Consider the following 56,202-nt stretch of genomic DNA (forward strand, 5'->3'; position numbering starts at 1 on the left):
TTCCCCCTCCGCGGGGGCGCCGCCGGTCCGTCGACCGGCGCCGCCCCCTCGGCTTTCCCCTCCGCATCAGAACCCCGTGAATCCCCCCCCCCGGGTCCCCTCCCCGGGTTCTGATGACAGGTACGACACTCAGGACCCGGGGAGGGTTGCACGAGTTCTCAAGATTTTTTGAGCACGTGTGCCACGAACCGCGCCGCCGTCTCCGCCAGCACCTCCCGCCCGTCCCGGGCCCACAACTCCTCGTTGAAGAGTTCGACCTCGATCGGACCCGTGTAGCCGGCCGCCTCCACGTACCCCCGCCACTCGCGCATGTCGATCGCGCCGTCGCCGATCTGGCCCCGGCCGTTGAGGACGCCCTCGGGCAACGGGGTGATCCAGTCGGCGAGTTGGAACGCGTGGATACGGCCGCCCGCACCCGCCCGCGCGATCTGCGCCGGAGCTTGGTCGTCCCACCAGATGTGATACGTGTCCACCGTCACCCCGACCTGGTGCGCCGGGAAGCGTTCCGCGAGGTCCAGGGCCTGCGTCAGCGTCGACACCACACAGCGGTCCGATGCGTACATGGGGTGGAGGGGCTCGATGGCCAGGCGGACGCCATGGTCTTCGGCGTAAGGCACGAGTTCGGTCAGGGCGTCGGCGATGCGTTCGCGGGCCGCGCGCAGGTCCCTGCTGCCGGGCGGGAGGCCGCCGGAGACCAGGACCAGGGTGTCGGTGCCAAGCGTGGCCGCCTCGTCCACCGCCCGGCGGTTGTCGTCCAGGGCGCGGGCACGCTCCTCCGGGTCGATCGCCGTGAAGAAGCCGCCCCGGCACAGCGACGTCACCGTCAGGCCCGCGTCCCGGACCAGCTTCGCCGTCGCCTCCAGGCCGTACTCCCGGACCGGCTCCCGCCACAGGCCCACCTGGCTCACGCCCAACTGGCCGCAGGAGTCCGCCAGTTCCGGCAACGACAGCTGCTTCACCGTCATCTGGTTGATGCTGAAGCGCGCGAGATCGGTCATTGGTTCACCCCGTACAGGGACAGAAGGGTCTTCATGCGCTCCTCGGCCGGCTTCGGGTCGGGGAACAGGCCCAGTCCGTCGGCGAGTTCGTAGGCGCGGGCCAGGTGCGGGAGGGAGCGGGCCGACTGCAGGCCGCCGACCATCGTGAAGTGGGACTGGTGGCCCGCGAGCCAGGCCAGGAACACCACGCCCGTCTTGTAGAAGCGGGTGGGGGTCTGGAAGAGGTGGCGGGACAACTCGACCGTCGGGTCGAGCAGTTCACGGAAACCGGTCGCGTCCCCGGTGTCCAGGATCCGTACCGCCTCGGCCGCCAGCGGGCCCAGCGGGTCGAAGATGCCGAGGAGGGCGTGGCTGAAGCCCTGGTCGTCGCCGGCGATCAACTCGGGGTAGTGGAAGTCGTCGCCGGTGTAGCAGCGGACACCGCGTGGCAGCCGGCGGCGCAGGCCGATCTCGCGCCGGGCGTCGAGCAGGGACACCTTGATGCCGTCCACCTTGTCCGGGTGGGCGGCGATGACCTGCAGGAACACCTCGGTCGCCGCGTCCAGGTCGGTAGAGCCCCAGTAGCCCTCCAGCGCCGGGTCGAACATGGGGCCCAGCCAGTGCAGGATCACCGGCCCGGCGGACTGGCGCAGGAGATGGCCGTAGACCTCCAGGTAGTCCTCGGGGCCGGTGGCGGCAGCGGCCAGCGCCCGCGACGCCATCAGGATCGGCTGGGCGCCCGACTCCTCGGCGACCGCGAGCTGTTCCTCGTAGGCCGCGCGGATCTCCGCCGGAGAGCCGGCCTCGATCTGGTCGGTGCCGACGCCGCAGGCGATCCGGCCGCCGACCGACCGTGCCTCGGCCGCGCTCCGGCGGATCAGCTCGGCCGCGCCCGCCCAGTCCAGGCCCATGCCGCGCTGGGCGGTGTCCATCGCCTCGGCGACACCGAGCCCGTGGGACCACAGGTGGCGGCGGAAGGCGAGGGTGGCCTCCCAGTCGACGGCGGCGGGCGCGTCGGGGGACACGTCCGCGAACGGGTCGGCCACGACGTGCGCCGCCGAGAACACCGTACGAGAGGTGAAGGGGGTGCCCGGCGAGACGCGCAACGGCTCGGTGCGGGGCTCGTACGTCCGCAACCGCCCGTCCGTGGAGGGGAGTTGGATGGTCACAGGCCGATCTCCGGTACGTCGATGCGGCGGCCCTCGGCGGAGGACTTCAGGCCCAGTTCGGCGAGTTGGACGCCGCGGGCGCCGGCCAGCAGGTCCCAGCGGTACGCGGTGTCGGCGTGGACGTGCCTGAGGAACAGCTCCCACTGGGCTTTGAAGCCGTTGCCGAAGTCCGCGTTGTCCGGGACTTCCTGCCACTGCTCGCGGAAGGCCTCGGTCGCCGGGACGTCCGGGTTCCAGACCGGCTTGGGGGTCGCCGACCTGTGCTGGACCCGGCAGTTCCTCAGTCCCGCCACCGCCGAGCCCTCGGTGCCGTCGACCTGGAACTCGACCAGTTCGTCGCGGCCCACGCGCACGGCCCAGGAGGAGTTGATCTGGGCGACGGCGCCGCCCTCCAGCTCGAAGATGCCGTAGGCCGCGTCGTCCGCCGTCGCGTCGTAGGGCTTGCCCTGTTCGTCCCAGCGCTGCGGGATGTGGGTGGTGGCGAGGGCCTGGACGGACCTCACGCGGCCGAACAGCTCGTGCAGGACGTATTCCCAGTGGGGGAACATGTCGACGACGATGCCACCGCCGTCCTCGGCACGGTAGTTCCAGGAGGGGCGCTGGGCGGGCTGCCAGTCGCCCTCGAACACCCAGTAGCCGAACTCGCCCCGCACGGAGAGGATCCGGCCGAAGAAGCCGCCGTCGACGAGCCGCTTCAGCTTCAGCAGGCCCGGCAGGAAGATCTTGTCCTGGACCACGCCGTGCTTGATCCCCTTGGCGTGGGCGAGGCGGGCCAGCTCCAGGGCGCCCGCCAGGCCCGTCGCCGTCGGTTTCTCGGTGTAGATGTGCTTGCCGGCCACGATCGCCTTCTTGATCGACTCCTCACGGGCCGAGGTGACCTGGGAGTCGAAGTAGATGTCCACGGACGGATCGGCCAGTACCGCGTCCACGTCCGTCGAGACGTGGTCGAGCCCGTGGCGGTCGGCGAGCTCCCGCAGGGCGTACTCGCGGCGGCCGAGCAGGATCGGCTCCGGCCACAGCACGGTGCCGTCGCCGAGGTCGAGCCCGCCCTGGTCGCGCAGGGCGAGGATCGACCGGACGAGGTGCTGGCGGTAGCCCATGCGCCCGGTCACGCCGTTCATGGCGATACGCACCGTCTTGCGTGTCACGTCTGTCCCCTCTGTCACACACTGCAGCAAGCGCTTTCTATCCCGAGAAGCTAGCCTCTGGGCGGTGGTCCGTACAAGACCGTGTCACCTTCGAGTTGTTCGAGGGGGCGAACAACCGAGGGCCATGGCTTTAAGGTCTGCTCGACGGATTCTCGGAACCAGCAGCATGACCTGGCTGTCTACGAGGGCGTACGACACGATGCGCGACCGGAGGACGACGAGATGACGGTGACCCTGGCCGATGTGGCGGCCCGCGCCCAGGTCTCACCCGCGACGGTGTCGCGCGTGCTGAACGGCAACTACCCGGTGGCCGCCTCCACGCGCGAGCGGGTGCTGCGGGCGGTGGACGAGCTGGACTACGTCCTCAACGGCCCGGCGAGCTCCCTCGCCGCGGCCACCTCCGACCTGGTCGGCATCCTCGTCAACGACATCGCCGACCCCTTCTTCGGGATCATGGCGAGCGCGATCCAGGCCGAGATCGGGGGCGTCGGGGGCGGCCGGGCGGGCGGTGAGCGGCTCGCGGTGGTCTGCAACACCGGCGGCTCACCGGAGCGTGAGCTGACGTACCTGACCCTGCTGCAGCGGCAGCGGGCGGCGGCCGTGGTGCTGACCGGCGGGGCCGTGGAGGACGCGCCGCACGCGGCGGCGGTCGCGGCGAAGCTGCGCAAGCTCGCCGAGGCCGGGACCCGGGTGGTGCTGTGCGGGCGGCCGCCGGCGCCCGACACCGGTGCCGTCGCGCTCACCTTCGACAACCGGGGCGGCGCGCGCCGGCTCACCGAGCACCTGCTGGGCCTGGGCCACCGCCGGCTCGGCTACATCGCGGGCCCGGAGGAGCGTACGACGACCCGGCACCGGCTGGAGGGCCACCGGGCGGCGCTGGCGGCGGCGGGGGTCGCGGAGGACCCGCGCTGGACGGTGCACGGCCGCTACGACCGCCAGTCCGGGTACGAGGCGACGCTGGAGCTGCTGCGCCGCGATCCGTCGCTGACCGCCGTGGTCGCCGCGAACGACTCCGTCGCGCTCGGGGCGTGCGCGGCACTGCGGGACTCCGGGCTGCGGATCCCGGACGACGTGTCCGTCGCCGGGTTCGACGATCTGCCCTTCAGCGTGGACGCGGTGCCCGCGCTGACGACCGTGCGGTTGCCGCTCGCGGAGGCCGGGGCGCGGGCCGGGCGTATCGCCATGGGGCGGGAGGAGCCGCCGCCGGGCGCCATCGCCGCGATCCGGGGGGAGTTGATGGTGCGGGGGTCCTCGGGGGTGCCCCGGTCAGCCGGGGAGTGACCGTCCCAGCAGGGGCAGTGGCGCCTGGCCCCTGCGGCGGTCCCGGTACCAGCGCTTGCCGGTGTCGTAGGCCCGGCGGGCCCTGCGGACGGCGGAGATCTGCGTGGCGAGGTGGACCTGGTAGCGCCAGGGGCTCTGGTGGCCCTGGCGTACCGCCATGGCGTAGGAGAAGGAGACCGGGTCGCGGTCCAGGTAGTCGTCGAGCTGCTCGAACCAGGCCATGCTGGAGCGCGCTCCGGCCTGTACGGGGTGCATCTCGGCGCGGCGGTGCTGGTCGTACTCGCGCAGCGCCACCCGTGGGTCCGGGTACTGGGAGAGGCTGTGGGCCAGCACGATCGCGTCGATCATCGCGAGCCGGGTTCCGGACCCGAGCGTGAAGTGGGTGGTGTGCGCGGCGTCACCGGCCAGGACGACATTGCCGTCGACCCACGTCCGGTTGCTGAGGTGCTGGAACCGCTGCCACTTCGCCGGTTCGCCGCGTGACCTGCTGATCAGGGAGTGACCGTCGAGTGCGCGGTGGAAGATCTTCTCCAGCAGCGGGACGGCGTCCTCGGGGTCGAGCGTGTCGAGGCCGAGGCCCTGCCAGGTCTGCGGAGAGCACTCCACGATGCAGGTGCTGATCCTCCCCTTGATCGACGGGTAGGCGTGGAACCAGATCCAGCCCGCCGGAGTCTCCTCGAAGTCGAAGACGAAGCTCTCGAACTGCCGGTCCGTGCCGAGCCAGATGTAGGGGTTGCGGCCCGTCTCCACCTTGGTGCCGAAGCGTTCGGCGCGGCTCTGCCGGATCCGGCTGCCCGCCCCGTCGGCGGCCACGATCAGGTCGGCCTCGGGCAGGTCGGCGGGGTCGGCGAGCCTCTCGTGCCGGACGTCGACGCCGAGCGCCCGTGCGCGGCGGGTCAGGACGTCCAGCAGGGCCGCCCGGCCCATGCTGTAGCCGTAGCCGCCGAAGTACGCCGTGCCGTCGTGCCGGCTGCCGTGGACGCGGATCTCCTGGTCCTGCCACAGCACGGAACCGGCGCTCACCGCCCGCGCGCTCTCGGGGTCGTTGCGGTGCAGGATGTCCAGCAGATCGTTCCAGTACACGACACCCCAGCCGTACGTCGCCTCCGGCGGGTCGCGCTCGATCACGGTGATCTCGTGACCGGCGTCCCGCAGCTTCGCGGAGATCGCGAAGTACAGCCCGGCCGGGCCTCCGCCCACGCAGACGATCCTCATCCGGTACCTCCATCGTCACGGTCACACCGGCACATCGCTTGCTACGGCTTCCGGCATATGGATCCGGGTGCCCATGGGGTCGGGCACCCGGATCCACCCTTGGTTTGTCAGGGGGTGTCGGTCAGTGCTGGTGCTCAGCAGCCTCCCCAGCCCCAGCCGCCGCCCCAGCCGCCGCCCCAGCCCCAGCCCCAGCCCCAGCCGCCTTCGTCGCCCCAGCCCCAGCCGCCGCCCCAGCCCCAGCCGCCGCCATCGTGGTGGTACGCGACGACGTGCGCGGGAGCAGAGGTGGTGGTGGCAGCCTGGGCCGCTCCGGCTCCGGCCGCGATGGCCAGGATCGGCGCTGAGCAGACCGCAATGGCCACTCTCTTCATACGGGTGGTGTGTGCGCGCATGATCAAGCCCCTCTCCGGAGGGTGTGATGGATTGTCCGGCGGCCTCACGGGCCGTCCGCATGCGCTCCAGAGCCTGCGCGTCGTCGCTCTGTGCGCCGCCCGCCGCCCGCGACACGCGCTCCGGCAACGGGCCGTCACTTCCCGGGTAAAACGGGCATAAGCGACGTTTCCATTTCAAGCTACGACGAGATTGCGACGCCGTCAAAAGCAGGACCCGGTGCCGAGCTAAAGAACAGGCAAAGGAAGCGGACCCCGGTCCGGACAGTCAACACCCGTGCACCGCAAGTGATTTCGCACGGTCCCGAGCCGAACCGTGGACGCGGACGGGCGGCTGACCTAGTCTCTGAGGGACAGCATCTCTGACTGAGTCAAACATCCGGGGGCGATCATGACCGTCCAGGACGTCCGCGCCTTCAACCGCTTCTACACCGGCCTCATCGGCGCCCTCGACTACGGCCGCCATCTCTACGCCCCGTACACCCTCACGGAATCCCGTGTGCTGTACGAACTCGCCCGGGTCCCGCACCTGGACGCGATCGATCTGCGCACCCTGCTCGACCTCGACGCCGGGTATCTGAGCCGGATCCTGAACAGGTTCGAGGACGCCGGGCTGATCGAGCGCGGGCCCTCGCAGAGCGATCCGCGCCGACGGCGGGTACGGCTCACCGCGCGGGGGCGGGAGGCCGCCGCCCTGCTCGACGAGCGGGCCCGGGAGACGGTCGGGACCATGCTCGACAGCGTGGTCCCGGCCGACCGGCCACGGCTGGCGGAGGCCATGCGGACCATCCAGGACATCCTCGGCGAGGGCGGGGCCCGGTCCGGCGAGGCCGTGCTGCGCGAGCCCCGCCCCGGCGACCTCGGCTGGATCGTCCAGCGCAACGCGGCCCTGTACGCGGCCGAGTACGGCTGGAACGCCGACTACGAGGGGCTGGTCGCCCGGATCGTCGCCGACTTCGCGGAGGACCACGACCCGCATCTGGAGCGGGTGTGGATCGCCGAACAGGCGGGGCGCCCGGTGGGCTGTGTGATGTGCGTACGGGACGACGCGCCCGGTACCGCGCGGCTGCGGCTGCTGCTCGTCGAGCCGGAGGCACGCGGGCACGGCATCGGCGACCGCCTGGTGCGGGCCGTGATCGACTTCGCGCGCGGGGTCGGCTACCGCGACCTGGTGCTGTGGACCAACGACGTGCTCGACGGCGCCCGCCGGATCTACCAGCGGCACGGCTTCGTGCTCGTCGCGGAGAAGCCGCACCGCTCCTTCGGCAAGGACCTCGTGGGCCAGGACTGGCGACTGGATCTGCACGAATCGGACGAATGACGGGTCACGCACGGGGCGGATGGCGAGTAATGTCCGGCCCATGAAGCTGGCGTTCTCCACTCTCGGTGTCCCCGGCCTGCCCGTCCCTGAGGTCCTGGCGCTCGCGACCGCGCACGGCTACCACGGCGTCGAACTGCGCGCCCACCCGGAGGAGCCGGTCCATCCCGGTCTCTCCCCCGCCGAACGCGCCGCAACCGCGCACCTGTTCAAGGAGGCCGGGGTCGAGGTGCTGGGCCTCGCCGGATACGCGCGGGTCGCCGCGCCCGGTGAGGACGCACCCGTACTGGCGGAGATCCGGGACCTCCTCCACCTCGCCCACGACCTGGGCGCCCCCTACGTCCGGGTCTTCCCCGGCGCCGACCCCCACCGACCCCCGGAGGAGTCCGACGCCCTGGCCGCCCGGCGGCTCGGCACCGCCGCGGAGGACGCTGCCGCGCTGGGGGTGCGGATCCTGCTGGAGACGCACGACTCGCATCGCACCGGTGCCGACGCGATCCGGGTGCTGGGCCCGGTCGGACACCGGCAGGTGGGTGCGCTGTGGGACGTCATGCACACCTGGCTGGGCGGCGAGCAGCCCGCCGACACCTACGCGGCGCTTGCTCCGTATCTGGGGTATGTGCAGGTGAAGGACATCGCGTCGGCGCAGGACACCACGCCGCTGCCGCTGGGCTCGGGGGTGCTTCCGCTCACCGAGTGCGTGGACGTGCTGTGCCGGCGCGGGTGGGACGGGTGGCTGTGCTGGGAGTACGAGAAGCGGTGGTACGAGGCTGCCGCCCCGCTGCCGGGGCTGCTCGGTGCCGGGCGGGAGCATGTGCTGCGCCTGCTGGGTGAGGCTGCGTAGGTTCACTGCGGCCACGAGCTCGGGGCTGCGGCGTCGTTGCCGGGTGCGGGTTCGTCGTGGTTTCTCGCGCGGTTCCCCGCGCCCCTTACGGGGCGCTGCGCTGCCCGCGCTGCCGTCGAGGCGCCGGGCCCGGCCACCGAGTGCTGCCGAGTGTCGTGCCGGCAGCCGTGGCGGTCGGTCAGAGCCGTCGTGCGCAGCCCACCGGTGCGGCCCCGCCCAGTTGGACGTACAACGCCGTCGAGCCCGGGCAATCCTCCCGCGTCGCCGTCGCCCTGGTGATCCGATACTCGGGTTTCCGGCGGCCCGAGCCGTCGCACGGTGTCTCACGGACCTGGCCCCTGCCGGAGTCGTACACGCAGTCGCCGGGGATCGTGCGAGGGCCGCCCCCGCCGCCGGGGTCGCCGGGGTGCGGGGGCTCCAGGTTGCGCATACAGGCGTAGCCCTGGGGGATCACGCCGTCGCCGTCCTCGTCGGCGGCCGTGGACCGGTCGCTGATGTGCAGCACGAAGTCGGTCGTCGCCGGGCACAGGGGGCCGTCGGTGGCCGCGCCGTCGTAGCGGGCGACGACCCTGGCCGCCGCCCGCTCGCTCGCGCAGGGCACCTCGGTGAAGCTGGTCGTGCCGAAGGAGCTGCACTCGCCGACCGCGAGGAACTCGGCGCCGTAGCCGCCGGTCGTGGCCGGGGTGGGGCGGGCGTCGCCGACGGGGGTGCCCGCCGTACCCCGGCAGCCGGTCAGCAGGGCGGCCGGCAGCAGGCAGGCGAGGCACACGGCCGTCACGGCACCCTTCCCACGCATGGCAACCCCCCTGCACACCCCGGTCCAGCGTGGCCCCTGGAGGCGCGGCCACGCCAGACATGTGGGCAGGTTTCCCCCCATTGGAGGTATTGCGCCCGGTGTGTGGCGTACGGCTAGTACGTCAGCCCGTGCCCGATCGGGTACAGCACCTGCGTGGGGGCGTCGGCCCGCTGCACCGGCACCGGCAGCTTGCCGCGCGGGGCCACCCGTCCGGCGATCACCCGAGCGGCGGCGCGCACTTCGACGTCCGTCCAGCCGTAGGAGGTCAGGCAGGCCTTGACGGAGGGGAACTGGGCCACGTCGTAGGGGTTGCGGACGGCGAGGGCCGCCAGGGGCCTGCCCGTGGACCGGAGCTGTTCCACCAGCGTGCCTTGCGCGTTGCCCGCCGTCACGTTGTAGGTCGCGACGACCACCGCGTCCGCGTCCCGCGCGGCCTCGACCGCCTGGGCGATGGCCGCGGCGGAGGGCGCGGTGCCGGTGGACAGGGCGGTGGCGGTGAAGCCCAGCTCGGTGAGGGCGTTGGCCAGCACGCCCGTGGGCGGGCCGTCGGTGCCGGAGGGGGAGGCCGGGTCGGCCCCGACGACCAGGAGGCGGGGCTCGGTGCGCGGGGAGAAGGGGAGGGTGCGGTCCTCGTTGACCAGCAGGGTCGTGGTCCGTTCGGCGATCCGGTCGGCGGCGGCCAGGTGCGCCTCGGTGCCCACCGTGCGGTCGACGCCGCCGGGACGGCCACCGCGCGCGTCGGCGAAGAGGCCGAGCCTGGCCTTCAGGCGCAGGATGCGCAGGATCGATGCGTCGAGGCGGGCCTCGGTCAGCTCGCCGTCCTGGACGGCGTTCAGTACGGCGTTCCAGGCCACGTCGAGGGACGGCGGGTTGAGCAGCTGGTCCACCCCGGCCTTCAGGGCGAGCACCGGCACCCGGTCGTCGCCGTACTTGGTGCGGACGCCCTCCATGCCGAGGGAGTCGGTGATCACGACCCCGTCGTAGCCGAGTTCGCCGCGCAGGATGCCGGTGAGGACCGGGTGGGAGAGGGTGGCCGGGTCGCCGGAGTCGTCCAGGGCCGGGAACTGGATGTGCGCGGTCATGATGCAGTCGATGCCCGCGGCGACCGCGGCCCGGAAGGGGACGGCGTCCAGCTTCTCCCACAGCTCCCTGCTGTGCGTGATGACCGGGAAGCCGGTGTGGCTGTCGGTGGCGGTGTCGCCGTGCCCGGGGAAGTGCTTGGCGGTCGCCGCGACCCGGGAGGCCTGGTAGCCCTTGACCTCGGCGGCCACCAGCGCGGCGACCGCGTCCGGGTCGGCGCCGAAGGACCGTACGCCGATGACCGGGTTGGCCGGGTTGACGTTGACGTCGGCGTCCGGGGAGTAGTCCTGGTTGATGCCCATCGCGCGCAGCTCGGCGCCGGAGATCCGGCCGACGGTGTGCGCGTCCGCGCGGGAGCCGGCGGCGCCGAGCGCCATGGCGCCGGGGAAGAGGGTGGCGGGCTTGCCGACCCGGCACACCGCACCGTGCTCCTGGTCGGTGGCGATGAGCACCGGCAGGCCGCGCGGCTGGTCCAGGGACGCCTGCTGGATGCCGTCGGAGAGGCCGGCGATCTGGTGCGGGTCGCGGGTGTTGTGGGCCCAGGTGAAGTAGATGATCCCGCCGACGCGGTACCTGGCGATCAGCTCGGCGGCCGTGCGGACGCCGATCTCCTTGAGGTTGGCGTCGATGTCGGCCTGGTCGGGGGCGGTGGCGGAGTGGCCGTAGACCCGCATCACGAAGAGCTGGCCGACCTTCTCCTGAAGTGTCATCCGGGAGATCAGGGCGCGCAGCCGGCGGTCGTCGCCGGGCGTGGCGGCGCGGGCGGCCGTCGGTACGGTCAGCGCGGCGGTGAGGCCCGCGGTCGCCGCGAGGACGGCGCGTCTGGAGGGTCTTGCGGTGTTTCCGGTGCGTCCTGTGCTTCTCGTGCTGATGTCGTCGCTTCCCGTGCTGGTGTGGGGCACGCGCGCTCCTTCCAGAGGAGAACCGCTGAAGGAAACTTCCGAGGAGTCACCAATATCCGGGAGGTTTCTTTCCGTCAAGGGACTGCACAGTACCCGCAGCAGGGGCCGCCACCGGCGCATGGGAGGGGGGCGCGCCGGTGGCGGCGGGCGGCCGGCCGTGCCGCGGCGAAGGGGGTGGGTCGGCGTTCGCGGCCAGTCGCGAGGGGCCGACACCACGGCACGGAAGACTCGTCCGGCAACCTGCGCGTTGGACGAGCCGGACACGCGCCGGGTTCCCCCGCCCGGCGCGCGTCCACCTCCCGGACGGCCATGACCGGAGTGCGGACGACGGGTCATCATGCGGGCATGCCCGCAGTCGCCATCCCCGGTTCCAAGTCCATCACCGCCCGCGCGCTCCTCCTCGCCGCCGCGGCCGACGGCGTCAGCACGCTCCTGCGCCCCCTGCGCTCCGACGACACCGAGGGCTTCGCCGAGGGTCTGGTCCGGCTCGGCTACCGGGTGGGCCGTACCCCGGACGCCTGGCAGGTGGACGGCCGCCCGCAGGGCCCGGGGCTCGCCGAGGCCGATGTGTACTGCCGCGACGGCGCCACCACCGCCCGCTTCCTGCCCGTCCTGGCCGCCGCCGGGCACGGCACCTTCCGCTTCGACGCCTCGCCGCAGATGCGCCGGCGCCCCCTCGGCCCGCTCACCCGCGCCCTGCGCGACCTCGGCGTCGACCTGCGGCACGAGGAGGCGGAGGGCCACCATCCGCTCACCGTCCGGGCGGCCGGTGTCGAGGGCGGCGAGGTCGTGCTGGACGCCGGCCAGTCCTCCCAGTACCTGACCGCGCTGCTCCTGCTGGGCCCGCTGACCCGCACGGGCCTCCGGATCCGGGTGACCGGCCTGGTCTCGGCGCCGTACGTGGAGATCACGCTCGCCATGATGCGGGCCTTCGGCGTGGAGGTGGTGCGGGACGGCGCGGTGTACGACGTCCCGGCCGGCGGCTACCGGGCCACCGCCTACGCCGTCGAACCCGACGCCTCCACCGCGAGCTACTTCTTCGCCGCGGCCGCCGTCACCCCCGGCCGTGAGGTGACCGTGCCGGGCCTCGGCGCCGGCGCGCTCCAGGGCGACCTGCGTTTCGTGGAGGTGCTGCGGCGGATGGGCGCCGAGGTGGAGCTCGCGGCGGACCGGACGACCGTACGCGGCACGGGAGTTCTGCGCGGGCTCACCGTGAACATGCGGGACATCTCCGACACCATGCCGACGCTGGCGGCGATCGCGCCGTTCGCCTCCGGCCCGGTGCGCATCGAGGACGTGGCCAACACCCGGGTGAAGGAGTGCGACCGGCTTCAGGCCTGCGCGGACAATCTGCGCAGGCTCGGCGTGCCGGTGGCCACCGGCCCCGACTGGATCGAGATCCGGCCCGGCACGCCCGCGCCCGGCACCGGGATCAGGACCTTCGGGGACCACCGCATCGTGATGTCCTTCGCGGTGACCGGCCTGCGCACCCCCGGCCTGTCCTACGACGACCCCGGCTGCGTCCGCAAGACGTTCCCGGGGTTCCACGAGGCGTTCGCGAGGCTCCCGGAAGCGAGCTGACCGGCCCTGCCGTCAGCAGAGGATCCACCCCGAGCTGACCGACTCCTGCGACCCCACCGCGCCCTTGATCCACACGCAGCGGTGGCCGGCGTAGACCGTCACCGGCCCCGCGTGGTGCCGGTAGCTGCCCGTGTCCACGACCGGGCGGGTGCCGCGGGCCTGGACGCTGACGGACATCGTCTGCACGGGGCCCGGGTGCCGGGCGACGGTCATGGCACAGACGTACCCGTCGCTCTTGTAGACGTGGGTGACCCCACTGCTGAACGGCAGGGCCCGTACCTCGTTCCCGGCGCAGCCGCCGACCGTGCTCGCCTGGGCCGTGCCGGACGTCACGAGCGCGAGCACCCCGCTCGCGGCCAGCATCGCCGCACCGAGCGCCAGACGCCTGCGTATCCCACCACTGTCCACTGTCGTCCTCCCCGTACCACGGTTGTACTCCCCCTGCAGCCGTACTGATGTACGGACGCAGGACGTATGCCGGATGGTTGCACGGCCGTCAGAGAGACGCGTCGACGGGGGGCTTCGGCGGGACGGTGCGACGGGGCCGGCTCAGCGGGACGCGGTGACCGGCTCCTCCGGTTCGGGGCGGCCGACGAAGGTGCGCCACAGTTCGGCGTACCGGCCGTCGCGGGCGAGGAGTTCGTCGTGGGTGCCGTCCTCCGCGACCCGTCCGTGGTCCATCACCACCACCCGGTCCGCGCGGGCGGCCGTGGTGAGGCGGTGGGCGACCACCAGCGTCGTACGGCGGCCCGCCAGGCGGTCGGTGGCCTGGTTGACCTGGGCCTCCGTGGCCAGGTCCAGGGCGGCCGTGGCCTCGTCCAGCAACAGGATGTCCGGGTCCACCAGTTCGGCCCGGGCCAGTGCGATCAGCTGGCGCTGGCCGGCCGAGAGGTTGCGGCCGCGCTCGGCGACCTCGTGCAGATAGCCGCCCTCCAGCGTGGCGATCATCTCGTGCGCGCCGACCGCCCGCGCCGCCGCCTCCACCTCGGCGTCGGTGGCGTCGGGGCGGCCGTAGGCGATGGCGTCCCGGACCGTGCCCGGGAAGAGGTACGCCTCCTGCGGGACCACCCCGAGGCGGTGGCGGTACGAGGTCAGGTCCAGGGCGCGCAGATCCGTGCCGTCGACCGTGACCCGGCCCGCGGTGGGGTCGTAGAACCGCGCCACCAGCTTGACGAGTGTCGACTTGCCGGCGCCCGTCTCGCCGACGAAGGCCACCGTCTGCCCGGCCGGGATCGTCAACTCGATGCCGGTGAGCGCCTCTTCGTCGTCACCGTAGGCGAAGTGCACGTCCTCGAAGGCGATGTCGCCGCGCAGGGACGGCACTTCGCGGGGCTCGTCCGCCGGCTTCGTGGACGTCGGCTCGCGCAGCAGCTCCTGGATGCGGCCCAGGGAGACCGTGGCCTGCTGGTAGCCGTCGAAGACCTGGGACAGCTGCTGGACCGGCGCGAAGAACAGGTCGATGTAGAGCAGGTAGGCGACCAGGGCGCCGGTCGTCAGGGTCGCCGCCTCGATCCGGTGCGCTCCCGCGATCAGCACGCTCGCCGCCGCCACCGACGACAGCAGCTGCACGAACGGGAAGTAGACGGATATCAGCCACTGGCCGCGGATGCGGGCGCTGCGGTAGCTGTCGCTGCGCCCGGCGAACCTCAGCCCGCCGTCCCGCTCGCGCCGGAAGGCCTGCACGATCCGCAGCCCGGCGACCGACTCCTGCAGATCGGCGTTGACCACCGAGACGCGCTCACGGGCGAGTTCGTACGCCTTCACGCTGGCCCGGCGGAAGAAGAAGGTGGCGACGATCAGCGGGGGCAGGGTGGCGAAGACGACGAGCGCGAGCCGGAGGTCGATCACCAGCAGGACGCCCATGATGCCGAAGAAGGTGACGACCGAGACGAACGCCGTGACCAGACCCGTCTGCAGGAAGGTGGACAGGGCGTCGACGTCCGTGGTCATCCTGGTCATGATCCGGCCGGTCAGCTCGCGCTCGTAGTAGTCGAGCCCGAGCCGCTGGAGCTGGGCGAAGATCTTCAGCCGCAGCGTGTACAGCACCCGCTCGCCCGTACGGCCGGTCATCCGGGTCTCGCCGATCTGCGCGACCCACTGGACGACGACGGTGACCAGGCCCAGCAGGGACGCCGCCCAGACCGCGCCGAGGGACATCTTCGTCACGCCCGCGTCGATGCCGTGCCGGATCAGCACCGGCAGCAGCAGGCCGGCGCCGGCGTCCACGGCGACCAGCAGCAGGCTGAGCAGCAGGGGCGGGCCGAAACCGCGCAGCAGGCGGCGCAGGCCGTAGGAGTCCTCCGGGAGGACCGCCCGGGTCTCGTCGATGCCGGGGGTGTCGGTGGCCGGGGGCAGCGCCTCCACCTGGGCGAGGAGTCCGGGGGTGGCCGGGGTGCCGGAGAGCGCTGTGTCCTCGGCGTTCTTCGGTTCGCGGTCGCCGGTCCACAGCCTGGGGGTCACCCCCCGCTCGGCGTCGAACTCGGCGTCCAGCTCCTCGCGGACGGAGGTGTCCTCCTGCGGTACGGCGGGTTCGACCCGGCCCGGGGAGACCCCGCCCAGCTCGTCCGGGTCGGTGAGCAGCCGGCGGTAGAGGGCCGACCGCTGCTGGAGTTCCTCGTGGGTGCCGAGGTCCGCGAGCCGGCCGCCGTCGAGGACGGCGATGCGGTCGGCGAGGTTGAGGGTGGAGCGGCGGTGCGCGATGAGGAGGGTCGTACGGCCCTGCATGACGTGCCCCAGGGCCTCGTGGATCTCGTGTTCCACGCGGGCGTCGACGGCGGAGGTGGCGTCGTCGAGGACGAGGAGCCGCGGGTCGGTGAGCAGGGCGCGGGCGAGCGCGACGCGCTGGCGCTGGCCGCCGGAGAGGGTCAGGCCCTGCTCGCCGACCTTGGTGTCGTAGCCCTCGGGGAGCTCGGCGATGAAACGGTCCGCCTGGGCGGCGCGTGCGGCGGCCTCGATCTCGTCCTGGGTGGCGTCCGGGCGGCCGTAGGCGATGTTGTTGCGCACGGTGTCGGAGAAGAGGAAGGAGTCCTCGGGGACGAGCCCGATCGCGGCGCGCAGGCTGTCCAGGGTGAGCTCGCGGACGTCGTGGCCGCCGATCAGGACGGCGCCGTGGGTGACGTCGTAGAAGCGCGGCAGCAGCAGGGAGAGGGTGGACTTGCCGGAGCCGGAGGAGCCGACGATCGCCAGGGTCTCGCCGGGCCGGATCTCGAAGGTCAGCCCGTCGAGGACCTTGGCCCCGCTGCCGTACCCGAAGGACACGTCGTCGAACTCGACGGTCGCGGGCGCGTCGTCCGGGAGGGTCTTGGTGCCCTCCCGGAGCGTCGGCTCGGTGTCGATCAGCTCCAGGACGCGCTCGGTGCCGGCGCGGGCCTGCTGGCCGACGGTGAGGACCATGGCGAGCATGCGGACCGGGCCGACCAGCTGGGCGAGGTAGGTGGAAAAGGCGACGAAGGTGCCCAGCGTGATGTGCCCGCGCACGGCCAGCCAGCCGCCGAGGGCCAGCATGGCGACCTGGCCGAGGGCGGGGACGGCCTGGAGGGCGGGGGTGTACTTGCTGTTCAGCCGGATCGTGCGCAGCCGTCCCGCGAAGAGCCTGCGCCCGACCTCCCTGAGCTTGCCGGTCTCCTGCTCCTCCTGCCCGAAGCCCTTCACCACGCGTACGCCGCTGACGGCGCCGTCGACCACGCCCGCGACGGCGGCGGCCTGCGCCTGGGCGTACCAGGTGGCGGGGTGGAGCCTGCTGCGGCTCCGCTTGGCTATCCAGCCGAGCGCGGGCGCGACGGCGAGGGCGACGAGGGTCAGCGGCAGCGACAGCCACGCCATGATCATCAGGGACATCAGGAAGAGCAGGACGTTCCCGATCGTCATCGGGAGCATGAAGAGCAGGCCCTGGATCAACTGCAGGTCGCTGGTGGCGCGGCCGACGACCTGCCCCGTGGACAGCTCGTCCTGACGGCGGCCGTCGAGGCGGGTGATCGTGCCGTACATCTCGGTCCGCAGGTCGTGCTGGACGTCGAGGGCGAGGCGGCCGCCGTAGTAGCGGCGGACGTAGGTGAGGACGTAGACGAGGAGGGCCGCGCCGATCAGGGCACCGGCCCAGGGGGCCATGGAGCGGGTGTGGTTCCCGATCACGTCGTCGATGATCACCTTGGTGATCAGGGGTACGACGGCCGTGACGGCCATGCCGCCGAGGGAGGAGCCGAGGGCGAGGACGACGTCCTTCGGATACCGCCAGGCGTATGCCGCCAGGCGTCGTGCCCATCCCCGTTGCGCTGCCACGCGGGTGCCTTCCTGTCGTCCTGCTCTACCGGAAGGCACCAACGCGGATGGGGGCCGATTTCATCCCCCTGCAACAAACCGGGGGCAGGGTCGGAGGCGTACCCGCAGGTGTCAGACGCGTACCCGCAGGTAGTAGAACCTCGTCGTCTGGGCCGGGTTCTGGTTGTCGTCGCTCACCAGGAGGACCTTCAGCCGGCCCCGGTGATCACGGCCGGTGATCGTCATCCCCTCGATGTTGTCCAGCAGGGGGTTCGGCTGGGGCTGCCTGGCCGTGGCGCCGAGCGAGGGGCAGGAGGCGATGTCGGTCAGCAGGGTCTTCTTGATCAGGCGGACGTCCGGCTGCCCCGTCAGGTTCTCGATGCCGCTCGTGTCCGTCGCGTGGCGGGGATCGGCCAGGTAGAGGCGGACGGTGTTGCCGACGCCCGGGGTGAAGCCGCGCTCCAGGACCAGGAGGCGACCGTCGGGCGTGGCCTGGACCTCGGGGACGCCGAGGCCGGTGTCGGTGCGGTAGGCGTACTGGGCGGAGAGGCGGAAGTGGTCGCCCTTGGTGCGCTGCCAGGTCTGGAAGCGGACGATCCCCGTCGAGTCGCCGGAGATGGCGTCCTCCATGGAGGCCACCAGGGTGTGCCCGCCGGGCAGCAGGGTCAGGCCCTCGAAGGTCTGGTTGGCGGTGGCGCGGCCGGCCGGGGCGACGAGGAGGGAGGACGGGACCGGGAGGCGGTCCAGGATCCTGCCGTCGGCGGAGTAGCGGCGGACGGACGGCTCGGTCTCGGAGGTGATGAGCCGGGTGCCGTCGGCGTCTATGACCAGACCTTCCGAGTCGAGGTCGGCGCCCTTCTCGTCGGCGAGGCGGACGGCCCGCCGCGGCTGCAGGGTCCTGGGGTCCAGGTCGAACAGGGAGGAACGGTCCTCCAGCGCGGCGAGGGAACCGTCACCGTCGACCGCGAGCGCGGAGAAGTTGCCGACGAACGTGCCGTCGTACGTCGTCTTGTCGAGCGCGTCGGAGAAGCGGTCGATGGAGACCGACGGCGAACAGGCCTTGCCGCTCGCGGAGTTGGCGTCGGCGGGCCCGGCGGCGGCCAGGGAGGCGGCCGCCGCCAGGCCGGCGGTCAGGGTGGCGAGTACGGTTCTCAGACGCATGCCGGTCACCGTAGGGCGGGCGGATGTCCGGCGGGAGACCGCCTCGTGAACCGCCTCGCGCGTCGTCAGCCCTGCGGCGGCACCGCGACGAACGCCTCGCTGGGCCGGCTGGTCGGGGTGTAGACCGCGGTGCCGGGGGTGGTCGGCACGAGGTCCTTGTGGATGGCCTTGGCGACGTTCTGGATGGTGGTGACGCCGTAGTCCATGGTGCTGTTGTCCTGGGTCAGCACCGAGATCATGTAGTCGTGACCGGCGCCGTCGAAGGTGCCGAGGCTGTGCACCCGCCAGCCGTGCGTCGCGCGCTGCAGCCAGCCGTTCTTGACGTGCACGGAGACCGTGGACGGCGCGCCCGCCGGAGTGCCCCAGCGCTGGGCGGAGATGACCTCGCCCATCAGCTTCAGGATGTAGGCGCGGGAGTTGTCGCTCAGCACGCTGTTCCTGGCGGTGACGAGCTTGAGCAGCTTCTGCTCGTCGGTGACGTTCTCCTGGGTCAGGCCCCAGTAGCCGTTCGCGCCCGGCACGGTGTTCGTCATCCCGGCGGCGGCGAGGAAGCCCTTGATCCTGGTGAGGCCCAGCTGCTTCCACAGCGCGGTCGTCGCGTCGTTGTCCGACTTGGTGATCATGGCCTTGGTGAGCGAGATCTCACGGTCGGTCAGATAGCGGTTGTGCTGCTTGGCGTCCCACAGCAGCGTGGCGAGCACGGTGACCTTGACGGTGCTGGCCGAGTCGTAGGAGCTGGTGGCGCGCAGGGTGCAGGTGGTGCTGGTGCTGCGGTCGTACAGGCCGATCGCGACCGTGCCCTTGCGGGTGGCCAGCGCCGCCGTGATGTCCTTCTGCAGCTTGGCGGCGAGGCCCGCCTTGGCGGACGTACAGCTGACGGTGGGCGTGGCCGCGGCGGCGGGTGTGGCGGCGGTGACGGCGGTGACCGCCGGTATGAGCAGGGCGGCGGCGAGCGCGCCGGTACGCCTCGATGTCCGGGAATTCATGCCCCAGTTGACTCACGGAGGCGGCCCAATGGTTGCACTCCGTTCTTACCGAGGGGATCGGGGACCTTACCCGGCTTTCACCGACACACAGCTTCCGCCCAGGTGCACCACAGCGCGCACCCATCGCGGGTCTGCAGGGTGCAGTGGTGACATCTGCCACCGATCCCCTCCCTCGCGCCACGACGACGACCCCCGCTCCCCCGGCACCGGACGCCGTACCGCCGGAGCGCGCACCGCGCTGGTCGCTGCCTGCGCTGCTCGCGATCCTGCTGCTGGCGGCCGTGCTCTACACCTGGAACCTCTCCGGCGCCGGCCTCAACAGCTTCTACAGCGCGGCCATCTACAGCGGCACACAGAACTGGAAGGCGTGGTTCTTCGGCTCACTCGACGCCGGGAACTTCCTCACCGTCGACAAACCGCCGTTCGCCGACATGGTCATGAGCCTGTCGTGCCGGATCCTCGGCTTCGGCACCTGGCAGATGATGCTGCCGGAGGTCGCGGCCGGGCTCGCCACGATCTGGATCCTGCACTCCTCCGTGAAGCGGGCGTTCGGGCACGCGGCGGCGGCCGTGGCCGCGCTTGTCCTCGCGCTGACCCCGATCACGGTCGCCATCGACCGGGACAACAACCCCGACACGATCCTCGTCCTGCTGATGGTCGGGGGCGCGGCCCTCGCCCTGCGCGCGGTGACCAACGGCCGCCTGCTGCCCCTGCTCGGCTCGGCGGTGTGCTTCGGCCTGGCCTTCAACACCAAGATGCTGGCGGGCTACATCGCCCTCCCCGCCGTCTTCGCGGTCTACCTGCTCGCGGCGCGCCCGAAGCTCGCACGGCGGATCGTGAACCTGCTGCTCGCCGGTGTGGTCCTGGCGGTCTCCAGCTTCTGGTGGGCGGTCGCCGTGTCCCTCGTCCCCGCCTCCGAACGGCCGTACATCGGCGGTTCGACGGACGGCACCGCCTGGGACCTGATCATGGGTTACAACGGCCTCGGCCGGATCTTCGGCGGCGAGGGCAACGGCGGCGGGGGCGGGGGCGGCGGGGGCGGCTTCTCCGGCTCCGCGGGCCTCGGCCGGATGTTCAACGACATCCTCGGCGGCCAGATCTCCTGGCTGCTTCCCTTCTCCGCCGTGGCGCTGGCCGCCGGCCTGATCCTGTGCGGCCGCGCCCCGCGCACCGACCTCACCCGGGCCGCGCTGATCCTCTGGGGCGGCTGGACGGTGCTGCACTACGTCACCTTCGCGACCGCCGAGGGCACGATGCACCCGTACTACACGACGGCCCTGGCACCCGGCATCGCGGCGCTGTGCGCAGGCGGTGGCGTGCTGTTGCTGCGCGCGTTCCGTACCGACAAGCGCTGGGCGTGGGTGCTGCCGACGGGTCTGGCGGTGACGGCTGTCTGGGCGATCGTGTTGCTGCGCCGGGCCTCCGGCTGGAACACCTGGCTGTGGCCGGCCGTCGGTGTGCTCATGGCGGCGGCGATCGTCGGCCTGTTCGTCTTCCGGTCGGGCAACCGGGTACGGCTGCTCGCGGCATCCGTGGCGGCGGCCGTGGTGGCGGCGCTCGCGGGCCCGGCGGCGTACGCCTGGTCGGTGCCGTCCGGTTCGGGTGGCGGCATGAGCGGGGTGAACCCGACGGCCGGGCCCTCGACGGGTGGCGGCTTCGGCGGCCCCGGTGGCGGCCGGGGCTTCGGCAGGGGCCGGGGCGGCTTCCCGGGCGGCGGTGAGCTGCCGGGGCAGATCGGCGGGACCGTGCCCGACGGGCCGGCGAGCGGCGCGCCCGGGGGCGCCTCGGGCGGAGTGCCGGGCGGAGCCTCCGGTGGACAGATGCCGAGCGGCGGACAGCAGTCCGGTGGCTTCCCCGGCGGCGAACTCCCCGGAGGCCAGGGCGCGTCGGGCGGCACGGCCCCGGGCGGAACCGGCGCCCCGAGCGGCGGCACGGCAGGCACGGGCGGCCGTATGGGAACCGGCATGGGCGGTGGCATGATGCGCGGCGGCATGATGGGCGGGGCGAACAGCGAGCTGATCGCCTACCTGAAGAAGCACCAGGACGGCGCCACCTGGCTGCTCGCGGTCTCCAACTCGCAGAGCGCGGCCCAGATCGAGCTGAGCGCCAGGGTCCCGGTCATCTCCATGTGGGGGTTCACCGGCACCGACAAGGCGATGACCGTCGCCAAGCTCGAGGAACTGGTCAAGAAGGGCGAACTGCACTACATCCAGCTCGGCGGCGGCATGATGGGCGGCGGCCCCGGAGGGAACAACAACAGCGTGTCGTCCCTGGTGACGGCCTGGGTGAAGAAGCACGGGACGCTGGTGAAGGAGAGTGCGTACAGCAAGAGTTCAAGCTCTTCCTCCTCCGCCAACCAGTCCACGCTCTACCGTCTGGACCGGTCGGACGTGAGCTGAGACGGACGTCGACAGCGCGCCAAGGGCCTCGATGCCGTTGGCGCGCTGTGCTGCTTCGATCAGCCGGCCGGCCGGCTCGGACGGGCAGGGTCGAAGCTCAGCCCGTTCTCGTCGAGGGCGTTGAAGATCGTCACTCGGCCTGCCTCGAAGGCGAAGCGGACGTCGACGTTCCCCTGAGCGACATCCTTGCCCGTCCACTCGAGCAGTTCGGCCCCCTTGAGGGCCAGGCCCCGCAGAGCCTGCAGTTCCGGGAGAGGCTCGGGACGCCACCGCAGATCGAAGCCGGGCCACCGCACGGGACAGCTGGGGTCGATCGTGTTCCACGTGAGGGAGAGCTCGTCGAGCTTGTGATGATTGATCTCAACCTGCTCGCCCTCGAAGTCGAACAGCACCGGGCAGTCGGGGAACCACTCGTCGTCCTGAAGGTCCCAGACCATCCAGACCCTCGTAAGGGTCCGGCCGACAAGACCACGCAGGCGGTCCCCATGCGCACGCGCTGTGTCACCACGGCCGGACGACCACGTGGCCTGGTAACCCGCGATGCCGAAATCGAACATCACCTCACCTTGCCAGAGCTGCCCGCGCAACGGCCACGCGCTCACTCCTCGGCGAACAACTCCGTGGCATCCGTGGCGTGTACGGCGCGCTGGGCCCAGACCTCCAGTTGATCGAGGTCCGTGCAGGCTTCCACTCGCTCGCGGACGTCGTCGGGCACGGGAAGCTCGCGCCATTCCAGGATACGCAGGATCATCTCCCGGCGATCCTCGATACGGCCCTGTTCCCGGCCTTCCGCGCGTACCTGCTCGGCCAGCGGGTGTCGCCAGAAGTACTGGATCGCCGTCATCAAATCCCTCCACATCTGCTTCGCCTGGGGGTCGGCCAGGCAGGAGTCGACGAACTGCACGAAGACTGCGGCACTGTCGGCATCGATGGTCCGCAGGGCGGCGGCCAGGGATTCCAGTATGACCGCAGCCTGCGGTCCACGCCCGTGTGTCATGGCCGAGAGCACCGCAAGGGGGACGTCCTTCTCGGCCTGCCGCTCGTCCGCGATCACCGGCACGTTGTCCGGACCGAGGACCAGCGGCCGCACCGTCAGTGACTCCCAGCCCGGACTCAGCTGAGTCGCATTCTCGAAGCGTCCGAGGCCGACCATGTCTCCGTGCGGGTCATTCCCTTCGCCTTGCACGACTTCGCGGGAGCCGGAAGCACCATGGTGTACCTCGGTGGAGCAGTCCCCCGGCTGGACACCGTCGTACGCGACGCTCCACACGGCACGGCCTTCGTCGACTCCGAAGCCCAACTGGAGCACTTTCGAACACTTTTCCGTAAGGTGAAGGAACAGGCACTGCCCCCAGAGCAGTCACGTGACCTCATCCACCAGTTGGCGAAGGAGCTGTGAGGACCAGCATGATCACCCCTGCCTCATGGAAGAAGTCGTCCTTCTCCGGCGGAGGCGAGGGGAACGACTGTGTCGAAGTCGCCGACCTGGACACCCACATAGCCGTCCGCGACTCAAAGGCCCCCGCCCGAGCCACCCTCACCTTCCCGGCCGCCGCCTTCGCCCCGTTCCTCGAAGCCCTGAAGGTGACTCACTCCAGGCAGGCGGGCCTCACTCACCGGTGAGGTACATCTACCTCGACCCGGAAGGCACAGGCGCCGGTTGGGTGTTCGTCATCGTCGCGGCCGAGACCGGCGTCGTCTACAAGGTGCAGGGTGGTGGCCACCGCTGTGCCCAATACGCGCAGGAGGGCTATCTCATCCCCGTGTTCGGGCGGGGCCTGGACCAGGAGCTGAAGGAGATCTTCGTCGGCGCCTGGAAGGGACAGGGTGCCCGCCACGCGGACTGGCCGCCGGCGCTGCTCGACCGGCTGCGCGCGGCCGTCGCCTTCCATGTGTACGGTTCCGCGAACCAGGACGACCTCTTCCCCACCCCGCTCGCCCTCGACGAGTCCCGCCTCGCCGACGTCGACGAGGCGTGGGTGCCGGTCGTCACCCCCGACGGGCCCGGGGTGCTCGTCTGGGAGAACTCCGACTAGCCCCGCTCCGGGCCGAAGCAGTGCCGCTTGCCGTCCCGGACCAGGCAGGCGCGCACCTGGTCCAGGTCGGACGGGGTGGCGGCGACCATCGGGGTCGACAGGGAGTCCTTGGCGTCGTACCGGTCCTTGACCTCGATCCGCCAGGGCGCGTGATGCGGTACGAGGATCTCCGCGCGGTCCCCCACCTTCCCGAGGTCGATCCGCGCCCACACCGCACCGCAGGCCGTACTGTGCCGGATCTTCACCACCGTCGGCCCGGGGAAGCTCTGCCGCCCCAGGGTCACCGGCACGGGGTCGGCTCCGCAGCCGTACATCTCGGGATCCTTGCCCGTGCAGCCGGTGCCGTGGCATCCCTGCACCGGTACGGGTGCGGAGGGAGACGGGGACGGGGATGCGTCCGAGCCGGACTCGCTGAAGGCGCCGGTGGCCGCCAGTGTCAGGACGAGCGCGGCTGCCGTGAGCCCACCGCCCATGACTCCGGCGATCAGGCCGCGCCGGGCCGGACGCGGAACCGAAAGCGGGAGGGACTCGGCGGGGTCAGGCGTGGGCACTGCCGTAGGAGGGAGCCCGCCCGCCGCACGCCCGGCAGAGGCCGCCCCACCCGCCGTACGTCCGCTCGCCGCCCGCCCACTGGCCACCGCGTCGGCCAGCTCCCACAGCGCGAGCGCCCGTCCGGGGTCCTCGCCCGCCAGGTCGCACAGTTCCGCGACGGCCTGCCGGGGCGGGACGGTCCTGCCGTTCAGGTAGCGGTCCCAGGACGACTTGCTGTACGGCGTCTTCGCGGCCAGCGCGGCCAGGCTCAGCCCGGTCCGGGCCCGCAGCCCGCGCAGGGTCTCCGCCAGCCGCTCGCACTCCAACGGCCGGCCGGCGGACGGGTCACCGGAGGTCATTTCCGCAGCACCCCCCATGTGTCCTCGCCGACGACCCCGTCCACGCGGAGGTGCGCCCGGTCCTGCAAGCGCTCCACCGCGCGCTCGGTGCGGGAGCCGAACGCCCCGTCGGCGATCCCCGGTGAGAAGCCGTGATGGCGCAGCAGGCACTGCACCTCCACGACGGACCACTGCGACGATCCCATGCCGATCAGGTCGGCACGGGTCGTGCTGTACCCCGCGTACAGCAGCCCGTCCTCGGCCCGGTGCACCTTGCACGGGTGGTCCTTGCCGGCCCGGAACACGAACGCCCCCTTCGCCGCGGCCCCGGTCCCTGGGGCCGACTCCGTGGCATTCGCCGAGGCCGGACGACCGGCGGTCCGTCCCCCGCCGCCGTCCCAGGGCGCGGCCACCAGCAGGGCGGTCACCACCGTCACGAGCACGGCCGACACCAGTACGGCAGCACGTATCCGCCGTCCCCGGCCGTCTCCTGGTGCGTCCTGCTTCTCCTCGCCCGGTTCCGCCTGCGTCGCTTGGCCCAAACCGTGCTCTCCGCCCCGCCCCGCCGCCACCGCCACCTCGTGCAGGGCCAGCAGCCGGGCCGGGTCGATGTCGCAGGCGCGGGCCAGTGCCGTGACCGCCTCCTGCGGCGGTAACGAACGGCCGTTGAGGTAGCGGTCCCACGAGGCACGGCTGTAACCCGTCCGGGCGGCCAAGGCCTGCAGCCCCAGACCGCTGTGGTCCTTGATTCTGCGCATCTGTACGGCGAGTTGTCGTACTCGTGGGTCGAGCGAGTCCGGCAACTGCTTCCAACGAGACACGTTCCACCCCATGTCTGTTGCAACTCCCCGGACGAGCATGCCCCACCACGCGCCCGTGGTTCCCCTGAACGGCCTTTCGAGCACAGGGTTCCGGCCACACCACCGGCGTACGCGCGTCCCGTCGACGACTCAGTGCGCAGGGCGTCTTCGCAGGTCGGAGGGTGGGACGTCCCGCGTCGGCGGCACCTGCCGGGCAGGCCTGTACCCGTCCTGGACCCGCCCCGCACAGTCGGTGGTGCACGGCGGGCGGTGCGGTCCACCCCGCACCGCCCCAGGCAGCCGGCGGCCCGTCCCCACGGGGGTGGGGCGGGCCGCCTCAGGGCAACCGACACCAAGGAGCATCCATGCGATTCCGCATCGCGACCGCAGCCGTCCTGACCGCGTGCGCCATGGCCGGCGGCGGCCTGGCCGTCTCCGCACAGGCCGCCTCGGCCGATACCCACACCGCGTCCACCGCCGCCCGGCCGGCGTGTCCGTATCCGTACGTCTGCTTCTACAACGGCGACACGATGACGGGGAAGTTCAAGGACACCAGGTACTGGCAGACGCTCGGTGCGAGCCGCAACGCGAAGGGCGCGGTCAACACCCGGCACGACGACGTGGCCTACGTGAGGTTCTCCAACCACCCGGCCATCTGCATGAAGCCCGGCGAGGGATGGGCCTTCAACGGGGCGCACCCGACGCAGGTCTACATCAGCAGCTCCAGCACCTGCCACTGAGGCCGCCTCGGCCCCGGACGGTCCGCCCCGGCGCAGGTTCCGCACCCGCGCCGGGGCGGCGCCGGGCGCTCACTGTCCGAGATGCGTCGGTGCGAACATCCGCAGCACCGCCGGGAGGACGACCACCGACGGCCCCGGAGCCGACAGCGCCTTCCGCAGGTCCTCCTCCAGGGTCTCCGGGGTCGTACGGACGCCCGGAACCCCGAAGGACTCCGCCAGCGCCACGTAGTCCGGGCGCGTCAGTTCCGTCGCCGTGGCCTGGCCGAAGGCGTCCGTCATGTACTCGCGGAGGATGCCGTAGCCGCCGTCGTCGACGATCAGCCAGGTGACGGGGAGGTCGTACTGCTTGGCCGTGGCCAGCTCGGCGATCGAGTACAGGGCTCCGCCGTCGCCCGACACCGCCAGCACCGGGCGTGCCGGGTCGGCCGCCGCCGCGCCCAGTGCCGCCGGGAAGCCGTAGCCGAGGCCGCCGGCGCCCTGCGCGGAGTGCATGGTGTTCGCGCCCCGGGGGTCGAAGGCCGACCACGCCCAGTACGCCAGGATCGTCATGTCCCAGAAGGACGGGGAGTCGGCGGGCAGGGCGCGCCGGACGGCTCCCAGCACCTCGTGTTCCAGGGTGAGTCCCTGGGACGCGATGCGCTCACCGACTCGGGACAGCAGCCCCCGCACCCGCTCCGGCGCCGAGTCGTCCGTGCGCTCCTCCACCGTCTCCAGCAGCGCCTGCAACGCCAGGCGCGCGTCCGCGTGGATGCCCAGCGCCGGGTGGTTGGACTCCAGCTTGCCGAGGTCGGCCTCGATCTGGACGACCCGGCCGCGCGGCTTGAACGTGTGGTAGTTGGAGGAGAGTTCGCCGAGGCCCGAGCCGACCACCAGGAGTACGTCCGCGTCCTCCAGGAAGTCCGTCGTGTACCGGTCCTCCAGCCAGGACTGCATCGACAGCGGGTGCTCCCACGGGAACGCGCCCTTGCCGCCGAAGGTGGTCACGACCGGCGCCTGCAGCTTCTCGGCCAGCTGAAGCAGCTTGCCCGAGGCGTCCGACCGCACGACCCCACCGCCGGCGATGATCGCCGGACGCTCGGCCCGTGACAGCAAGTCGGCGGCCACCGCCGTCAGTTCGGGGCGGGGGACCAAGTCCTCGGGAGTCGCGTCCGGCGCCGTCACCACCGGCAGAGCGGTCGGAGCCAGCAGCACGTCCTGCGGGATCTCCACCCACACCGGGCCGTGCGGTGCCGTCAGCGCCGACTTCCAGGCCGCCGCGATCGCGGACGGGATCTGGGACTGCGTGCGGACCGTGTGGACCGACTTCACCACGCCCCGGAACGAGGCTGCCTGGTCGGGGAGTTCATGCAGGTAGCCGTGGCGGCCGCCGCCCAGGCCCGCCGTCGGGATCTGGCTGCTGATCGCCAGCACCGGAGCCGAGGCGGCGGCTGCCTCCTGGAGCGCCGCCAGCGACGTCAGCGCGCCCGGGCCGGTCGACAGCAGCAGCGGCGCCGCCTCGCCCGTCACACGGCCGTACGCGTCCGCCGCGAAGCCCGCGTTGTTCTCCACGCGCAGGCCCACATAGCGAAGAGAGGACCGGCGCAGGGCGTCGAACATGCCGAGGGCGTGCTGGCCGGGCAGGCCGAAGACCGTGGTCGCGCCGAGCCCGGCCAGTGTTTCCACGACCAGGTCTCCGCCGTTGCGCCCCGGGGGAGGATTCAGGGCGGCGGTGATCTGCGCCGGCGTCGGGCGGAGTACCAGGTCGTGGTCGTGAGTCACAGCTCTCGTTCCCCTAGGGAGAGTCAGGCGTTGCGGGCCGCCGCGATCTGGCGGCTCATGATGGTGGTCAGTTCGTAGGCCGTGTGCGAGGCCGCGACCGAGGTGATCTCCGCGTGGTCGTACGCCGGGGCGACCTCGACGACGTCCGCCGAGACCAGGTTGCACGAGGCCAGGCCGCGCAGGATCTCCAGCAGCTCCCGCGAGGTCATGCCGCCCGCCTCCGGCGTGCCCGTGCCGGGCGCGTGCGCCGGGTCGAGGCAGTCGATGTCGATGGAGATGTACAGCGGGCGGTCGCCGATGCGCTGGCGCAGCTGGTCGGCCACCTCGTCGGCGCCCCGGCGGTAGATGTCCGCCGAGGTGACGATGCCGAAGCCCATCTTCTCGTCGTCGGTGAGGTCCTGCTTGCCGTACAGGGGGCCGCGGGTGCCGACGTGGGAGAGGGCCGAGGTGTCGAGGATGCCCTCCTCCACCGCGCGGCGGAACGGGGTGCCGTGGGTGTACTCGGCGCCGAAGTAGGTGTCCCAGGTGTCCAGGTGGGCGTCGAAGTGGAGCAGGGCGACGGGGCCGTGCTTCTTCGCCACCGAGCGCAGCAGCGGCAGGGCGATGGTGTGGTCGCCGCCCAGGGTCATCAGGCGGGCGCCCGTGCCGAGCAGCTCGTCCGCCGCGGCCTCGATGGTCTCGACGGCCTCGTTGATGTTGAACGGGTTCACGGCGATGTCGCCGCCGTCCGCCACCTGCGCCAGCGCGAACGGCGACGCGTCCTGCGCGGGGTTGTACGGGCGCAGCAGCCGGGACGCCTCGCGGATGGCGTTGCCGCCGAAGCGGGCGCCCGGCCGGTACGAGACGCCGGAGTCGAACGGCACGCCCACCACGGCGACGTCGGCGGTGCCGACCTCGTCCAGGCGGGGCAGCCGGGCGAAGGTCGCGGGGCCGGCGTACCGCGGGATGCGGGAGGAGTCGACGGGGCCGCGGGGCGTCTCGTTGCTGCTCATGGTCAAATGCCTTCTTTCTTGCGCTTCGTCGCGCATGTACTGCTTTCCCTATGACTCTACTGGTGAGCCGGGACCGGTTCGGACGCGAGTTCGGGGGTGCGGCCGGCGAGGCGCTCGCGCCAGGTGGCGAGAACCGTCTCGTCGGTGGGCTTCGTCGCCAGGGAGACGACGACGTAGGCGGCGAGGGAGGCGAGCAGGCCGTAGTAGACCGGCTCGTTGGCCAGGATGCCGTAGCCCGCCATCAGGCCGATGACCGCGAGGCCGCCGACGGTCACGGAGGCCAGCGCGCCCTGCACCGTTCCACGCTTCCACAGCAAGCCGCCGAGGATCGGCACGAGCAGGCCGCCGACGAGGAGGTTGTAGGCGACCGTCAGCGCCTCGACCACGTTGTTCAGGGCGATCGCCGTACCGATCACCGCCACACCCATGATCAGGATGAAGGCGCGGTTGCCGCCGACCTCGTCGTGATCCTCGCCGTCCCGGCGTACGGCACCCCGCAGCCGCGACCAGATGTCGTTGTTGGCGACCGTGGCGCAGGCGATCAGGGCGCCGGAGGAGGTGGACATGACGGCGGCGAGGGCGGCGGCCAGGACCAGGCCGCGGACGCCGACGGGGAGTTCGTCCTTGACGACGGTGGCGAACGCGTCGTCGGGGCTGCCGAGCTTGGGGTAGAGCACCTTGGCCGCGGTGCCGATCACCGCGCCGGCGAGGGCGTAGGCCAGACAGTAGGTTCCGGCCACCGTGCCGCCCCACTTGGCGGTCCTGTCGCTGCGGGCGGTGAACACGCGCTGCCAGATGTCCTGGCCGATCAGCATGCCGAACGTGTAGATCAGGACGTAGGTGAAGATCGTCTCGCCGCCGATGCCCAGCGGGTCGAAGTACGAGGTCGGCAGCTTGGCCTTCATCTCGCCGAAGCCGCCCGCCTTGACCACGGCGATGGGCAGGAGCAGGAGCAGCACGCCGATGGTCTTCACCACGAACTGGACCATGTCGGTCAGCGTGATGGACCACATGCCGCCGAGAGTGGAGTAGGCGACGACGATCGAGCCGCCGAGGACGATCGCGACGGTCCGGTTCATGTCGAACAGGACGTCGAAGATCGTGGCGTAGGCGATGGTCGAGGTGACGGCCAGCATGAGGGTGTACGCCCACATGACCAAGCCGGAGATGACGCCGGCCCGGCCGCCGTAGCGCAGGTCCAGCATCTCGGAGACGGTGTAGACCTTCAGGCGGGAGATGCGGGCGGAGAAGAACACCGACAGGGCGAGCAGGCCGAGGCCGATGGTGAAGACCATCCAGGCACCGGAGAGGCCGTACTGGTAGCCGAGGCCCACGCCGCCGATGGTGGAGGCGCCGCCGAGGACGATCGCCGCCATGGTGCCGGAGTACATGGCAGGTCCCAGGCGGCGGCCCGCCACGAGGAACTCGCTCTTGGACCTGGCGCGGCGCATGCCCCACCAGCCCATGGCCAGCATGCCGGCCAGATAGACGACGATCACTGTGTAGTCGACGGCCATGGGGCCTCCTCCACTCGAAGTCGTACTGGGGATCGCCGGCGGGTGATGTCCATCGACAGTAGGTGGCCGGAAAGCGACTGCGAAGTGTACGTTTCATCCATATGAAGGGGCGCGGATGGAGGGAACGCACACCATGCCGGAAACAACCGCCCCGGTCACCCCGGCGGTCCCACCGACCCCACCGGTACCGCTCTCGGCCCTGCTGGCCCGCGAGGATCTCGCCCTGCGCCAGATCGCGGGCCCGGAAGACCGGGGGACCGTGATCCACTGGGCGCACACCTCGGAGATGGCCGACCCGTACCCGTATCTGCTGGGCGGAGAGCTGCTCCTCACGGCCGGGGTGCACGTCCCTGAGGCGGCGGGTTCGGATGGGGGCGCCCCCGGTCGAGCGAATTCGAGACTGGGGGACTACTTCGACGATTACGTCTCCCGGATCGTCGCGGCGGGCGGCGCGGCCCTCGGCTTCGGCCTGGCCCCGGTGCACGACACGGTCCCGCGCGCCCTGGTGGCGGCCTGCGACCACCACGGCCTGCCCCTCCTGGAGGTCCCGCCCCAGACCACCTTCTCCGGGGTGGCCCGCGCGGTGTGGCAGCTGATGGCCCAGGCCCGCCTGGCGGAACTCCGCCGCGTCACGGAGGCCCAGCAGAGCCTCGCGGCGGCCGCCTCCAGCCCGGATCCGGTGCCTTCGGTGCTGCGCCGGCTGGCCCAGCGCCTGGCCGGGCACGCGGTGCTGTACGGCCCCGACGGCAGCGGGGTCGCGGCGGCGGGCCGGGAGCCGGCGACGGGGGTGCGGGGGGCGCTCGCGGAGCTGTCGGGCGTGGTGCGGCCCACGGGGCGTACGGCGCCCAGGGCCACCTCCGCCACCGACACCGTCGGCGACATCCACCTGGCCGTCTACGCCCTCGGCGCCGGCGAAGGGTTCGTGCTCGGCGTGGCCACGGCCCGGCGCGACCCCGGCGACCACACCATCGCCTCCGTCGCCGCCGTACTGCTGTCCCTGCTGACCGGTGAGCACCACAGCGGCGCCGGTGCCGCCCGTTCCTCCGCTCTGGTACGGCTGTTGCTGGGCTCCCCGCCCGAGCGGGTGGCCCCGCTGCTCGGCACCGGAAGGTGGCTGATCGTGCACGCCCGGCCGGAGACTCAGCTGCCCGATGCCGTCGCCGCGTCCGCGCTCGGGGCCGCGCTGGGCTCGCCGCTGGTCGACCTCGGGCACGACGTCGTACGGGTACTGGTGCCGGGCGGACGGGTGCCGGAGCCACAGGCCGGCTGGACGCTCGGGGTGAGCGCCGCCGTGGAGGCGTCCGAGTGGCAGGCCGCCGATGCGCAGGCGGGCCGTGCGCTCGCCCGGGCCCGCGCCACCCGCACCCCGCTGATCCGGCACGGTGCCCGGCCGGGGCTGGAGGACCTGGTGCCGCGGGCGGACGCCGAGGCACACGCCCACGCGCTGCTCGCCCCCCTCTCCGGCCGCCCCGAGCTCACCGAGACCCTGCGCAACTGGCTGGCACTGCACGGCAGTTGGGACCGAACGGCGGTGGCGCTGGAGGTGCACCGCAACACCGTGCGGCAGCGCATCGCGCGCTGCGCCGCCCTGTTGGACACCGACCTGGACGACCCGGACGTGCGCATGGAGCTGTGGTTCGCGCTGCGGCACAGCTGAACCGCCGCGGTCATCTCGGCATGCCGCGCTCGGCCAGGCCGCTCTCGTAGGCGATGATGACCAGCTGCGCGCGGTCCCGGGCGTGCAGTTTGGCCAGGAGGCTGCCGACATGGGTCTTCACCGTCGGCATGCTGACGACGAGACGTTCGGAGATCTCCGCGTTGGACAGCCCGTTGGCGATCAGCACCAGGACTTCCTGTTCCCGCTTGGTGAGCCCGACGACCCGCGGGGCCGGGCGAGCCGGCTCGCCGCGGCGGGAGAAGTTCGCGATCAGACGCCGGGTGACACTGGGAGCCAGGACTCCCTCGCCGGTGGCGATGACCCGGATGCCGTTGACCAGGTCGGACGGTGAGGCGTCCTTCAGCATGAAGCCGCTGGCGCCGGCCTGCAGCGCCGGATAGACGTATTCGTCCATGTCGAACATGGTGAGGGCGAGCACCCGGACGCCGGACAGCGTGGGGTCGGAACAGATCTCCCGGGTGGCCGCGATGCCGTCCATGACCGGCATGCGCAGATCCATCAGGACGACGTCCGGGGTGAGCTCACGGGCGAGCCGGACGGTCGCGGCGCCGTCGGCCGCCTCGCCGACGACCTCCATCCCGGGGGTGGAGTCCACCAGGACACGAAAGCTGCCCCGCAACAGCGCCTGATCGTCCGCGATCAGCACGCGCACCGCCTCGGCCATCTCCGTGTTCCCTGCTCGTCCGCCCATGAAGGTTATGCGGCAGTTTAGCCGGGTTGTTCGGGTAACTCAGTTCGCGCGTACGCCACTTCAGGCCAAGTCGATCAGCAGATCCCCGATGCCGTCGTCGGCTTGCCGGTGGAGAACTGCCGTACCGGCACCCGGCCGCGTTCGCTCAGGTCCATCAGTTCCAGCAGCGAGGCGATCGCGTCGCGTGCCGCGCGGCGCGGCAGCCCGCACAGGTCGGCCTGGAACCGCAGGTTCTCCACGGCGGTGAGGTCCAGGTCCAGGGTCGACTCCTGGAACACGACGCCGATCCGGCGCCGGACCTCGGCGGGCCGTGCGGCGACGTCGTAGCCGGCCACCTCGGCGCGGCCCGCGGTGGGCCGCAGCAGGGTGATCAGCATGTTGATGGTGGTGGTCTTGCCGGCGCCGTTCGGCCCCAGGAAGCCGTACATGCTGCCGGTGGGCACGGTCAGGTCGAGGCCGTTCACGGCCGCCGTGGTGCCGTAGTACGCGTAGAGGCCCTCGGCATGGATCGCGGTCATGAGCCGCTCCGGTCGGGGCAGCGCACCGCCAGGACGGTGCGGAAGACGCTCAGCTCGCCGGGTTCGTCCACCGGCCGTCCGTCCGCCTCCACCCAGGCGTGGGCGCCGAACGGCTCGGTACGGAAACCGGTGCACCAGTCGGGCCATCGGCCACGGGCCCGGCACAGCAGCACGGTGGCCACGGACCGCTGGAGGCAGCCGAGGCCCGCGCAACGCGTGCTGACGAAGACGACGGACCGCCGGGCTCGCGCGGCCTGCGCGTACCCGGCGGGACGGGCGCCCCGGCTGACGACACGCAGAACGCGATGCAGCCGGGCCGGGGGCAGCCGGACCAGCAGGCGTGCCGCGCCGGCCGCGCAGCGCGGGGCGAGCTGCCGGTGCAGGGGAAGTCGCGGGGCCTGTTCGGCGACGGCCGGTGTGGTCACGGGGCGACCTCCACGAGATTGGCGGCTCGGAGCGCGTCGATGAGGGCCTGGACGTCCTGCCGGGCCCGGTCGTCGCCGACCGGGGCCGTGGCGGTCAGGCTCACGGCGGCCGCGTCGGGTGCCTCGCCGTCGAGCAGCCGGCGCAGCACGCCGGCCCCGGACCGGTTCAGCTGCCAGTAGCGGCCCCGGCGCCCGTCGAGCAGCACGGCCCCCGAGTCGACCTCGGTCAGGGTGACGTCGCGGGCGAGGGTCAGCTTCATCGGAGTTCTCCCTGCGGCTCGGGATGGGTGCGCAGCCAGCTCTCGCACGCCACCGTGGTGTCGATCGGCTGGAGATGACGGGACATCGGCCCGGGATTGAGGACCGCGGACCGGAAGGCCTCCGGGTCGATGAGCCCGAGTCCGGCGAGCTGCGAGTCCTCGCACAGCGAGAGGATCCGGGCCCGGTTGCGGGCCAGCCCGCGGAACGCCTCGGCGCTGAACTCGCCCTTGTCGCGGCGGTCCAGGAGGTCGCCGGGGACGAAGCCGTGCAGGGCCGAGGTGAGCAGTGGTTTGAACCGCCCGGGTGCCAGCCGCTGGTCGATGCGGGTGCTGAGCGCGGCCTCCACCACCCGGTCGTCGAGGAACGGCGCGTCCCAGGCGATGCCGGAGCCGGTGAGGGCGGTGTTGACCTGGCGGACGGTGGTTCCCTCGAAGACGAGCGAGGCGAGCGCCTGGTGCCTGGCCCGGTCGCCGTCCAGCGGCCCGGGGCCCTCGGTGGCGGCGGCGACGATCAGATCGCGGACCGCGGCCACGGCGTCCGGGGTCGCCCAGGAAGGCATGCGGGGCGGGAACACCCAGCCGAAGTCGGGTTCGTCGACCGGCGGTGGCGGGGCGCTGATGCGGGCGGCGACCCCGGCGAGGTTCTGCCGGTACGTCGACCGGTCCAGCAGCGCTCGTACGGTCGCCCGCCAGGGCCAGCGGTTGGCCAGCCGGTAGCGGTTGACCAGCCGCAGACCGCCGACCGGGGCGGCACGGGCCAGGGACCAGGCGCAGGCGGGCATCCGGCCGAACAGTTCGTCGCCGCCGAAGCCGGTCAGATGCAGTGACGCGCCCTCCGCCGTGGCCCGCTTGGCCAGGTCCTGGACGTGGGCGAGACCGGAGGCCCAGGTCGAGGGGCCCTCCGGGGCCGCGCCCGCGAGGTCGGCGGTGTAGCCGACGTCGAAGAGGTTCTCGGCGCGTTCGGCGGACAGGGTGTGGTGCCGGGCCGCCGGGAGCCGTTCCGCGGCCCTGTGGGCCCAGAAGGTGTCCGCGTTGGCGCTGTCGAGCGGCGTCACGTGGCAGGTCACCAGGTCGGCGCCGGCCGCCTGGGCGAGGAAGCACAGCGAAGTGGAGTCCAGGCCGCCGGACAGGTCGGCACTGAGGATCCGGCCCGGGGCCACGCGGGCGCCGATGGCGTCGTCCAGCGCCGAGCGGACGGCCGCCGCGCCCTGTGCCAGCGTGCGGGACGCCTCGGGCAGGCTCCACCAGCGAATCTGCCGGGCCCGCCCGTCACGGTCCAGTTCCAGCCAGTGGCCGGTGGTGACCGCTTCGACGCCCCGGCGGACGGGGCGCTGGGCGAGCGGCCAGGGGGCGCCGCCGGGCGCCAGCAGGCGGGCGGCGAGCAGGGTCTCGTCGAGGCTTGCGCCGGTGAGCCGCAGCAGCGGCGCCACACCGCTCGCGGCGACCGTGACGCCGCCGGCCCGGGCCGTGAAGATCTGCCGTACGCCCAGGACCGATCCCTGCACCCGGGTCCTGCCGTCCAGGGACACGGCCAGGTGGAAGACGCCCCGCAGCCGGGACGCGATCCGGTCGCCGTCGTGCAGTGAGCGCAGCCGGCCGAGCGCGGCCGGCGTGGCGTTCTCGTCCGGCCGGGTGTGTCCCAGCAGCACCATCCGCCGCGGGCCCGCCTCGATGGTGGTGACCGTGTCCTCGGGCCAGTCACCGATGATCCAGGGCCGCCCCGACGCGTGATCGATGCGGTGTGCCGCCCGCAACCGTCCGGCCAGCCGGGCGGCGGCCGGGCAGTCCGGAAGAACCACGAATTCCATGTCGCCTCGTTCCCCCGGCGGTGCCGGTGCGCGCGAGCGCACCGGCACCGGATGTGATCACCAGAAGCAGACGACCGCGTAGCCGCAGCCGGCGAAGTCGTTGCAGCTTCCGACGCCGAGGCACTTGGTGAGCTCGTCGAAGTCGCCGACTTCCTGCAGCATGGGGGGCTCGTAGATCGCGGACATGGGTGACCTCCCGTTTCGGATCGGTCAGGCCGACTTTTTCGGCCTGTTTGATCTGCCACGGAAACTACGGGGCCGTGCGTCCCGTCCGCGTGGGGCAGGCGTCCCGGGGCTGTCCCGTCAGTTGTCCCAGCGGTGGTGGCGGACCCAGCCCCAGGCGAGTGCAGCGAGCGTCCAGGCGAGCAGGACGGCGACGCCGAAGGCGGTGTGCGGCGAGTCGACCTTGAGCAGTTCCCGTCCGGCCTGGTCGGGGAAGTAGCGGGCCAGCCTCTTGGTCGCGCCGAGGACGGACAGGATCTGCGTCCCGGCGAGCACCATGGGCAGCAGGACGGCGAGCGGGATCACCGCGTTGCGGGCGATGGCCGCCGTGCCGGCCGCGAACAGGCACATCAGGGTCAGGTAGACGACGGCGCCGGCCAGGGCGCGGGGCACCCCACTCGCGCCGATCGAGGCACCGTGCGAGCCGAGCGCGGACTGGGTGACCAGGTAGCCGAGCACCGTGACGGGCACGGAGACGGCCACCGCGGTCGCGGTGGTGACGGCGATCTTCGCCAGGTAGAGCCTGCCGCGCCGGGGCACGGCGAGCAGGGAGACCCGCATCATGCCGGAGGTGTACTCGCTCGTCACGACGAGCACCCCGAACACGATCAGAGCCAGCTGGCCGTAGAGGATGCCGTCCAGGCCGGCCTGCTGGGGGGTGAAGTCCGAGCGCAGATTGTGGTTGCCGGAGTCCAGCGCGTTCTTGGCGGACCAGCCGTCCAGAGCGGCGACGAGCACACTGATCACGGCGAACAGCAGCAGCGTCAGCTGGGTGCCGCGGATCCCGCGCAGCTTGGTGGTCTCGGCCCGGACGGCCGCGAGTGTCTCAGACATGGGTGCTGTGTCCTCCCTCGCCGATGACTCCGAGGAAGGTCTCCTCCAGGGAGCCCGCATGGGTGCTCAGTTCGTCGAGCGGGAAGCCGCCCGCCGCCGCGAGCCGGCTGATCTCCGCGGCCTGCAGGCCGACGACGTCCAGGGCGCCGTCCGCCGTACGGGTCAGGGAGGCGCCGTGGCGTCGCAGCTCCCGGCCGAGCCCGTCGGCTCGCGGGGTGCGCACCCGTACGTACGGCCGCCCGTGACGCTGGATGAAGTCCGACATGCCCGTGTCCGCGAGGAGCCGGCCGCGGCTGATGACGATCAGGTGGTCGGCGACCATGGACATCTCCGTCATCAGATGGCTGGAGACGAGTACGGTGCGGCCCTCGTCGGCCATCGAGCGCAGCAGTCCCCGCAGCCACCGAATGCCCTCGGTGTCCAGGCCGTTGACCGGTTCGTCGAGGACCAGCACGGGTGGGTCACCGAGCAGGGCGGCGGCCAGCCCGAGGCGCTGTCCCATGCCGAGGGAGAAGGTGCCGATCCGGCGCCGGGCGGCGTCCTCGAGTCCGACCGCCTCCAGGACCTCCCGGACCCGGCCGCGGCCGATCCGGTTGCTCTGGGCGAGCCACCGCAGATGATCGCGTGCGGTCAGGCTGCGGTGCGGGGCCGAGGTCTCCAGCAGCGCGCCGACGTGCCGGAGCGGATGGGTCAGTTCGCGGTAGGCGTGCCCGTCGATCCGTGCGGAGCCGGCGTCCGGGCGGGTCAGGCCGAGCATCATCCGCATCGTCGTCGACTTCCCCGCGCCGTTGGGACCGAGGAAGCCGGTGACGGATCCGGGCCGCACCGTGAAGGTGAGGCCGTCCACGACGGTGGCCTGCCCATACCGTTTCGTCAGGTTCTGGACGTCAATCACGGGACGAGTCTGGCGGCGGCCGTCACCGGGCACATCGGACCGGGGTCGGGACCGTCGCGGCCGGTTCCGCGAGCCGGACTCATACCTGGGTATGAACCGAGTTCAGGACATATCCGGGGTGCGCTCGCCTCAGTACGGCAGGGTCGCGCGGACCCGGAATCCGGCGCCGGGGCGGGGACCGGCGGTGAGGGTCCCGCCGTGCGCCGCGGCCCGTTCCTTCATGCCGACCAGGCCCATACCGCTGCCGGGCACGGCGGGCCGGTGCCCGTGACCAGGGCCGTCGTCGGTGACCTCGATCGTCAGCGTTCCGTCCACGGCGGCGAGTTGGACCAGGCATCGGGTGGGAGCGGCGTGTTTGACGACGTTGGTCAGCGCCTCCTGGACGATCCGGTACGCGGCCAGCGCGACCCCGCCGGGGGGTTCTTCCGCCTGGTCGGACCGCAGTTCGACGCGTACGCCCGCCGCCTCGGCCGTGCGGACCAGCAAGGGCAGGTCCGCCAGGCCCCGGACCGGCCGCAGGTCCTGCTCGCCGTCGCCCGGCTCCCGGCGCAGCACCTTGAGGGTGGCCCGCATGTCGCGCAACGCCCTGCGGCTGACGTCCTCGATGACCGCAAGGGCCTCGCGGGCTTCCTCGGGGCGGGTGGCGACCACGTGGTTGGCCACGCCGGCCTTGATCGCGATCAGGCCCACGCTGTGCGTGACGACGTCATGCAGGTCCCGGGCTATACGCATGCGCTCCTCGACCTTCGCCTGCTCGGTCGCCTGCTCGATGGCCCGGCGCAGGCTCTCCCGCCGCTCCCGCACGGCCGCTCCCGCCGCCCAGGTGGCACCCAGCGCGAGCATCCCGAACAGCAGTTGCACCGCCCGGGTACCGCCCTCGTAGTGCTGCCCGCCGGTCACCGTGAGCAGGGCCGCGCCGGCCGCGCTCGCCGTACCGATCACGACGGCCGAGCGGCCCGGCCTGCGTGGCCGGGTCGACGCGACCAGGTACAGGGCGTAGGCGGCGGCGAGGAAGACGGCCGGGCCGAGTCCGGCCGCCGACGCCGCGCAGGAGGCGGTGAGGACGAGCGCGAGGACCGGGACGGGCCACAGCCGCCGGACGGCGAGCGGCAGCGCGGTGGCGAGCGAGAGCAGCCAGGCCGTGGTCCCGCCCGGCCCGCTCCCGGTGTCCGGCCGCACCACCGACAGCTGAGGGAGCAGGGCGAAGCCGAGGGCGGCCACCCCGTCGAGGAGGATCAGGTGTCGGCGCGAGGCGTCTCCCATGCCCTGAACGTATGCGTTCGGCCGGCGCAACGTCCAACCATCCGCCCGGGGTTGTGCCGGCGCGGTGCGCCCCGAGTCGGCCACCGGGGGATGCCAACGGCCAGATCGTCACCATGACCGCCGTCGACCGTCACCCTAGGCTTGCCCCATTCACGCAGAATCGTTCCAACGGGGGTAGGGAACCATGCGGTTCAACCTGTTCATCCTCAGTGAGGACCCGGTCGCCCTGGCGGGACTGGAGGCGATCGTCGAGCAGGACGACGGCTTCCGTCTCATCGGCACGGCCGCGGACGAGTCCCGTGGTCTGCGATGTCTCGAGGACAGCGTGCTGCAGCCGGACGTGGTGATCCTCGGCGAGCCGCCGTCGAAGAGAGCCATCTCCAGGGATGTCACGGGGATCGTGTCCCGGTATCGCCTGCAGCGGACCCGGCCGCGCATCGTCGTGGTGTCGCAGAAGGACTACGACGATGTCATCCTCTCCGCCCTGCGCCTCGGCGTGAACGGCTACCTCGCGCGGATCGCGTCGTCCGAGGAACTGCTGCAGTCCCTGCAGATCGTGGCTCGCGGGGGCGCGGCGTTCAGCCCGTCGATAGCGGCCCGGTTCAGCAGCTATTTCGCCGGTGTGCGCGGCGTCCCGGAGCCGGCGGAGCTGACCCATCTGACCAGCAGGGAGACGGAGATCCTGGAACTGCTCGCGGGCGGCATGAGCAATCGGCAGATCGCCCGCACTCTCTTCCTGGCCGAGAAGACCATACGCAACTACGTCTCGCGCATCTTCACCAAACTGGAGGTGCACGACCGGGCAGCGGCGGTGCTGCGCGCCCGCGACGCCGGGCTGGGCGCGCGGCCGGACGCGGTGGCGCCACAGCGCGCCTGACGACCGGGCGCCGCCGAGCCGGTCCGCCGGGGTGACCCCCGTCCCACCCGCCGGTACCGCGAGGACGGCCGTCGTACGCTGCCTCACAATAGGAGGCATGCCGATATCCGGGACACCCAGCCGCGCCCAGCTCGTCGACCACCTGGTGAGGACCCGTATCGCGGGGGACGTCGCCACGCCCCGCGAGAACAACCTCTCCCACTACCGTCAGCTCGCCAACGGTGTCCGCAACTTCTGGCTCGGCCTGGAGCTGGGCGACCGCTGGACGGACGAGCAGGACGTGCTCGCGGTGATGGCGGAGAGGGTCGGCGTCAACGACGATCCCGAGTACCGGTACGGACAGGACACCATCGACCCCGAGCTGACGGTGGACGCGCTGGAGCGGATGGCGGCGCGGCTGCGCAAGGCGGCCGAGGACCGGCAGCGGGTGCTGTTCGCGACCGGGCACCCGGGGGGTCTGCTGGACGTGCACCGGGCCACGGCCGCCGCGCTGCGCGCCGCCGGCTGCGAGATCGTGGTCATCCCGGACGGGCTGCAGACGGACGAGGGGTACGTCATGCAGTTCGCGGACGTGGCGGTGCTGGAGCACGGGGCGACGCTGTGGCACACCCACTCCGGAGAGCCGATGCGGGCGATTCTCACGGGACTTGAGCGGGAGGGGCGGCCCCTGCCGGACCTGGTCGTCGCCGACCACGGGTGGGCGGGCTACGCGGGACAGCACGGCCTGGACTCGGTGGGATACGCCGACTGCAACGACCCGGCGCTGTTCCTCGCCGAGTCCGAGGGCACCCTCCAGGTCGTCGTACCGCTCGACGACCATGTGGTGAGCCCCCGTCACTACGACCCGTTGACGGCGTATCTGCTGGCGGCGGCCGGCCTTTCCTGACCGGCTCCCGAACGCCGTCCGCCGGCGCGGCACTGTGCGGCCCCGCACGCGGAGCCGCACAGTGTGGACGCGACCGGCACCGGATCAGCTGCTGCCGCTGCTCATGCTGGTACTGCTGTTGCTGGCGTGGCTGCTACTGCTGCTACTGCTGCTGCTCTTGCCACTGCTGGTGTTGCTGCTGGTGTTGCTGCTCTTGCCGCTGTTGCTCCAGCCACCGTTGCCGTTGCCCCAGTTGCCGTTGCCCCAGTTGCCATTGCCCCAGCCCCAGCCCCAGCCACCCCAGCGGCCGCCCCAGCCCCAACCGCCGCGGTGGTGGTGGCGGCGGTGGTGCCGACCCCAACCACAACCGCAGTCGACGAGCCGGGTGTGGACACTGAGGTTGTGCTGTGCAGGGGCCGCAGAGGCGGTGCCTGCCGTGCCGATTGTGACTCCGCCCGCCAGCAGGAAACCTGCCGCGGACATCACGACGTAACGCTTGACGCGCTGTGCTCGCATGGGAAGCTACCCTTCTGTTGCCATCATTTCCCGCGGCTCCATGAGGAAGACACGGGGCGGATGGTCAGCGCCGTGCTCACTGAGGGGGACGTCACGGCGCGCTCTTCAGGTGTCACCGCAGAGGAACGGCCGGTTACACCGTGTGCTGCGGCGCTCACTCATAGAGACTAGTGCCACACCGGCCACTCGGCACCTCGGGGCAACATCAGTCACGCGGGACGCGGACGACACCCTCCTGGATGACGGTGATGGCGAGCCGTCCGTCCTGTGTGTAGATGCGCGCCTGGCCGAGCCCGCGGCCGCCGTGCGCGGACGGCGACTCCTGGTCGTACAGCAGCCATTCGTCGGCGCGGAAGGGGCGGTGGAACCACATCGCGTGGTCCAGGGAGGCCCCGACGACGTCCCCGACCGCCCAGCCGCCGCGGCCGTGCGCGAGCAGCACGGAGTCGAGGAGGGTCATGTCGGAGACGTAGGTGGCGAGGACGACATGCAGCAACGGTTCGTCAAAAGCACAGTCCAGCTTGCCGTTGGTGCGGAACCACACCTGTGAGTGCGGCTCGCGCGGCGCGCCGAACTGCCCGTACGGGGGCTCCTCCACGTACCTGAGGTCGATCGCCTCGCGGGCCTCGAGGAACTTCTCGACGACCGCGGGGGCGAGGTGGTCGTAGCCGCGCAGCCGTTCCTGAGAGGTGGGCAGGGTCGCCGGGTCGGGCGAGGCGGGCATGGGTGCCTGGTGCTCCAGCCCCTCCTCGTACACCTGGAAGGACGCCGACAGGTGGAAGATCGGCTTGCCGTGCTGGACGGCGACCACGCGGCGGGTGGTGAAGGACCGGCCGTCGCGGATGCGGTCGACGGTGTAGACGATCGGCGCGCCGGGATCGCCCGGGCGCAGGAAGTAGGCGTGGAGCGAGTGGGCGGGCCGGTCGGCGGGGACCGTCCGCCCGGCGGCGACCAGCGCCTGTGCCGCGACCTGGCCGCCGAAGACACGGGGTACGACGGCGGAGCGGGACTGGCCGCGGAAGATGTTCTCCTCGATCTGCTCGAGATCGAGCAGATCGAGGAGATCCTGGAGTGCCTGGCTCATGGCATCTAGTTGTACAGGCCAGTGATGTCGGCGGTGACCGGTCCGCCCTACAGGCCCATGTCCTTCGCGATGATCGTCTTCATGATCTCGCTGGTGCCGCCGTAGATGCGGTTGACGCGGTTGTCCGCGTACAGGCGGGCTATCGGGTACTCGTTCATGTAGCCGTAGCCGCCGTGCAGTTGCAGGCAGCGGTCGATCACGCGGTGGGCGACCTCGGTGCAGAACAGCTTGGCGGAGGCGGCCTCGGCGGGCGTCAGCTCGCCGGCGTCCAGGGCCTCGGTCGCGCGGTCGGCGACGGCCTCGGCGGCGTCCACCTCGGCCTGGCAGGCGGCCAGCTCGAACTTGGTGTTCTGGAAGTGGGCGACCGGCTTGCCGAAGACGGTGCGCTCCTGCACGTACTGCTTGGCGAACCGGACGGCGGCCTTGGCCTGCGCGTAGGCGCCGAAGGCGATGCCCCAGCGCTCGGAGGCCAGGTTGTGGCCGAGGTAGTAGAAGCCCTTGTTCTCCTCGCCGAGCAGGTCCTCGACCGGGACCTTGACGTCGACGAAGGCCAGCTCGGCGGTGTCGGAGGTCTTCAGGCCGAGCTTGTCGAGCTTGCGGCCGACGGAGTAGCCCTCGGACTTGGTGTCCACGGCGAACAGGGAGATGCCGTGGCGGCGGTCCTCGGCGGTGGGCGCGGAGGTACGGGCGCAGACGATGACGCGGTCGGCGTGGACGCCGCCGGTGATGAAGGTCTTGGCACCGTTGAGGACGTAGTGCGTGCCGTCCTCGGAGAGCTTGGCGGTGGACTTCATGCCCGCGAGGTCGGAGCCGGTGCCCGGCTCGGTCATCGCGATGGCCCACATCTCCTCGCCGGTGACGAACTTCGGCAGGTAGCGCTTCTTCTGCTCGTCCGTGGCCAGCATCTTGATGTACGGCAGGGCGAGCAGCACGTGGACGCCGGAGCCGCCGAACTGGACGCCCGCGCGCGCGGTCTCCTCGTAGAGGACGGCCTCGAACTTGTGGCTGTCCAGGCCCGCGCCGCCGAACTCCTCCGGCACGTTGATGCCGAAGATGCCCAGCTCACCGAGCTTGTAGTAGAAGTCGCGCGGCGCCTGGCCGGCGGCGAACCACTCGTCGTAGACCGGCACGACCTCGGCCTCGATGAAGGCGCGCAGGGTCTCCCGGAACGCCTCGTGATCCTCGTTGAACACCGTACGGCGCACGCCGCCCACCTCCAGGTACCTGTCTAAGCGCTTGCTCAGATTCGAAGATACCGGCGAGTACGACGACGCGTCCAGGGTGAGCTTGGCCACGGCCCCGGTCAGTCGCCTTTCCCGTACCGGCGGAACTCGGAGGTCTTCACCATCCAGGGGCCGAACGGAACCGAGTCCCCGAAGATGTACGGCTCCGTGTGGGCGTAACGGCCCTTGACCGGGTCGGAGTGGACCTCGACGGTGCCGGTGCGCGGGTCGACGATCATGTAGAGGGCGATCCCCATGGCCGGGTAGTCATCGAGCTTCTCACCGAAGCCGGGATGCGGGTTCGGCGAGAGAACCTCGACCACCGCGAGCACCTGCGCCGCATCGACGGCGAACCCCTCCTCGTCCAGGAGGGCCTCGGGGATCACGACGACGTCCGGCCGACGCATACGGCCCATCGCCGGATACTCGATCTCAGGGCCGTTCACGCAGACGCAGCCCGGATGAGTGGCGCGGACCTGCTGGTCGAGCTGGTCGCGAATGCGGCGCAGCAGACCGTGTCGGCGCAGCGACGGCCATCTCATGGCCAGCAGCGGACCGGACGGTCCGATCTCGACACTCCAGGATCCTTCGAGCCGCTCGGACCAGGCATCCAGCTCCTCGGCGATCGCGCGCATCTTCGCGTACTCCACACCCGGAGGGTAGTGAGCAGCCGCAGGCTACCGCGTCACCCCTCCCCCGCCGCCTCGAACGCCCCCCGAGCCATCCGGTGCAGCAGCGCCGCCGTGGCCCCCCGCCCCGGCAGGGTCCCCGCGCGCCCCAGGTGTGGTGTGGAGTTCAGCAGGCCGAAGACCGAGTGGACGGCCGAGCGGGCCGTCGGTTCCGACAGCCCCGGGTAGACCTCGCGGACCACCTCCACCCACAGCTCGACGTACTGCCGCTGGAGCTGCCGCACCAGCTTGCGGTCGCTGTCGCGCAGGCGGTCCAGCTCGCGGTCGTGCAGGGTGATGAGGGGACGGTCGTCCAGGGCGAAGTCGATGTGGCCCTCGATGAGGGAGTCCAGGACCGCCGAGGGCCGGGCGTCCCCGTCGGTCTCCGCCAGGCGGCGCTTGGCGCCCGTCAGCAGCTGGCCGCTGATACCGACCAGCAGCTCGGCGAGCATCGCGTCCTTGCCCGGGAAGTGCCGGTACAGGCCGGGGCCGCTGATGCCGACCGCGGCGCCTATCTCGTCGACGCCGACGCCGTGGAAGCCGCGCTCGGCGAAGAGCCGGGCGGCCTCCTTGAGGATCTGCTCGCGGCGGGTCGGGGCGTCGGTTCTGGTGACCATGCAGGCAATTCTAGACAGCGAGGTTAGCGGTCGTTAACCTGAAGGAAATGGTTAACGCTCATTAACAGCGGATCGCAGGTTCGATCACCGGGTGAGGGGACCGCAGGATGCAGGAGGCACCGGAGCTCCGGAGCGCGGCAGATCCCGCGTCGGAGGCCTGGCGGGCCAATGAACAGGCTCATCTCGCGCTCGTCGAGGAGCTGCGCGCCAAGCTGGCCGCGGCGGCGCTCGGTGGCGGCGAGAAGGCGCGCGCCCGGCACACCGCGCGGGGCAAGCTGCTGCCGAGGGACAGGGTGGACACGCTGCTCGACCCGGGGTCGCCGTTCCTGGAGCTGGCGCCCCTGGCGGCAGACGGGATGTACGACGGGCAGGCCCCGGCCGCCGGGGTGATCGCCGGGATCGGGCGGGTCAGCGGGCGCGAGTGCGTGATCGTCGCCAATGACGCCACGGTGAAGGGGGGGACGTACTACCCGATGACCGTGAAGAAGCACCTGCGCGCCCAGGAGATCGCCCTCGACAACCGCCTGCCGTGCGTCTACCTCGTGGACTCCGGCGGCGCCTTCCTGCCCATGCAGGACGAGGTCTTCCCGGACCGGGACCACTTCGGGCGGATCTTCTACAACCAGGCCCGGATGTCCGGCGCCGGGATCCCGCAGATCGCCGCCGTGCTCGGATCGTGCACGGCCGGCGGGGCGTATGTGCCCGCCATGAGCGACGAGGCCGTGATCGTCCGCAATCAGGGGACGATCTTCCTCGGCGGGCCTCCGCTGGTGAAGGCCGCCACCGGCGAGGTCGTCACGGCGGAGGAGCTGGGCGGCGGCGAGGTGCACTCCCGGATCTCCGGGGTCACCGACCACCTCGCCGAGGACGACGCGCACGCCCTCCGGATCGTGCGGAACATCGTCGCCACGCTCCCGGCCCGGCAGACCCTGCCCTGGGAGGTCCAGCCGGCGGCAGAGCCCAAGGTGGACCCCTACGGGCTCTACGGCGCCGTCCCGGTCGACTCCCGTACCCCCTACGACGTACGCGAGATCATCGCGCGCGTGGTCGACGGCTCGCGGTTCGCCGAGTTCAAGAGCGAGTTCGGGCAGACCCTGATCACCGGCTTCGCCCGCATCCACGGCCACCCGGTCGGGATCGTCGCCAACAACGGCATCCTGTTCTCCGAGTCCGCCCAGAAGGGCGCCCACTTCATCGAGCTGTGCGACCAGCGCGGGATCCCGCTGGTGTTCCTGCAGAACATCTCCGGGTTCATGGTCGGCAGGGACTACGAGGCGGGCGGCATCGCCAAGCACGGCGCCAAGATGGTGACGGCGGTGGCGTGCACGCGCGTGCCGAAGCTGACGGTGGTGGTCGGCGGTTCGTACGGCGCGGGCAACTACTCGATGTGCGGCCGGGCCTACTCCCCCCGGTTCCTGTGGATGTGGCCCAACGCCAAGATCTCCGTGATGGGCGGCGAGCAGGCCGCCAGTGTCCTCGCCACGGTCAAGCGCGACCAGCTCGAGGCCCGGGGAGAGGCCTGGCCCGCCGAGGACGAGGAGGCCTTCAAGGCGCCGATCCGCGCGCAGTACGAGCGCCAGGGCAATGCCTACTACGCCACCGCCCGCCTCTGGGACGACGGCGTGATCGACCCGCTCGAGACCCGTCAGGTGCTGGGCCTCGCCCTGACCGCCTGCGCCAACGCGCCTCTGGGGGACCCCCAGTTCGGCGTCTTCCGGATGTGAGGAGGGGAACCGTGTTCGACACAGTGCTGGTCGCCAACCGGGGCGAGATCGCCGTACGCGTCATCCGTACGCTCCGCTCGCTGGGCGTGCGCTCGGTGGCGGTCTTCTCCGACGCCGACGCCGACGCGCGGCACGTCAGGGAGGCCGACACGGCGGTACGGATCGGTCCGGCACCGGCCGCCGAGAGCTATCTGTCCGTCGGCCGCCTTCTGGACGCCGCCGCCCGCACCGGCGCCCAGGCCGTCCACCCGGGGTACGGCTTCCTCGCCGAGAACGCCGGCTTCGCGCGCGCCTGCGAGGAGGCGGGACTCGTCTTCATCGGCCCGCCCGCGGACGCCATCGCGCTCATGGGCGACAAGATCCGCGCCAAGGAGACCGTGCAGGCGGCCGGGGTGCCGGTGGTGCCGGGCGGACGTGACCCCGAACTGGCCCGGTCGGCCCTCGAGTTGGGCGCGCCCGTGCTGCTCAAGCCCTCCGCCGGCGGTGGTGGCAAGGGCATGCGGCTGGTGCGGGACATGACCGTGCTGGAGGAGGAGATCGCCGCCGCCCGCCGCGAGGCCCGCGCCTCCTTCGGCGACGACACCCTGCTGGTGGAGCGGTGGATCGACCGGCCCCGGCACATCGAGATCCAGGTGCTGGCCGACGGCCACGGCAACGTGGTCCACCTCGGCGAGCGCGAGTGCTCGCTCCAGCGGCGGCACCAGAAGATCATCGAGGAGGCGCCGAGCGTGCTCCTCGACGAGGCCACGCGCGCGGCGATGGGCGAGGCGGCCGTGCAGGCGGCCCGCAGCTGCGGGTACCGGGGCGCGGGCACGGTGGAGTTCATCGTGCCGGGCGGGGACCCGTCCGCGTACTACTTCATGGAGATGAACACCCGCCTCCAGGTGGAGCACCCGGTCACCGAGCTCGTCACCGGCCTGGACCTGGTGGAGTGGCAGCTGCGGGTCGCGGCCGGGGAGAAGCTGGGCTTCGCCCAGGAGGACGTGAGGCTCACCGGGCACGCGGTCGAGGCCCGGATCTGCGCGGAAGACCCCGCCCGCGGCTTCCTGCCCTCCGGCGGCACCGTCCTGCTGCTGGACGAGCCGCAGGGCGACGGCGTCCGCACCGACTCCGGGCTCAGCGAGGGCACCGAGGTGGGCAGCCTGTACGACCCGATGCTGTCCAAGGTGATCGCCCACGGCCCCGACCGGGAGACCGCGCTCCGCAAGCTCCGGGCGGCGCTCGGGGAGACGGTCACGCTGGGCGTGCAGACCAACGCGGGGTTCCTGCGGCGGCTGCTGGCCCATCCGGCGGTCGTGGCAGGGGACCTGGACACCGGGCTGGTGGAGCGCGTGGTGGAGGAGCTGGTCACCACGGACGTACCGGAGGAGGTGTACGAGGCGGCTGCGGCCGTACGCGCGAAGGCGCTGGAGCCGCGTACGGACGGCTGGACCGACCCCTTCTCGGTGCCGAGCGGCTGGCGGCTCGGCGGCACCCCGAGGCCGCCCGCCTTCCACCTCCGGGTGCAGGACCCGGTGACGTACACCCCGCGCGGCAGCTCCACCGTCACCGACGCCACGGTCTGCGTCACCCTCGACGGTGTCCGGCACACCTTCCACCGGGCCGGTGACTGGATCGGCCGCGGCGGCGACGCCTGGCAGGTGCGGGACCACGACCCGGTGGCCGCGTCCCTCAGCCGGTCCGCGCACGCGGGCGCCGACTCCCTGACCGCGCCCATGCCGGGCACGGTGACCGTGGTGAAGGTCGCCGTCGGGGACGAGGTGACCGCCGGCCAGAGCCTGCTGGTGGTGGAGGCGATGAAGATGGAGCACGTCATCTCCGCCCCGCACGCCGGCACGGTCGCCGAGCTGGACGTGACGCCGGGCGCGACGGTCGCCATGGACCAGGTGCTCGCCGTGATCGCACCCCACGAGGAGGTGGCGGAGTGACTGCCGAGGGTCTCCCCATGGTCGTACCGGCCTCGGACCTGCCCGCGCGGGTGCGGATCCACGAGGTCGGCGCGCGTGACGGGCTGCAGAACGAGCAGCGGACCGTACCGACCGAGATCAAGGCGGAGTTCATCCGCCGGCTCGCCGACGCGGGCCTGACGACGATCGAGGCGACGAGCTTCGTGCACCCCAGGTGGGTGCCGCAACTGGCCGACGCCGAGCAGCTGTTCCCGCTGCTCGGCGGGCTCGAAGGGGTCGAGCTGCCGGTGCTGGTGCCCAACCAGCGCGGCCTGGACCGGGCGCTGGCCCTCGGTGCCGACCGGGTCGCCGTCTTCGCCAGCGCCACGGAGTCCTTCGCGAAGGCCAACCTCAACCGCACGCTGGACGAGTCGCTGGCCGTGTTCGCGCCGGTGGTGCGGCAGGCCAAGGACCGGGGCGTGCACGTGCGCGGCTATGTGTCGATGTGCTTCGGCGACCCCTGGGAGGGCGCGGTCCCCCTCCACCAGGTGGCCCGCGTCTGCACGGCCCTGAGGGACATGGGCTGCGACGAGCTGAGCCTGGGCGACACGATCGGCGTCGCCACTGCGGGCCATGTCCTCGAACTGCTCTCCGTCCTCAACGAGAAGGGCGTGCCGACGAACGTGATCGGCGTGCACTTCCACGACACCTACGGCCAGGCGCTCGCCAACACCCTGGCCGCCCTGCAGCACGGCGTCACCACCGTGGACGCCTCGGCGGGCGGGCTCGGCGGCTGCCCGTACGCGAAGTCCGCCACCGGCAACCTCGCCACCGAGGACCTCGTCTGGATGCTGCACGGACTCGGCATCGAGACCGGGGTCGACCTCGGCCGTCTGACCGCCACGAGCGTGTGGATGGCCGCCCATCTGGACCGGCCCAGCCCGTCCCGTACCGTCCGCGCCCTCTCCCACAAGGACCAGTGATCAGCATGGACCACCGTCTCAGCCCCGAGCTGGAGGAACTCCGCCGTACGGTGGAGGAGTTCGCGCACGACGTCGTGGCGCCGAAGATCGGCGACTTCTACGAGCGGCACGAGTTCCCGTACGAGATCGTCCGCGAGATGGGCCGTATGGGCCTGTTCGGGCTGCCGTTCCCGGAGGAGTACGGCGGCATGGGCGGCGACTATCTGGCGCTCGGCATCGCCCTGGAGGAACTGGCGAGGGTCGACTCGTCCGTGGCGATCACCCTCGAGGCGGGTGTCTCCCTGGGCGCCATGCCGCTGCACCTCTTCGGCACGGAGGAGCAGAAGCGCGAGTGGCTGCCCCGCCTCTGCACGGGCGAGATGCTGGGCGCGTTCGGCCTGACCGAGCCGGACGGCGGCAGCGACGCCGGGGCGACCCGTACGACGGCCCGCCTGGACCCGGACACGAACGAATGGGTGATCAACGGCACCAAGTGCTTCATCACCAACTCGGGCACGGACATCACGGGCCTGGTGACGGTGACCGCCGTGACCGGCCGCAAGCCGGACGGCAAGCCGCAGATCTCGGCGATCATCGTGCCGTCCGGCACGCCCGGCTTCACGGTGGCGGCGCCCTACTCCAAGGTGGGCTGGAACGCCTCCGACACCCGTGAGCTGTCCTTCGCCGATGTCCGTGTCCCGGCCGCCAACCTGCTCGGCGAGGAGGGCCGCGGCTACGCCCAGTTCCTGCGCATCCTGGACGAGGGCCGGATCGCCATCGCGGCCCTCGCGACGGGCCTGGCCCAGGGCTGTGTGGACGAGTCGGTGAAGTACGCCAAGGAACGCCACGCCTTCGGCCGGCCGATCGGCGCGAACCAGGCGATCCAGTTCAAGATCGCCGACATGGAGATGAAGGCCCACACGGCCCGCCTGGCCTGGCGCGACGCGGCGAGCCGTCTGGTGGCGGGCGAACCCTTCAAGAAGGAGGCGGCCCTCGCCAAGCTCTACTCCTCCACGGTCGCCGTCGACAACGCCCGGGACGCCACCCAGATCCACGGCGGCTACGGCTTCATGAACGAGTACCCGGTGGCCCGCATGTGGCGCGACTCCAAGATCCTGGAGATCGGCGAGGGCACGAGCGAGGTCCAGCGGATGCTGATCGCGCGGGAACTGGGGCTGGTGAGCTGAGGCAGCGGCCCGATGTGAGGGCGAGCGGGGCCCGCCCTCACCCGGGCCGGAGCCTCAGCTCTTGGTCAGCGTGCGGCCGAGGAGGGGCAGCAGGCAGTCCCAGTGGCGCTGCAGTGCGTCGGGGTTGAAGGCGTCGGTGTCGGACATGGTGAAGCCGTGGACGGTGCCGGGGTAGATCTCGGAGGTGTAGCCGACACCCGCGGCGCCCAGGGCCTGGTTGAGCTCGTCGAGGGCCTCGGGCGTCATGTCGGTCTCGGCGTGGCCGAGGTGGACCTCGGCGGTGAGCTGGGACACGAGGCGGTGCATCTCGGGCCCGTCGGCGCCCACGGGGCCGTGGAACTCGGCGACGGCGGCCACCTGGCCGGGGTGGGCCGCGGCGGTGCGCATCGCCAGGAGGCCGCCGAAGCAGTAGCCGGTCACCGCGACCGGTCCGGCGCCGACCTCCGGCTGGGCGGTGAGGAACCCGAGGTAGGCGTCGGCGTCGCTCAGGGCACGTTCGGTGGTGTGCGCCTCGATCAGGGGCATCAGCTGGGCGATGAGCTCGCGCCGGGCGTCTCCCCCGATGAACCCGGGAAGCTCGATCACCGGTGTCGGGCCGTGCCGGTAGAAGAAGTTGGGGACGAGCACGTAGTACCCGTGCCCGGCCAGTTCGCCGGCCATCTCCCGCAGCACGGGCCGGATGCCGAAGGCGTCCGGGTACATCAGCACCCCTGGGTGCCGCTCGCCGTCGTCGGGGAAGGCGGCGAAGGCGTCGGCCTGGCCGTCCGCGGTGGGGATCTGCAGCATCTTGGTGGCCATGGGTTCTCCTGTCGTGGTTGACGTGTCGAGCCTGTGATCAACACGAAGGAGGCGGAGCCCGCGCCGCAGTGCGGGCTCCTCGATCCGACGGCGGGCCCGCACCGGCCCCTTCGGCGCTCAGCAGAGCACCGGGTCAACAATCCGTGTGTGGCGCGCTGCCGTCCCGGTAGTCATCGCCGCCCAACCTAGCCGACCGGCCGAAGCCGATGCCAGAACCCTTCGCCACGCCCACTCAGTCGGCCTGGTGCCGGCGGGAGCGACCGGCGAGAACGGCCTCGCCCTGCTGCGCGGGCCCGTCGGCCGGGGGCAGCCCGGTCGAGAGGGCCCCGGTGATGCGGGCCGTGTGCCGGTAGGCCCGCAGGGCGGCGGCCAGGGCGCGGTCCTGGGCGGCCGGGTCGGCCAGGGCTCCGTCCAGCCGGGTGGTGAACCGGGTCCAGCGGGCCCGGTCGCCGCTCGCGTAGTAGGCGATGCCGCCGGTGCCGTGCAGGCCGTAGGCACGGCTGACGTACCGGCACAGGTGCAGGGCGCCGAGGGTGGAGCCCTCCAGGACGTACAGGAAGCCCAGCAGTGAGAGCGGGTCCGCGGCCGCCGTCGTACGGATGTCCGCCGCGAAGGCCGCCGCGTGCGCCGCGGGCCACCGGCCGGGGGTGCTGCCCCGGCCCGCGAAGTGGTGCAGATCGCGCTCGATCAGCGGGGCCTTCCGCAGGTCCTCCGCCGCCCACAGACCGGCGACGGACGGGGCTGCGGCTCGGGAGAGTTCCGTCTCCAGCTCCCCCAGCACCAGGCGCAGAGCGGCCAGTTGGCCCGTGTAGCGGGCGAGGGGGAGGGTGCCGGCGAACAGTGCGGTGGCGAAGCCGGTGCGCTCCAGGGCGTCGTGCCACTCCCGGGTGCCGGCGCGCAGCCGGGCCGATGCCGTCGTTGTCATGCGGCGCTCCGGTGCCCGAGGGTGTCGTGGAGGCGGTCGATGAGGTGGCCCTTGCGTTCGACGGTGAGGTCGAAGTATGCGGCGCTGTGCGGGGAGCGGCAGACGCGGCGGACGGCGTCCTTGGCGGCCTGTTTGCGCTCGACGGCCTCGGCGGACAGGGCGAGGAGCGTGCGGTCGAGTTCGGGATGGCCGAGGACGTACGAGCGCAGCGGCTCGCCGGACAGTGCCGCGCGGCCGGTCGGGGGCGCGGAGTCGAGGAGTTCCAGGAAGACGCGGTTGCTCAGACCGTCGTAGTCCTCGTGGGTGCGGGGGCCGGCGAACTCGGGCACGAAGTCGGTCAGGTCGTTGAACAGCTGGCTGGCCAGCCCGAGTTGGCGCATGGCCTCGTTCAGGGTGTCGCGCTCGTCCGCGACGACGCGCAGGGCGGCCAGTGCCGCGTCGAGCGGCATCCGGAAGAGCGTTCCGGTCTTCAGCGCGGCCATCGACTCCCAGAACGCGACCCGCTCCTCGTGCGGCGCGTCGGCCAGTTCGGCGCGGGTGCGGGGGGAGCGGGTGGCGATGTCGAGGGCCTGCCCCTCGAAGCCCTGGGCCACCGATGCGAGCAGGCTGTCGACGACGGCGGGGTCGGCCGCGTGCGCCAGGGCGGCCGCGATCAGCCACGAGCCGGTGTTGACGGCGAGCGGCACACCGTGGGTGCTGTGCAGCGCGGGTTCGCCGTAGCGGACGGCGCTGCCGTCCTGGACGTCGTCGAGCGCGACCGCGGCCTTCAGCAGGACGCGGACGGATACGGCGGACCGGCGGACCGCGGCGAGTCCCTCGCCCTCCGCCTCCGGTGCGCCGAACCCCCGGTAGTTGCGGTAGGCCCAGTAGACCATCGACGGCCGCAGCGGTCGTCCTCCGCCGGGCGCGCCGGGAGCGGGCCGCAGGGCCTCCTGGCCGGCCTTGGATCCGACGGCGTCGGCCACCGGTCCGTACAGGGCGCGCCCGAGGGCTGCGCCGCGGACGGAGTCCGCCGCGCCGGACGGCACCGGGGCCAGGGTGGCGAGGAACCGGTCCAGGTCCGCCTCCAGAAGTGCGGCGTCCTCCCGGACCACCGCCTCCACCTGCACGTCGCTCGACGTCGTTGTCACGCACACCTCCGTCTCGATCGGCACCTCACAGCAGCCGACGCGCGACTCAACGTAGCGAGACATGATCCAAACGGCCATGGCGGAGAAGCGAAGTAGCGAGGCGGACGACGGAAGTTGACCGGATTCGCTCGCCCCGCGCGGGACGCGTGAGCCGCCCCCTCCTGGACATCAAGGAAGGTTAGGCTAACCTACCTTCGAACCTGTCCGGCGGGCGCTCCGCCCCGTTCGAAAGCAGTCATACCCATGTCGCATGCCCGTGCCACCCACCTCACTCGCCGCGGCCTCCTCGCCGCCGGCGGCGCCGTCGGACTCGGCGCCGCGCTCGCCGCCTGCGGGGACGGCAAGGGCAAAGACAGTGGCTCCGGCAAGGGCACGACGGCCGCCGAGTCCGGGCCCTGGTCCTTCAAGGACGACCGCGGCACGACCGTGAAGCTCGACAGGGTCCCCACGAACATCGTCGCCTTCACCGGTGTCGGCGCCGCGCTCCACGACTACGGCGTCCAGGTCAGGGGCGTCTTCGGACCGACGACCAAGGACGGCAAGGCCGACGTCCAGGCCGGCGACATGGACGTCAGCAAGGTGACCGTCCTCGGCAACGCCTGGGGCCAGTTCAGCATCGAGAAGTTCGCCTCGCTCGCGCCGGACCTGCTGATCACGACGATGTTCGACGACGCCGGCACCCTCTGGTACGTCCCCGAGGAGTCGAAGAAGAAGATCGCCCAGCTGGCCCCCAGCATCGGCATCTCCGTATACGACCGCCAGCTCACCCAACCGCTGCAGCGCATGTGGGACTTGGCCGAATCGCTGGGGGCGGACATGAAGGCCGCGAAGGTGGCCGACGCCAGGAAGCGGTTCGAGGCCGCGGCCGCCCGGCTGCGCGCCGCCGCCAAGGCCAAGCCGGACATCAAGGTGATGGCCGGCAGCGCCAGCGACCCGCTGTTCTACGTCTCCGGCACCAACCTCTCGATCGACCTGGAGTACTTCAAGGCCCTGGGCGTGAACTTCGTCGAGCCGCCGGAGAGCGCCAAGAAGCAGGGCGGTGGCTGGTACGAGTCGCTGAGCTGGGAGAACGTCGACAAGTACAAGGCCGACATCATCATGATGGACGACCGGTCGTCGGCGATCCAGCCGGCCGGCATCACCAAGCCGACGTGGAAGAAGCTGCCCGCGGTGAAGGCGGGGCAGGTCATCGCCCGGTCGCCCGAGCCGATCCTTTCGTACGACAAGTGCGTGCCGCTTGTGAACAGCCTGGCCGAGGCCCTGGAGAAGGCCAAGAAGGTCAGCTGAGGAGCCCCTGATGACGACGGCCGTGGCCACCCCCTTCCGCTTCTTCTCCCTGCAGGTCGTACGGACGAGGCGGCTGGGGCCGTCTCTCGTCCGCGTCACCTTCGGCGGAGCCGGTCTGCACGCGTTCCACTCCGACGGGCGCGACCAGTCCCTCTCCCTGTTCCTGCCGCATCCGGGTCAGCCGGAGCCCGTCGTGCCCCTGGACCTGGGGGACGGCTGGTGGCAGGCCTGGCGTGAACTGCCCGATGACGTACGGGCGGTGATGCGTTCGTACACGCTGCGGTCCCTGCGCCGGGACGCCGAGGGCAGCACGGTCGAGATCGACATCGACTTCGCGCTGCACGGCATCGGACCCGGCGCCCCCACCCCCGCCGGCCCCGCCTCCCGCTGGGCCTCCCGTGCCACCCCCGGCGACCGGGTGCTGCTGCTCGGTCCGGCGATCGCCGACAACCGCGCCATCCGCTTCCGCCCGCCCGAGGACACCGACCTCGTCGTCCTGTGCGGCGACGAGACCGCCGTACCGGCCGCGACCGCCATCCTGGAGTCCCTGCCCGCCGGCACCTGCGCCCGGGCCTGGCTGGAGGTGCCGCACGCCGGTGACATCCAGGACGTGCGCACACAGGCGGACGCGGAGATCACGTGGCTCGTACGGCACGACGGGTCCCCCATGGCCGTCGACGCCGTACGAGCCGCCCGACTTCCCCGTGCCGGGCGGCCGTACGTGTGGATCGCCGGTGAGTCGGGGCAGGTGAAGGCGCTGCGGCGGCACTTCGTCGGCGAGCGCGGGATCGACCGGCGGCGGGTGACCTTCGTCGGGTACTGGCGGCAGGGGATGGCCGAGGACCAGCTGCGGGCGGCCGGGTAACTCCCTTGCGGGTGACACCGGTCACGGGTGACGCACACCTTGATCCAATAAACTTAGGTTAGGCTAACCTAAGTTAAAAGCGGTTCCGTTCACACCCGCACGGACTGTCCCCTCGGAGGACCCCCACATGCGCTCGCACCTGCTCAATGGCCTCACCGCGGAGCACTACCGCAGCTCCGTGACCGAAGGAGTCGAGCGGGTGGCGGCCAAACTCGCCACCACCGACCGTCCGTTCACCGGCGTCACCGCCGACGCCCTCTCCCCCCGGATCGACGCCATCGACCTGGACCGCCCGCTCGGCGACACCGCCGCGGTCCTGGACGAGCTGGAGGACGTCTACCTCCGCGACGCGGTCTACTTCCACCACCCCCGCTACCTCGCCCACCTCAACTGCCCCGTCGTCATCCCCGCGGTGCTCGGCGAGGCCGTGCTCTCGGCGGTCAACTCCTCCCTCGACACCTGGGACCAGTCGGCCGGCGGCACCCTCATCGAGCGCAGGCTCATCGACTGGACGGCCCACCGGATCGGCCTCGGGCCCGCCGCCGACGGCGTGTTCACCTCGGGCGGCACCCAGTCCAACCTCCAGGCGCTGCTGCTGGCACGGGAGGAGGCGAAGACCGACAGCCCGGCCCGACTGCGGATCTTCGCCTCCGAGGTCAGCCACTTCAGCGTGAAGAAGTCCGCCAAACTCCTCGGGCTCGGCCAGGAGGCGGTCGTCCCCGTCCCCGTGGACCACGACAAGCGGCTGCAGACCGTCACCCTCGCCCATGAGCTGGAGC

52 protein-coding genes and 2 pseudogenes (1 of these 54 only partly in view) are annotated in these 56,202 nt (G+C 71.9%); 19 read left to right on the forward strand and 35 right to left on the reverse strand.

The window, feature by feature from the left end:
* Positions 1-158 precede the first annotated feature (158 nt).
* Genes ABT288_RS18925 through ABT288_RS18935 form a run of 3 tightly spaced genes read right to left on the reverse strand, consistent with a single transcriptional unit; the run spans position 159 to position 3,294 of the window.
* Positions 159-998: a sugar phosphate isomerase/epimerase family protein gene (locus tag ABT288_RS18925; protein WP_351608794.1), complete on the reverse strand. Its 840-nt coding sequence runs from the start codon at positions 996-998 to the stop codon at positions 159-161.
* Positions 995-2,146 (reverse strand): dihydrodipicolinate synthase family protein, encoded by a 1,152-nt coding sequence (locus ABT288_RS18930; RefSeq protein ID WP_351608797.1) that lies wholly within the window; start codon positions 2,144-2,146, stop codon positions 995-997. The genes ABT288_RS18925 and ABT288_RS18930 overlap by 4 nt, the downstream gene beginning before the upstream one ends.
* Entirely contained in the window at positions 2,143-3,294 is a 1,152-nt protein-coding gene (locus tag ABT288_RS18935) for a Gfo/Idh/MocA family protein (protein WP_351608800.1), read from the reverse strand. Before ABT288_RS18935 ends, ABT288_RS18930 begins: the two co-directional genes overlap by 4 nt.
* 222 nt (positions 3,295-3,516) lie before the next feature.
* Here ABT288_RS18935 and ABT288_RS18940 point away from each other — a divergent pair, with 222 nt between their 5' ends.
* On the forward strand, positions 3,517-4,575 hold the full coding sequence (locus ABT288_RS18940) for a LacI family DNA-binding transcriptional regulator (RefSeq protein ID WP_351608803.1): 1,059 nt from the start codon (positions 3,517-3,519) through the stop codon (positions 4,573-4,575).
* Here the strand turns inward: ABT288_RS18940 and ABT288_RS18945 are convergent.
* Both ABT288_RS18945 and ABT288_RS18950 read right to left on the reverse strand, forming a co-directional pair.
* A complete protein-coding gene (locus ABT288_RS18945; RefSeq protein WP_351608805.1) occupies positions 4,561-5,790 on the reverse strand; it encodes an FAD-dependent monooxygenase in 1,230 nt (409 codons plus the stop codon). The two genes, ABT288_RS18940 and ABT288_RS18945, sit on opposite strands and share 15 nt — an antisense overlap.
* A 134-nt stretch (positions 5,791-5,924) precedes the next feature.
* Positions 5,925-6,182: a hypothetical protein gene (locus ABT288_RS18950; RefSeq protein ID WP_351608808.1), complete on the reverse strand. Its 258-nt coding sequence runs from the start codon at positions 6,180-6,182 to the stop codon at positions 5,925-5,927.
* A 388-nt stretch (positions 6,183-6,570) separates the two neighbouring features.
* Here ABT288_RS18950 and ABT288_RS18955 point away from each other — a divergent pair, with 388 nt between their 5' ends.
* Together ABT288_RS18955 and ABT288_RS18960 are read left to right on the forward strand one after the other, a co-directional pair.
* The gene (locus ABT288_RS18955) at positions 6,571-7,500 is read left to right on the forward strand and encodes a bifunctional helix-turn-helix transcriptional regulator/GNAT family N-acetyltransferase (protein WP_351608810.1); all 930 of its coding nucleotides are present in this window, start codon (positions 6,571-6,573) and stop codon (positions 7,498-7,500) included.
* A gap of 40 nt (positions 7,501-7,540) precedes the next feature.
* A complete protein-coding gene (locus tag ABT288_RS18960) occupies positions 7,541-8,341 on the forward strand; it encodes a sugar phosphate isomerase/epimerase family protein (protein WP_351608813.1) in 801 nt (266 codons plus the stop codon).
* 178 nt (positions 8,342-8,519) lie between these two features.
* On the opposite strand, the gene ABT288_RS18965 is transcribed toward ABT288_RS18960, so the two are convergent.
* Together ABT288_RS18965 and ABT288_RS18970 are read right to left on the reverse strand one after the other, a co-directional pair.
* Positions 8,520-9,137 (reverse strand): hypothetical protein, encoded by a 618-nt coding sequence (locus ABT288_RS18965; protein ID WP_351608815.1) that lies wholly within the window; start codon positions 9,135-9,137, stop codon positions 8,520-8,522.
* 113 nt (positions 9,138-9,250) lie between these two features.
* Positions 9,251-11,239 (reverse strand): glycoside hydrolase family 3 protein, encoded by a 1,989-nt coding sequence (locus ABT288_RS18970; RefSeq protein WP_351608816.1) that lies wholly within the window; start codon positions 11,237-11,239, stop codon positions 9,251-9,253.
* Between the two features lie 225 nt (positions 11,240-11,464).
* On the opposite strand from ABT288_RS18970, the gene aroA reads away from it, so the two are divergent.
* Positions 11,465-12,700, forward strand: a complete 1,236-nt coding sequence (aroA, locus tag ABT288_RS18975; protein ID WP_351608818.1) for a 3-phosphoshikimate 1-carboxyvinyltransferase — start codon at positions 11,465-11,467, stop codon at positions 12,698-12,700.
* 12 nt (positions 12,701-12,712) lie between these two features.
* Here the strand turns inward: aroA and ABT288_RS18980 are convergent, their stop codons facing one another.
* The 4 genes from ABT288_RS18980 to ABT288_RS18995 all read right to left on the reverse strand — a co-directional run bounded on the left by ABT288_RS18980 (position 12,713) and on the right by ABT288_RS18995 (position 19,104).
* Positions 12,713-13,108, reverse strand: coding sequence for a hypothetical protein (locus ABT288_RS18980; protein WP_351608820.1), 396 nt, complete (start codon positions 13,106-13,108; stop codon positions 12,713-12,715).
* A 141-nt stretch (positions 13,109-13,249) separates the two neighbouring features.
* Entirely contained in the window at positions 13,250-16,978 is a 3,729-nt protein-coding gene (locus ABT288_RS18985) for an ABC transporter ATP-binding protein (protein WP_351608822.1), read from the reverse strand.
* A gap of 111 nt (positions 16,979-17,089) precedes the next feature.
* Entirely contained in the window at positions 17,090-18,118 is a 1,029-nt protein-coding gene (locus ABT288_RS18990) for an esterase-like activity of phytase family protein (RefSeq protein WP_351608824.1), read from the reverse strand.
* A gap of 65 nt (positions 18,119-18,183) precedes the next feature.
* Complete coding sequence (locus ABT288_RS18995) at positions 18,184-19,104, reverse strand: serine hydrolase (RefSeq protein WP_351608827.1); 921 nt, start codon at positions 19,102-19,104, stop codon at positions 18,184-18,186.
* A gap of 146 nt (positions 19,105-19,250) precedes the next feature.
* Here ABT288_RS18995 and ABT288_RS19000 point away from each other — a divergent pair, with 146 nt between their 5' ends.
* Complete coding sequence (locus ABT288_RS19000) at positions 19,251-21,503, forward strand: glycosyltransferase family 39 protein (RefSeq protein WP_351608829.1); 2,253 nt, start codon at positions 19,251-19,253, stop codon at positions 21,501-21,503.
* Positions 21,504-21,562: 59 nt separating this feature from the next.
* Here the strand turns inward: ABT288_RS19000 and ABT288_RS19005 are convergent, their stop codons facing one another.
* Positions 21,563-22,090, reverse strand: a complete 528-nt coding sequence (locus tag ABT288_RS19005; RefSeq protein ID WP_351608832.1) for a hypothetical protein — start codon at positions 22,088-22,090, stop codon at positions 21,563-21,565.
* Between the two features lie 11 nt (positions 22,091-22,101).
* A pseudogene (locus tag ABT288_RS19010) lies at positions 22,102-22,611 on the reverse strand (hypothetical protein); the annotation flags it as partial.
* Between ABT288_RS19010 and ABT288_RS19015 the strand changes: the two are divergent.
* From ABT288_RS19015 to ABT288_RS19025, 3 genes and pseudogenes are all read left to right on the forward strand, one after another.
* Positions 22,609-22,902 (forward strand): annotated as a pseudogene (locus tag ABT288_RS19015) (Scr1 family TA system antitoxin-like transcriptional regulator); the annotation flags it as partial. The pseudogenes ABT288_RS19010 and ABT288_RS19015 sit on opposite strands and share 3 nt — an antisense overlap.
* 8 nt (positions 22,903-22,910) lie before the next feature.
* Entirely contained in the window at positions 22,911-23,126 is a 216-nt protein-coding gene (locus ABT288_RS19020; protein ID WP_351608835.1) for a DUF397 domain-containing protein, read from the forward strand.
* Positions 23,123-23,539, forward strand: coding sequence for a DUF6210 family protein (locus ABT288_RS19025; RefSeq protein WP_351608838.1), 417 nt, complete (start codon positions 23,123-23,125; stop codon positions 23,537-23,539). The genes ABT288_RS19020 and ABT288_RS19025 overlap by 4 nt, the downstream gene beginning before the upstream one ends.
* Here ABT288_RS19025 and ABT288_RS19030 read toward each other — a convergent pair.
* Positions 23,536-24,429, reverse strand: a complete 894-nt coding sequence (locus ABT288_RS19030; RefSeq protein WP_351608841.1) for a helix-turn-helix domain-containing protein — start codon at positions 24,427-24,429, stop codon at positions 23,536-23,538. The genes ABT288_RS19025 and ABT288_RS19030 overlap by 4 nt on opposite strands.
* Positions 24,426-25,241 carry a peptidoglycan-binding protein gene (locus ABT288_RS19035; protein WP_351608844.1) on the reverse strand — a complete coding sequence of 272 codons (816 nt, stop codon included), beginning with the start codon at positions 25,239-25,241 and terminating at the stop codon, positions 24,426-24,428. Before ABT288_RS19035 ends, ABT288_RS19030 begins: the two co-directional genes overlap by 4 nt.
* A 332-nt stretch (positions 25,242-25,573) precedes the next feature.
* On the opposite strand from ABT288_RS19035, the gene ABT288_RS19040 reads away from it, so the two are divergent.
* A complete protein-coding gene (locus ABT288_RS19040; protein ID WP_351608847.1) occupies positions 25,574-25,948 on the forward strand; it encodes a hypothetical protein in 375 nt (124 codons plus the stop codon).
* Positions 25,949-26,017: 69 nt separating this feature from the next.
* On the opposite strand, the gene ABT288_RS19045 is transcribed toward ABT288_RS19040, so the two are convergent.
* Genes ABT288_RS19045 through ABT288_RS19055 form a run of 3 tightly spaced genes read right to left on the reverse strand, consistent with a single transcriptional unit; the run spans position 26,018 to position 30,215 of the window.
* A complete protein-coding gene (locus tag ABT288_RS19045) occupies positions 26,018-27,706 on the reverse strand; it encodes a thiamine pyrophosphate-binding protein (RefSeq protein WP_351608849.1) in 1,689 nt (562 codons plus the stop codon).
* Between the two features lie 23 nt (positions 27,707-27,729).
* Positions 27,730-28,698, reverse strand: coding sequence for an agmatinase (speB, locus tag ABT288_RS19050; protein WP_055706451.1), 969 nt, complete (start codon positions 28,696-28,698; stop codon positions 27,730-27,732).
* A 56-nt stretch (positions 28,699-28,754) separates the two neighbouring features.
* A complete protein-coding gene (locus tag ABT288_RS19055; protein ID WP_351608851.1) occupies positions 28,755-30,215 on the reverse strand; it encodes a sodium:solute symporter family protein in 1,461 nt (486 codons plus the stop codon).
* Positions 30,216-30,330: 115 nt separating this feature from the next.
* Here ABT288_RS19055 and ABT288_RS19060 point away from each other — a divergent pair, with 115 nt between their 5' ends.
* Entirely contained in the window at positions 30,331-31,872 is a 1,542-nt protein-coding gene (locus tag ABT288_RS19060; RefSeq protein WP_351608854.1) for a PucR family transcriptional regulator, read from the forward strand.
* A gap of 10 nt (positions 31,873-31,882) precedes the next feature.
* Here ABT288_RS19060 and ABT288_RS19065 read toward each other — a convergent pair whose 3' ends face one another.
* The 9 genes from ABT288_RS19065 to ABT288_RS19105 all read right to left on the reverse strand — a co-directional run bounded on the left by ABT288_RS19065 (position 31,883) and on the right by ABT288_RS19105 (position 38,809).
* Positions 31,883-32,557 (reverse strand): response regulator, encoded by a 675-nt coding sequence (locus tag ABT288_RS19065; protein ID WP_351608857.1) that lies wholly within the window; start codon positions 32,555-32,557, stop codon positions 31,883-31,885.
* 101 nt (positions 32,558-32,658) lie between these two features.
* On the reverse strand, positions 32,659-33,102 hold the full coding sequence (locus ABT288_RS19070; protein WP_351608860.1) for an ABC transporter ATP-binding protein: 444 nt from the start codon (positions 33,100-33,102) through the stop codon (positions 32,659-32,661).
* Positions 33,099-33,527, reverse strand: coding sequence for a lasso peptide biosynthesis B2 protein (locus ABT288_RS19075; RefSeq protein WP_351608862.1), 429 nt, complete (start codon positions 33,525-33,527; stop codon positions 33,099-33,101). Before ABT288_RS19075 ends, ABT288_RS19070 begins: the two co-directional genes overlap by 4 nt.
* Positions 33,524-33,787: a lasso peptide biosynthesis PqqD family chaperone gene (locus ABT288_RS19080; RefSeq protein WP_351608865.1), complete on the reverse strand. Its 264-nt coding sequence runs from the start codon at positions 33,785-33,787 to the stop codon at positions 33,524-33,526. Before ABT288_RS19080 ends, ABT288_RS19075 begins: the two co-directional genes overlap by 4 nt.
* Positions 33,784-35,595: a lasso peptide isopeptide bond-forming cyclase gene (locus ABT288_RS19085; protein ID WP_351608867.1), complete on the reverse strand. Its 1,812-nt coding sequence runs from the start codon at positions 35,593-35,595 to the stop codon at positions 33,784-33,786. Before ABT288_RS19085 ends, ABT288_RS19080 begins: the two co-directional genes overlap by 4 nt.
* Before the next feature lie 57 nt (positions 35,596-35,652).
* Positions 35,653-35,781 (reverse strand): aborycin family tricyclic lasso peptide, encoded by a 129-nt coding sequence (locus ABT288_RS19090; protein ID WP_351608870.1) that lies wholly within the window; start codon positions 35,779-35,781, stop codon positions 35,653-35,655.
* A 117-nt stretch (positions 35,782-35,898) separates the two neighbouring features.
* The gene (locus tag ABT288_RS19095) at positions 35,899-36,651 is read right to left on the reverse strand and encodes an ABC transporter permease (RefSeq protein ID WP_351608873.1); all 753 of its coding nucleotides are present in this window, start codon (positions 36,649-36,651) and stop codon (positions 35,899-35,901) included.
* Complete coding sequence (locus ABT288_RS19100; RefSeq protein ID WP_351608876.1) at positions 36,644-37,546, reverse strand: ABC transporter ATP-binding protein; 903 nt, start codon at positions 37,544-37,546, stop codon at positions 36,644-36,646. Before ABT288_RS19100 ends, ABT288_RS19095 begins: the two co-directional genes overlap by 8 nt.
* A 129-nt stretch (positions 37,547-37,675) precedes the next feature.
* Positions 37,676-38,809: a sensor histidine kinase gene (locus tag ABT288_RS19105; RefSeq protein WP_351608879.1), complete on the reverse strand. Its 1,134-nt coding sequence runs from the start codon at positions 38,807-38,809 to the stop codon at positions 37,676-37,678.
* Between the two features lie 184 nt (positions 38,810-38,993).
* Here ABT288_RS19105 and ABT288_RS19110 point away from each other — a divergent pair, with 184 nt between their 5' ends.
* Together ABT288_RS19110 and ABT288_RS19115 are read left to right on the forward strand one after the other, a co-directional pair.
* Positions 38,994-39,686 (forward strand): LuxR C-terminal-related transcriptional regulator, encoded by a 693-nt coding sequence (locus tag ABT288_RS19110; protein ID WP_351608882.1) that lies wholly within the window; start codon positions 38,994-38,996, stop codon positions 39,684-39,686.
* A 97-nt stretch (positions 39,687-39,783) separates the two neighbouring features.
* Entirely contained in the window at positions 39,784-40,572 is a 789-nt protein-coding gene (locus tag ABT288_RS19115) for a phosphatase (protein ID WP_351608884.1), read from the forward strand.
* 84 nt (positions 40,573-40,656) lie between these two features.
* On the opposite strand, the gene ABT288_RS19120 is transcribed toward ABT288_RS19115, so the two are convergent.
* From ABT288_RS19120 to ABT288_RS19140, 5 genes are all read right to left on the reverse strand, one after another.
* Complete coding sequence (locus ABT288_RS19120; protein ID WP_351608887.1) at positions 40,657-41,067, reverse strand: hypothetical protein; 411 nt, start codon at positions 41,065-41,067, stop codon at positions 40,657-40,659.
* A 205-nt stretch (positions 41,068-41,272) separates the two neighbouring features.
* A complete protein-coding gene (locus tag ABT288_RS19125; protein WP_351608890.1) occupies positions 41,273-42,151 on the reverse strand; it encodes an acyl-CoA thioesterase in 879 nt (292 codons plus the stop codon).
* Between the two features lie 47 nt (positions 42,152-42,198).
* On the reverse strand, positions 42,199-43,356 hold the full coding sequence (locus ABT288_RS19130) for an acyl-CoA dehydrogenase family protein (protein WP_158921020.1): 1,158 nt from the start codon (positions 43,354-43,356) through the stop codon (positions 42,199-42,201).
* Between the two features lie 98 nt (positions 43,357-43,454).
* A complete protein-coding gene (locus ABT288_RS19135; RefSeq protein WP_351608892.1) occupies positions 43,455-44,024 on the reverse strand; it encodes a Uma2 family endonuclease in 570 nt (189 codons plus the stop codon).
* 35 nt (positions 44,025-44,059) lie between these two features.
* Positions 44,060-44,659, reverse strand: coding sequence for an SACE_7040 family transcriptional regulator (locus tag ABT288_RS19140; protein WP_351608895.1), 600 nt, complete (start codon positions 44,657-44,659; stop codon positions 44,060-44,062).
* 107 nt (positions 44,660-44,766) lie between these two features.
* Between ABT288_RS19140 and ABT288_RS19145 the strand changes: the two genes are divergently transcribed.
* The 4 genes from ABT288_RS19145 to ABT288_RS19160 are packed head-to-tail and all read left to right on the forward strand — an operon-like array spanning position 44,767 to position 50,418.
* Positions 44,767-46,383, forward strand: coding sequence for a carboxyl transferase domain-containing protein (locus ABT288_RS19145; RefSeq protein WP_351608898.1), 1,617 nt, complete (start codon positions 44,767-44,769; stop codon positions 46,381-46,383).
* Between the two features lie 11 nt (positions 46,384-46,394).
* Positions 46,395-48,311 carry an ATP-binding protein gene (locus tag ABT288_RS19150; protein ID WP_351608900.1) on the forward strand — a complete coding sequence of 639 codons (1,917 nt, stop codon included), beginning with the start codon at positions 46,395-46,397 and terminating at the stop codon, positions 48,309-48,311.
* Positions 48,308-49,252, forward strand: a complete 945-nt coding sequence (locus tag ABT288_RS19155) for a hydroxymethylglutaryl-CoA lyase (RefSeq protein WP_351608903.1) — start codon at positions 48,308-48,310, stop codon at positions 49,250-49,252. The genes ABT288_RS19150 and ABT288_RS19155 overlap by 4 nt, the downstream gene beginning before the upstream one ends.
* Before the next feature lie 5 nt (positions 49,253-49,257).
* The gene (locus tag ABT288_RS19160; RefSeq protein ID WP_351608905.1) at positions 49,258-50,418 is read left to right on the forward strand and encodes an acyl-CoA dehydrogenase family protein; all 1,161 of its coding nucleotides are present in this window, start codon (positions 49,258-49,260) and stop codon (positions 50,416-50,418) included.
* Between the two features lie 54 nt (positions 50,419-50,472).
* Here ABT288_RS19160 and ABT288_RS19165 read toward each other — a convergent pair whose 3' ends face one another.
* The 3 genes from ABT288_RS19165 to ABT288_RS19175 all read right to left on the reverse strand — a co-directional run bounded on the left by ABT288_RS19165 (position 50,473) and on the right by ABT288_RS19175 (position 53,271).
* Positions 50,473-51,216 carry a dienelactone hydrolase family protein gene (locus ABT288_RS19165; RefSeq protein ID WP_351608907.1) on the reverse strand — a complete coding sequence of 248 codons (744 nt, stop codon included), beginning with the start codon at positions 51,214-51,216 and terminating at the stop codon, positions 50,473-50,475.
* A gap of 232 nt (positions 51,217-51,448) precedes the next feature.
* On the reverse strand, positions 51,449-52,141 hold the full coding sequence (locus ABT288_RS19170; RefSeq protein WP_351608910.1) for a biliverdin-producing heme oxygenase: 693 nt from the start codon (positions 52,139-52,141) through the stop codon (positions 51,449-51,451).
* Positions 52,138-53,271, reverse strand: a complete 1,134-nt coding sequence (locus ABT288_RS19175; protein WP_351608912.1) for a polyprenyl synthetase family protein — start codon at positions 53,269-53,271, stop codon at positions 52,138-52,140. Before ABT288_RS19175 ends, ABT288_RS19170 begins: the two co-directional genes overlap by 4 nt.
* Before the next feature lie 243 nt (positions 53,272-53,514).
* Between ABT288_RS19175 and ABT288_RS19180 the strand changes: the two genes are divergently transcribed.
* The 3 genes from ABT288_RS19180 to desA all read left to right on the forward strand — a co-directional run.
* On the forward strand, positions 53,515-54,558 hold the full coding sequence (locus ABT288_RS19180; RefSeq protein ID WP_351608915.1) for an ABC transporter substrate-binding protein: 1,044 nt from the start codon (positions 53,515-53,517) through the stop codon (positions 54,556-54,558).
* 10 nt (positions 54,559-54,568) lie between these two features.
* A complete protein-coding gene (locus ABT288_RS19185) occupies positions 54,569-55,423 on the forward strand; it encodes a siderophore-interacting protein (RefSeq protein WP_351608917.1) in 855 nt (284 codons plus the stop codon).
* A gap of 127 nt (positions 55,424-55,550) precedes the next feature.
* On the forward strand, positions 55,551-56,202 hold the start of the coding sequence (gene desA, locus ABT288_RS19190) for a lysine decarboxylase DesA (RefSeq protein ID WP_351608920.1). The gene runs 791 nt beyond the window's last position; only the first 652 of its 1,443 coding nucleotides appear in the window; the start codon lies at positions 55,551-55,553; its stop codon lies off the right edge, out of view.

The sequence above is a fragment of the Streptomyces sp. NPDC001093 genome, from assembly GCF_040298985.1.
GTDB lineage: Bacteria > Actinomycetota > Actinomycetes > Streptomycetales > Streptomycetaceae > Streptomyces.

Coding starts and splice junctions, on each gene's coding strand:
- ABT288_RS18925 (WP_351608794.1), bottom strand. CDS start 998: ATGACCGATCTCGCGCGCTTCAGCATCAACCAGATGACGGTGAAGCAG.
- ABT288_RS19160 (WP_351608905.1), top strand. CDS start 49,258: ATGGACCACCGTCTCAGCCCCGAGCTGGAGGAACTCCGCCGTACGGTG.
- ABT288_RS19060 (WP_351608854.1), top strand. CDS start 30,331: ATGGAGGGAACGCACACCATGCCGGAAACAACCGCCCCGGTCACCCCG.
- ABT288_RS19110 (WP_351608882.1), top strand. CDS start 38,994: ATGCGGTTCAACCTGTTCATCCTCAGTGAGGACCCGGTCGCCCTGGCG.
- ABT288_RS19170 (WP_351608910.1), bottom strand. CDS start 52,141: ATGACAACGACGGCATCGGCCCGGCTGCGCGCCGGCACCCGGGAGTGG.
- ABT288_RS18945 (WP_351608805.1), bottom strand. CDS start 5,790: ATGAGGATCGTCTGCGTGGGCGGAGGCCCGGCCGGGCTGTACTTCGCG.
- ABT288_RS18970 (WP_351608816.1), bottom strand. CDS start 11,239: ATGCGCCGGTGGCGGCCCCTGCTGCGGGTACTGTGCAGTCCCTTGACG.
- ABT288_RS18995 (WP_351608827.1), bottom strand. CDS start 19,104: ATGAATTCCCGGACATCGAGGCGTACCGGCGCGCTCGCCGCCGCCCTG.
- ABT288_RS18965 (WP_351608815.1), bottom strand. CDS start 9,137: ATGCGTGGGAAGGGTGCCGTGACGGCCGTGTGCCTCGCCTGCCTGCTG.
- ABT288_RS19030 (WP_351608841.1), bottom strand. CDS start 24,429: ATGACCTCCGGTGACCCGTCCGCCGGCCGGCCGTTGGAGTGCGAGCGG.
- ABT288_RS19165 (WP_351608907.1), bottom strand. CDS start 51,216: ATGGCCACCAAGATGCTGCAGATCCCCACCGCGGACGGCCAGGCCGAC.
- ABT288_RS19035 (WP_351608844.1), bottom strand. CDS start 25,241: ATGGGGTGGAACGTGTCTCGTTGGAAGCAGTTGCCGGACTCGCTCGAC.
- ABT288_RS19105 (WP_351608879.1), bottom strand. CDS start 38,809: ATGGGAGACGCCTCGCGCCGACACCTGATCCTCCTCGACGGGGTGGCC.
- ABT288_RS19020 (WP_351608835.1), top strand. CDS start 22,911: ATGATCACCCCTGCCTCATGGAAGAAGTCGTCCTTCTCCGGCGGAGGC.
- aroA (WP_351608818.1), top strand. CDS start 11,465: ATGCCCGCAGTCGCCATCCCCGGTTCCAAGTCCATCACCGCCCGCGCG.
- ABT288_RS19120 (WP_351608887.1), bottom strand. CDS start 41,067: ATGCGAGCACAGCGCGTCAAGCGTTACGTCGTGATGTCCGCGGCAGGT.
- ABT288_RS19095 (WP_351608873.1), bottom strand. CDS start 36,651: ATGTCTGAGACACTCGCGGCCGTCCGGGCCGAGACCACCAAGCTGCGC.
- ABT288_RS18955 (WP_351608810.1), top strand. CDS start 6,571: ATGACCGTCCAGGACGTCCGCGCCTTCAACCGCTTCTACACCGGCCTC.
- ABT288_RS18950 (WP_351608808.1), bottom strand. CDS start 6,182: ATGCGCGCACACACCACCCGTATGAAGAGAGTGGCCATTGCGGTCTGC.
- speB (WP_055706451.1), bottom strand. CDS start 28,698: ATGAGCAGCAACGAGACGCCCCGCGGCCCCGTCGACTCCTCCCGCATC.
- ABT288_RS19080 (WP_351608865.1), bottom strand. CDS start 33,787: ATGAAGCTGACCCTCGCCCGCGACGTCACCCTGACCGAGGTCGACTCG.
- ABT288_RS19145 (WP_351608898.1), top strand. CDS start 44,767: ATGCAGGAGGCACCGGAGCTCCGGAGCGCGGCAGATCCCGCGTCGGAG.
- ABT288_RS19040 (WP_351608847.1), top strand. CDS start 25,574: ATGCGATTCCGCATCGCGACCGCAGCCGTCCTGACCGCGTGCGCCATG.
- ABT288_RS18990 (WP_351608824.1), bottom strand. CDS start 18,118: ATGCGTCTGAGAACCGTACTCGCCACCCTGACCGCCGGCCTGGCGGCG.
- ABT288_RS19185 (WP_351608917.1), top strand. CDS start 54,569: ATGACGACGGCCGTGGCCACCCCCTTCCGCTTCTTCTCCCTGCAGGTC.
- ABT288_RS19125 (WP_351608890.1), bottom strand. CDS start 42,151: ATGAGCCAGGCACTCCAGGATCTCCTCGATCTGCTCGATCTCGAGCAG.
- ABT288_RS19180 (WP_351608915.1), top strand. CDS start 53,515: ATGTCGCATGCCCGTGCCACCCACCTCACTCGCCGCGGCCTCCTCGCC.
- ABT288_RS18960 (WP_351608813.1), top strand. CDS start 7,541: ATGAAGCTGGCGTTCTCCACTCTCGGTGTCCCCGGCCTGCCCGTCCCT.
- ABT288_RS19070 (WP_351608860.1), bottom strand. CDS start 33,102: ATGACCGCGATCCATGCCGAGGGCCTCTACGCGTACTACGGCACCACG.
- ABT288_RS18940 (WP_351608803.1), top strand. CDS start 3,517: ATGACGGTGACCCTGGCCGATGTGGCGGCCCGCGCCCAGGTCTCACCC.
- ABT288_RS19085 (WP_351608867.1), bottom strand. CDS start 35,595: ATGGAATTCGTGGTTCTTCCGGACTGCCCGGCCGCCGCCCGGCTGGCC.
- ABT288_RS19115 (WP_351608884.1), top strand. CDS start 39,784: ATGCCGATATCCGGGACACCCAGCCGCGCCCAGCTCGTCGACCACCTG.
- ABT288_RS19090 (WP_351608870.1), bottom strand. CDS start 35,781: ATGTCCGCGATCTACGAGCCCCCCATGCTGCAGGAAGTCGGCGACTTC.
- ABT288_RS19140 (WP_351608895.1), bottom strand. CDS start 44,659: ATGGTCACCAGAACCGACGCCCCGACCCGCCGCGAGCAGATCCTCAAG.
- ABT288_RS19055 (WP_351608851.1), bottom strand. CDS start 30,215: ATGGCCGTCGACTACACAGTGATCGTCGTCTATCTGGCCGGCATGCTG.
- ABT288_RS19065 (WP_351608857.1), bottom strand. CDS start 32,557: ATGGCCGAGGCGGTGCGCGTGCTGATCGCGGACGATCAGGCGCTGTTG.